The following is a 56997-nucleotide window of genomic DNA, read 5'->3' on the forward strand; positions in this document are numbered from 1 at the left end:
AGCGGCCATGTGTCGCGGCCTGTGCGGTTTGGGCCTGTGCGGCGACGTTCACCGGGTGGCGGCCGATGACGGGGATGGCCGAGGTGCCTACCTGGAGGCCGGGGACTTCGCGGCCCACGATCGCGGCCAGGGCGGGTGAGTCGTAGTCCATGCGCTGGCCGAACCAGGCGGATTTCAGGCCGAGGTCGTGGGCTGTTCGAGCCTTGGCCACGATGGCGTCGACGTAGTTCTCCACGTTCGTGGCGGCCAGCGCGATTCCGAGAGTCATTCCATTGGCAACCCTGGTGCAGTATCGACTGTTCCCATATGCGCATTGAAATCAGTTTGAGCACAACGGTTTTGGAAATGCGGTACGCCCGGATACTTCCAGCGCGTCCACGACCGTCGGGTCAGTCGACGCGGTAGCGGGTGGCGAGGGTGGGGCTTTGGCTGTTGAAGGCTGCGAGGTCGGCTTCGAAGACCTTGGGGAGGAGGGTGGGGTCTTCGACGCCGGGGGCGCAGACGACTTCGCCGAGTTCGAGGCCGCGGAGGCCCGCGGTGACTACGTCGTCGGCGGACATGCGCGGTACGGCGCTCAGGTCGAGGCCCTGGCGTTCGTGGAATTCGGTGGCGACTACGCCTGGGCAGAGGACCTGGACTTTGACGCCGGTGTTTTCCAGTTCGGCGCTGAGGGTTTGGGACATGGCGACGAGGTGGGCGAGGGTGCCCGCGTAGACGGCGCGGCGGGGCATGACCGTGGTGGGGGCGGGGCCGCTGAAGGCGATCATTCCGGCGACGTTGATGATCGCCCCGGAGCCGCGCTGCTGCATGCCGCCGACCGCCGCGCGGGTGATCAGGGTGGGGGCCAGGACTTTGACTGTGACCAGTTCGCGGGCCTTGTCGGCCGGAAGATCGGCGAGGGGCATGTAGTAGGCCACGCCCGCGTTGTTGACCAGCAGGTCGAGGGGTTCCGTGGCGGCTTCGGCGACCGCGTCGATGCCTTCGATGGTGGAGAGGTCGGCGGCGAGGGGGCGGATTACGCCTTCGGGAAATTCGGATGCGAGTTCCTCGAGGCGATCGGTGCGCCTGCCTACCTCGATGACGGAATAGCCGTCACCGGCCAGGCGGCGGGCGAATGCCCGGCCGATGCCCGAGGTGGCTCCGGTTACGAGGGCTAGTTTGGTCATGGCTACTCCCTGGTCTCGGGGGCGGACACACGTGCGGGATATCGCTCCTGCCACCGTAGCCGCTGGTCCGCGAGATCTCTCCGACCTCCGAAGCGATTCGGGATCAGACTGCGCGGGTCGCGATTCCGGGGTAATCCACCACGAGCCCGGAGGCGTCGTAGATCAGCGTGCCGCTGAAATCGAAGGCGGGAGCGGCGTATTCGTAGCGATGGTGCCCGTCGGAATCCGGAATGCGTTCGTAGTGCTGCTCCAGGCGATCGACCGTGAGGTCGGTGGCACGGATATAGGCCGCTGGGGCGGGGGAATTCGCGCCGACGGACAGGTTCAGCCGGTGGATGGGGAAAGCGTTGGTCATAGCGGAGGATTCGAGGTCTATGTCGAGGCACCCGTCGAGATGCGCTGCGGGGGTGCCGTTCACGAGCCAGTGCGCAGTGCCGTCGGTTTCGAGTTTTATCGACCGTTGGCCGGACCGGGTCCGGCTGGTGATGCGGGCCGCTCGGGTGGACCAGTCAGGTGCCAGGGCGATGCGGTACTCGACGATCCAGGTCTCACCGAGTTCGATTGCGGTGGTGCAGCCTTCGATGCGAAGCCCGTTCCCGAGCCGCTCGAAGTAGGCCACCTCGAAGCCGGAGCGAGCGTCGGAATGCGACCATGCCGCGGACGCGGGAGGAGGCGTGAATGTCATGGCCGCCTCCCGTCTTCCGCATCAGGATATGGCTTCGGTCATGGCCACGGCGATGGGTCCGAGCAGTGGAAGCGCGACATTCGAGAGCGCGTAGACGATCGTGTACGACATCAGAGGCGTCGCATTGCCCGCCACCTGCTGCACCGCCGTAATGCCGGGCGTCGAGCATTGCTGACCCGTGATCGCGCCCAGCGCAAGCGGCGCAGGGAGTTTCATGAACTTCCAGGCCACCACGAGCGAGATGCACGCGGGAATAGCGGTCATGAGGATGCCCGCGATCGGAAGCCCGAAGCCGAACTTCTGCACCAGGTCCACGGCTTGCGGTCCGGAGGTCAAGCCGACCACGGCGATGAACACCGAGAGCCCGAGGGTTTTGATGACATCGGCTGCGGCAGGCGCGTATTGACCGATCTCGGGATTCCTGGAGCGGAACCACCCGAAGAGCAGACCGGTGAGCAGGCACCCGCCACCGGTGCCGAGGGTCAGCGGGATACTCCCCACCTGCACAACGATTTTGCCGATCATGAAGCCGAGCGCCACACCCAGCGCGATGTAGATGATGTCGGCCTTGACACTCGGATCCAACCGATAGCCAAGCGACGGAACGACTTTGGCGAGATCTGCCTTGGACCCGGTGAGCCGCACCGTATCTCCGCGCTGCACCGCCATACTCGTATGCAGCGGCAGTTCCTTGTCCTCGCGGACCACGCCGGTGACGTACAGCCGGTTGCCGAGCTGTTTGTCGATATCACCGAGGGTGGCGGCGGTCTGCCGGTGATCGAGCACCACCTGATCGATCTCCAGCGCGGTCTCCAGATCCGAACTGGGCACGATCTCCGGCCCGATGGCGTCCTCCGCGGGCACCATATCCGCGCGCGGCCCCACCACCAGCACCTGATCCCCGGCCCGCAGCACGACATCATCGGCGACCGCGATCACCTTGCCGCCCCGCAACATTCGCTCCACGGTCAAATGCCCGCCGAGATCCGCGGTCACCGTCGCGATGGTCTGCCCGGCCACCCGCTGCACCTGGAAGGCCCGCCCGATGAGATCGGGCGCGGCGGCGACCTCCGATCCATCGGAGTCGTCATCACCGCCACCGAGCTGCTTCCACAGCTTGGCCGCCTCATCGCGCAGATTGATGCGCATGACGAGCGGGAACACCTGACTCGTCAGCAACACCACCACGATGAGCCCGCAGATATACGAAATCGAGTACGCCGTACCGACATTCGCCTGCATGGCCGCGATCTCGTCGGCGGGCCGATCGAGCCGCGAGATCGCATCCGTCGCGGTGCCGACCGCCGCCGATTCGGTCGCTCCACCCGCGAGCAGCCCGGACGCCGTTCCCGGATCGAGCTTCATGACGACCGTCGCGACCGCGGTGATCGACAGCACGCTCGCCACCTCGATCAGCGTGAAAGTGCCGTACTTCAAGCTCTTTCGGTTCAAGCTGCCGAAGAACGTCGGCCCGGAGATATAGCCGAGCGTGAAGATGAACAGCGCGAAGGCGATATTCTTCACCTGCGCGTTCACCGTGATGTGCCCGGCCATGCCGACGAAGATCGCCACGATCAGGGTTCCGGCCACACCGCCCAGCGACAGTTTCCAGATCCTGATCTTGCCGATCGCGTAACCCAGTGCCAGGCAAAGGAATAGCGCGGCCTCGGGGGTGTCCTGTAGGAACCTTTTTATCGCATCCATGAAACCGTCCTCGATCGAAGCGAGCCGGATCAGCGAGTCTTGGTGCGGTTCTGAAACTCCGAGTGGTACTCATCCATGATCTGCCGCAGCCACTGCCCGATCTGCGCGTAGCTGTCCTGTCGGAGGTTGGCCATCGAGACGCGCACCGACCATTGCGGTCCGTCGAACCCGCCGCCGTTGAGCAGCACGATCGACCCCTGTTCGGCCAGCCGGAATACCGGGTCGACCGGTTCGTGCTCGGTTTGCAGCCACTGCGCGAACTCCGCGCTCCAATGCTGTTTCACCCACACCATCAGATCGAGTTCGACGTAGTAGTTGGCCGCGTTCGGATCCGGTGGCACCGGTACCTGAAGACTCTCGGCGAGCGTCTTCAACCGGCGCGCGATGATCGCCTCGCAGTTCTTCTTATGCCGCGCGTCCTTGTCGAGCAGATCCGCGAGTGAGAACAGCGCCATCTGAACCTGTTGCGGTGTGGACAGTCCGGCGGTGTGATTGAGCGCCACATCCCGCGAATCCGCCACCATGCGGTCGATGAATTTCAGCTTCTCCGGTTGCAGCGCGATGGTGGAATACCGTTTGGTCAGCGCATCCCGCTGTGCGGTGGGCAAATTCGCGATGCGCGGGTCGAAGATATTGTCCTTGGCCACCGCGATGACGCCCAAACGCCAACCGGTACAGCCGAAATACTTGCTGAACGAGTACACGCCGATGGTATTCGCGGCAGCGATCGACATCAGCGATTGGAAGCCGTCGACGAACGTCCCGTACACATCATCGGTGATGATGGTGAGGTTCGGATTCTCCTTCGCCGCGATCTGCTTGATGCGTTCGAGCGTCGCCGAATCCAGCATCACCGACGGCGGATTCGAGGGATTCACCAGAAACAGCGCCTTGACGCTGGGATCGGCGAGCTTCTCGATTTCGGAGGCCGGGTACTGCCAGGTATGCATTCCGTCCGGCGCGTTCTTCGACGCCTGCACCTCGACCACATCGAACTGATACCGCTCCAGATGCGGAATTTCCAGGTACGGCGTGAAGATCGGCGTCATGATCGCGATCCGATCACCGGGCGCGAGAATGCCGTTGACCACGCAACTGTCGAACAGATAGCACATGGCGGCGGTGCCGCCCTCGGTGGCGAACAGATCCCAGCCGCCCGCGGGCGCACCGCCCATCGCCTGGTCGAGGTACGCGTGTACCACCTGTTCGATATGCGTGAGCATGCGATCGGGGACCGGATAGTGGTCGCCGTGGATCGCGTCGGCCAGCTCCCCCACCCAGGCATCGGCGTCGAATTTCAGTGTGCCGACACCGTATTCGACCGCACCGCGCAGCAGTTCCACCTCATCGCTCGCGGGTTCGGCGGTAAGAAATTGCTCGAATCGCGCCGCGATTCCAGCGGATTGCGGCATGCCGCCCAGCCCCGGAAACTCATCCCAGTCCCGGACTGCCTCGGTGACCGCGAATCGCCCGAGCAGATAGAACGCCGAGCGCGGTACGACGGAGGTCCAATTCGGATTGCCGCGGCCCGCGTTGATCATGGCGTGCGCGGTCTTGTGCATATTCTCATCGGCCAGATCGATGAGTTCGTCTTTCAGTTCGAACGGGCTGAGCCGTTCATACTTCTTCTCGGTACCGCGATCGACCTCATTGTCCACGCTCATCGTCCAACCTCCGTATGTCGAAGTGCGGTCGATCCGTATCCAGCGCATACCGTGACATGCGTAAATGAATGCCGACTGTCACGACACGCTATCTCGCGAGGTTCGAAATCTGGTTGTCACAGCGGTGGTGCTGCAACGCTATCGCGACACGATCCGACAGGAGAGCACAATGGCGCGGATATCCATTTTCGGGATGGTCGGCTTGGCGGCCTGTTCGGCAGTGCTGGTGGCGGGATGTGCGAATGGATCGACCGATTCCGAGTCGGCCGCGCAGTCCTCGGCCGCTTCGCAGACCGCCACGAGCACGGCGAAGAGCACCCCTGTTCCCGGTCAGCTCCCCCGCATCACCATTCTGGCCACGGGCGGCACCATCGCGGGCAAGGCCAATGCCAACTCCGCCGTCGGCTACACCGCCGGTGAGGCGACCGCGCAGGATCTCATCGACGCGGTGCCCGGTATCGACAAGATCGCCAAGCTGGACGCGGAACAGATCGCCAATATCGGCAGCCAGGATATGAACGACGAAGTGTGGCTGACCTTGGCGAATCGGATCAATCAGATCTTCGCCGACGATAAAGCCGACGGCGTGGTGGTCACGCACGGCACCGACACCATCGAGGAGACGGCGTTCTTCCTCGATCACGTGGTCGCGAGCCCCAAACCGGTGGTGCTGGTGGGCTCCATGCGCCCCTCCACCGCGTTGAGCGCCGACGGCCCGGCCAATCTCCGCTCGGCCGTCCAAGTCGCCGCCGACGCCGATGCTCGCGACCGCGGCACCATGGTCGTCCTCAACGACACCATCCACGGCGCGAAGGATGTCACCAAAACCAACACCACCAGCGTGCAGACCTTCGTCTCACCGAACACCGGCCCACTCGGACACGTCGACGCCGCCGCGGTGACCTTCGCCGAACCCGCCTCCGCACACCCGCGCCTGACCTTCCCGGTCCCGGGCAAATCCCCCCTCCCCCAGGTCGCCATCGTCTACTCACACGCGGGCATGGACGCCACCCAGGTGAACGACGCCCTCGGCCACGGCGCGCAGGGCATAGTCCTGGCGGGCGTCGGCGACGGCAACACCGCCAAGCCCGTAGTAGCCGCCCTCAGCGCCGCCGCGGGCAAGGGCGTCCTCGTAATCCGTTCCAGCCGAGTCGGTTCCGGCAGCGTCGTCCGCAACGCCGAACTCAATGACGACGAACTCGGCACCATCTCCGCCCTGGACCTGAACCCCGCCAAGGCCCGCATCCTCACCCAACTCCTGCTCGCCAACGGCATCACCGACAAGGCAAAGGTCCAGCAGGACTTCGCCGATTGCTGATCGCCATTCATTGAGTAGTTACCCCGTGTCGCGAGCGCGGACCGGCGACAAGGATGGAACCTGTTCGCGGACACACCGATTGCGGGGGTTGTGATGGAAGAGGATGCGGGGCAGCGACCGAAGGGGCTTGGAAAGCGGGCCTGGGTGGTCACCCAGTTCGTGCGGCGGATTCTGCGGGCGCTGGCCTGGTCGAATTTCGTGCGGGTGACCGTGATCGGGCGGGAGCTGGTGCCCAAGACCGGGCCGGTGATCATCGCCAGCAATCACATTTCCATGTTGGACGCGGTATTCCTGTGGGGTGCGCTGCGGCGGCGCGCGGTGGCGATTGCCATGGCGGAGTTGTGGACCTGGCCGGTGGTCGGGTGGCTGGTACGGCGGCTGGGGCAGATTCCGGTGGTGCGCAAGGACAGTGGGTCGGGGCAGAGTGCGCTGGAGCGGGCGGAGCAGGTGCTGCGGTACGGCGGGGTGTTGATCATCTATCCGGAGGGGCGGTTGGTGGCGGCCGGGGAGGATGAGCCGTACAAGCCGGGGGTGGCGAAACTGGCGCTGGCGACCGGGGTTCCGATCATTCCGGTGGGGACGAGTGGCACCGATCGGGTGCTGCCGATGCGGCGGCTACGCGGAGACGGCCCGAAGTTCGATCGATCGCAGCAGGTCACAATCCATTTCGGGTCTCCCGTCGACCCGGCCGAGTTCGACGATCCGGAGAAGTTGCTGGATCACCTGCGGCAGCGGATCGAGGGCCTGACGCAGTGAGATCAAATCGCAGACCGTTCGGTATCGAACAAAGGTTCGACTCGAGGTAATCTCTCGGGCCATGCCGGAACTGTCCAGACGCGATTGGGCGACGATGAATCTCGAGCAGGTGCGGCGGCAGCTGCTCGATGCCGCCGCGTTCGGCAAGTACCTCACCCCCGAGCAGCTCGAACACGCCGCCGGGAAGATCGGCGAGGGACTGCGGGTCTTCAAGGAGGAGACCGAGCCACCACGGTGAGCGGACACGTGAGCATGAAAAAGGCCGGTACCGCGCGGGCACCGGCCTCGGATCAGCTGTCCACGTGTACGTGCGGCCGCTGCGAGCGGCGCGGTACCGCACGCCGCAGAATCTCCCGCGTCACCGGTGCCACCTCACCCTCACCGAAGAACATGAAGCGCACCAGATTGGTGAGCGGATTGCCTTCGGTCCATTCGAAATACACGTGCGGCGGCGTACCGGTGCGATCGCGAATCGCCAGCAGGATCGCCGCGATGGAGTTCGGCACGGCCGCCGCCTCCACCGAAAGGATGTGGTACTGATCCACTTCCACATCGGTGACCAGCAGTTCGGTGCTGAACTCCGAAGGGTCCTTGACGATCACCTCGAGGAACAGGATCGGATCATCCTCCGGAATATGGCTTTCCCGGCGCTGATCGGCTTCCTTCTCCGCGTACTCCTCCGGCTCCCGCTTATCGATATCGTGCGTGACGATCCGGACCTCACCGCGCGCGGCCAGCAAATCGATCAAATCCGCCGCCCGCTCATCGAAAGTGACTGTCACAGCCCGCAATTCGAAGGCCCGGCGGAACCGCGAAGCGAACGAGACCACCAGCGTCGCCACGATGAACAGCAGCGCCAGCTGCGCGCCCTCGGGCTTCTCGATGACATTGTCGATCGTGGTGTACACGAAGATCGCGGACACCACGCCGAACGACACCACCCGCGACCGCTGCCCCTGCCGCGCCGCCGACAGCGTCACCGCGACGGCCGCGGAGGTGATCAACACCAGCACACCGGTCGCGTACGCCGCGCCCTGCGCATCGACACTGGCATCGAAATACCAGGTGATGCCGAAGGCGATCGCCGCGAAAACCAGTACCAGCGGCCGAATCTGGCGCGCCCACTCCGGTGCCATGCCGAAGCGCGGCAGGTACCGCGGCACCAGATTCAGCAGTCCGGCCATGGCGGACGCGCCCGCGAACCACAGGATGGCGATGGTGCTGATGTCGTAGACGGTGCCGAAGGTATTGCCGAGCTGCTCATGCGCGAGGTACGCCAGCGCGCGGCCGTTGGCCGGTCCGCCCGCCTTGAACGCGTCCTCCGGAATCAGCACGGTGGTAATGAAACTGGTGACGATGAGGAAGCCGCTCATGATGAGCGCGGCGGTGGTCAGCAGTTTGCGCGCGCCGAGGATGCGGGCGCGCGGATGCTCCTCGGTGTCCTCCGGGCAGCCCTTGATCTGCGGCATGACCGCGACCCCGGTCTCGAATCCGGACAGGCCCAGCGCCAGCTTCGGAAACACCAGCAGCGCAACGCCGATCATGGCGATCGGACTGCCGTGCTCGGCGGTGAGCGCGTGTCCCCAGTCGGTGACCATGGACCCGTGCTGGATCACCGCCACCACACCGCGAATGGCGACAACCAGATTCAGCGACAGATACACACCCACGAGTACGACGGCGATCCCGATCGCCTCACTGAACCCCTTGAGGAACACCGCCGCCAGCAATGCCAGCAGCACCAGCGTGATGAGCACGTTATGCCCGTGCAGCGCATCGGGCATGAGCGGATTCTCGACGATATGCGCCGCGCCGTCGGCCGCCGACAGCGTCATGGTGATGGTGAAGTCGGTGGCCGCGAAGCCCAGCAGCACCAGGATCAGCAGTTTGCCCCACCAGTTCGGCAGGAATTTGGCGAGCATGGCGATGGATCCGCCGCCGTGCGGACTCTCCTTGGCGACCCGGCGGTACACCGGCAGCGCGCCCAGCAGGGTCAGCGCCACGAGTACCAAGGTGGCCAGCGGCGACAGCACGCCCGCGGCCAGCGCCGCGATTCCGGGCTGATAGCCGAGCGTCGAGAAATAGTCGACACCGGTCAGGCACATCACCTTCCACCAGGAATGCTGATGTTCCTTGGGCGCGCGTTTGGCCATGGGTCCGGGTAGTTGGGAGTGTTGCTCCCCCGCGTCCTCCAGCAGCCAGGCCGCGAATCGCGTGCGTAGCGCAGGCTCGGTCGTGGTCAAGAGAGTCCTCCCCGGAACCCGTGTGTCCGGTTTCCCGGAATCAGCCGAAATGTCGTGGCCAATGTACTCACGGCGCGCCGAGGACAGACACACCCCGCGCCGCGAGTCGCGCGGGGTGCTGTGCTAGCCGGGAAGGCCCGCGGAAAGACCGGAGCGAGCCAGCCGAGAAGAGGAAGCGATCTAGCCCAGATACGCCATGACGGCATTGGTGAGCGCCGTCGCCAATCGGGCACGCCCGTCCGGGGATTCGAGAATTGCCGCGTCACCCGGATCGCGCATATTGCCGCATTCGACCAGTGCCGCCGGGCGCTCGGCGAGATTGAGCCCCGCGAGGTCCGCACGCGGGTTCATCCCGTTCGAACCGACATAGGTGGAGGGCGTGAAACCGGCCCCGACCAGTCCATCGCGCAGCGTGGTCGCCAACCGGCTGGACGGCTCGCCCTGCGAATCATTCACCGCGGGAGAGGAATAGGCCACGTGGAAACCGTGCGCACCGGCGGGCGCGCCATCGGCGTGAATGGAGACCACGGCCGCCGCGTTCACCCGCTGTCCGAGGGTGCCGCGCTCATCGACGCAGGGTCCGACGCCATTGTCATTATCGCGGCTCATCACCACGCGAATCCCGCGCTGGCTGAGCAGATCCCGCATGCGCAGCGCCACATCGAAGTTGAATTCGTGCTCGGTGTAACCGTCATTGCCATTGGTGCCGGTGGTGTTGCAGGCCTTCATACCGCCGCGCCCGTCGGGCACCTGGGCATTGATCTCATCGGTATGCGAAGCGCCGCCGCCATTGTGGCCGGGATCGAGCACCACCACGCGTTCGGCGATCGGGAAGATCGGCAGCGCGGGCAGATCCGCCATCGGGCGATGCTGTCCGGGAACGGCCGCCGCCCCGGTACCTCCCGCCGCGATCAGCAGAGCACCGGAAATGGCCGCCAGAGCTTTCCAAGGTCGCTTGCGCACCCGGCCCACCATACGGGCCGAAGCGCGCGGCGTTAAGTCACTCCTCGAGCTTGCGGAGCAGTTCGGCGAGTGTGCGCAGTTCGTCCGGGGTGAGCGCGGCGGCCGCCGCCGGCGCGGGATCGGGCGTGGCGAGCGCGTCCAGCACCAGCTCGCGTCCGGCCGGGGTGAGCGAGACCAGTTTGACCCGCCGATTACCGGGATCGACCTCGCGCACCACCAGGCCGCGCTCCTCGAGATCATTGACGTTGACGGTCGCCGCGGGCGCGTCCATGGTGGCGGCGTGCGCGAGTTCCTTGACCGACAGCGGTCCCGGCAGCAGCCGCTTCATGATGCGAAACCTGCTGAACGGCAACCCGGTTCGCTCGACGACGGCGCGTTTCCAGCCGTCCCGGGAGTCCATCACCAGGTGGGTCAGCTGCCGCCAGACCTCATCGGGGGTGGGCGTGTCAGACATGTGCGGGGACCTTCTGTTCGAGCAGGGGTGCGACGCGGTCGCGGGTGCGGTACGCCCACGAGGTGTTCGCGGCCACGCCGAGCATGGGCACGGTGACCGCGAGCGCGGCAATGGTCCACCACAGCCCCGCTCCGGTGAGCGCACCACACAGTGCCACACCGAGGCTGACGCCGACCTGACGGCTGGTGGAGGCGACCGCGGCGGCGGCCCCGGCGCGATCGAGCGGCATACCGCTGACCGCGGCGGTGGTGATGGGCGCGTTGACCATGCCGAAGCCGATGCCGAACACCGCGAACATGATGATCAGCTGCCACTGCGGGGTGGCCGGGGCCAGCCGGGTCAGCGCGACCGATGCGATCGCCATCAGCGTGCCCGCGATGACCAGGGACGGCCGGGTGCCGTAGCGGCCGACCATGCGCCCGGAGATGGGCGAGAAGATCAGCATGCCGATCGCCATGGGCAGGTACAGCAGACCGGTGTGCACGGCCGAGAACTCCCGTGTCCCTTGCAGATACAGCGAGATGTCGAACAGGAACGCGCCCAGTGCCGCGAACGCGCACACCGCGGTGATGGTGGCCGAGGCGAACGGGAAGCTGCGGAAGAAGCGCAGATCGATGAAGGGCGTGGGATGCCGCGACTCATGCCAGAGGAATCCGGCCAGCGCGGCGGCGGTCAACACGAAGATGACGGGTTTGTGCTCGATCAGCCCGAATACCAGGGTGAACATGAAGGCGATGGCCAAAAGCTGTCCGGCCCAATCCATTCCACGCGGCTGACTCGACTTGGATTCGGGCACGAAGAGCGTGGTGAGCACCAGGGCGACGGCCACGATGGGCAGGTTGATCCAGAACACCGACTGCCAGCCCAGCGAATCGATGAGCAGTCCGCCGACCAGCGGTCCCATGGCGGTGGAGATGCCGACCACCGCACCCCAGACGCCAACGGCGCGTGCGCGTTCCATGCGGCCGGTGAAGACGGTGGTGATGATCGACATGGCCACCGGATTCAGCATGGAACCGCCGATGGCCTGCAAAAACCTTGCGCCGATGAGGATTTCGATGGTGGGCGCGAGGCTGCACAGCAGTGAGCCGAGCGCGAAGGTGAGCAGCCCGATGCGGAACACGCGCTTGCGGCCGATGCGGTCGGCCATGGCGCCGGACAGCATGAGCAGGCTGGCCAGGGTGAGGGTGTAGATGTCGACGATCCACTGCAACCGGGTGAGCGGTGCGCCGAGATCGGACTGGATGGTGGGGATGGCGACGTTCACGATCGTCGCGTCCATGGAGGAGATCAGCAGGCTGAGGCAACAGGTGATCAGGATGAGCGTCTTGCGCTCTTTGCTGAGTTCCCCAATAGCTGTATTCACACAACGATTGTGAAACTAAAACTATTCGATGGCAATAGCTGTGTGCCAGGTCACCGCTGAGGTGCGGGCCCGCCCGCCGGACCGGGCTGGCCGGGCAACATTCCAGCCAGGCCGGGCATCGCCGCGGGAAGACCCGGAACCGAGTCGAAGAAGTCGGCCAGCGGGGCGAGCGTTCCGCCCAGCGGTGCCAGGAAACCCGGCACCGGACCGAGGACACCGGAGAGGGTCTCCAGCACATTGGTGAGCGGTCCGAGTTCACCGGCTTCGGCCGCGAGCACATCCTCGGTCTGCTCGGCGGCGGTGCCGTAGGTGTGCGCGGTGACGGTGAAGCCCGAACCGAAGGAGGCCGAGGCGACTTCCGGAACGCCCGTATCCGCCCAGCCCCATTTGGTGCCCTTGATATGCGGCAGCCGCGAGGTGCCCCAATCCTGCTTGGTGCCATCGGCGGCGGTTGTACTGGCCTGCTCCATCCAGTCGAGGATGGGACTGTCCGGATCATTGCGGACCTTGGCCAGCAGGAAATCGGCCATATCGGCGGTGCTGGTGGAGGACATGCCCCAGTCCGCGCCGCCATGTGTGGCCGGGAGTTCGTATTCGGCGGCGACCGCGTCGATGGCTCCGGGATATTTGGCCGCCATGGCGTCGGCCGCGGCATCGTCGGAGTAGCGAATCATGCGCTCCCCCAACTCTTTATCCTGCGGGGAGCCGTCGCCGTGCCGGAGCGCGTAATCGGCGAGGTAGAGCTTGGCGATGGACAGGCCGCCGCGCGATTCGGTTTCGTTCTCGGTGCCCCACTTCATGCCCGGCACGATCGAGCGCAGTGAGATCGCCGTGCGCGGGGGCACCTGCCGATGCTCACCAGGCTGAGGCTCGTGCGGTTTCGGCTCCTGCGCCGCCGCCGGGGCCGAACACACGCAGACGCCCACCGCGACCGCACCGATCAGCCCTGTCCAGTAGCCCATCGCAACCTCCGCGTCGAGCCCCGCCCGCCGTCCAGCTTGCCCGCCGCGGCCCCCGGGAGCTGGGAAAACGCTCCCGACACGCCGACTGCCGGGGCCGACCGCGGCGCTCTGGCGGCGATCGACCCCGGCAGTCGGTCCGAATGGACGGCCCCGGCGCTATGCGATCAGACGGTGAGGATGGTGCGCCCCGCCGCCGCCCGGGATTCGATGGTGCTGTGCGCGGCGGCGGCATCCTCCAGGGCGAAGCGCTGCCCAATGACGACCTCCAGTCGACCGGCGGCGGCTTCCGCCTGAACGCGGTCGTGCAGTGCGACCCAGTCGGTGCCCGCGGCGGTGATATCGAAGAGGGTGAGCACCGTGATATCGCGCGCCGCCGCGGCTTCGGCATCGACAGCCGCGAATCCGCCTGCCGCATTGCCGTATCCGAGCAGGCGCCCACCGGGGACCAGGGCCGCCACGCTGTCTCCGCCGATCCGCCCGCCCGCGCCGTCGAGCACCGCGTGCACGCCGCCGGTGATTTCCCGGACCTGATCGACCCAGTCCGGCCGGGAGTAGTCGACGACCGCTTCGGCCCCGAGTCGTTGCGCCAGTGCGAGTTTCGCCTCACCGCGCGCCGCGGCGATGACGCGCGCCCCCGCCGTGCGGGCGAGCTGGATCAGCAGGGTGCCCAATCCGCCTGCGGCAGCGGTGATCAGGACCCATTCGCCCGCGCGCAGTTCGGCGCGATCGGCCACGGCCAACGCGGTGCGACCGTCATGCACCAGGGCCACCGCCTGATCCAGGGTCAGATCCTCGGGGACGATCGAGAGGGTGTCGGCCTTGGCCAGCACCTTCTCGGCGTAGCCGCCGGTCGGTGTGCCGCTGGCGATTCCGCTGTCGGCGGTGGGGGTGGCGACCCGGCGGCCGATCCATTCCGCGTCGACGCCTGGGCCCACCGATTCCACCACGCCGGACACCGCTCCGCCGGGGACGAATGGCGGGTGCACCGGGAAGTAGTCGCGACCGGCGCCGCTGCGCAGCATGGTGTCCAGGAACATGACGTCGGCGGCGGCCACCGCGACCACCACTTCACCGGCTCCCGCCACCGGATCGGGCACCTCATTCACCGCCAGCACTTCCGGATCTCCGAATGCCTTGGCTTCGACAACGCGCATCGCCCTAACCTTTCCGCCGTACCGGATAACTGACACCACCCTCCAACCTCAACATTGGTTCAGGTCAAGCGGTGCGCGCGTTATCGCCGGTGTGATGCGTACTACAGGGAGCGGTCTACGGTGCCTGGGCCGCGGCCGTACCGGGCACCCGCGCTCCGCTGACAGCCCGGAAATGAATCGCCCCGACCGCCGGACATTCGACCCCCGCCGGGGCGTCATCAGTTGAACATTTCCGGTCAAGTTCGGTCGGGCGGTGTGTGTTTGCCGTGGTGTGACTGCGGGGCCGGACGTCGAGGCGATCGCGGCAGCTCACGATCACCGGGCGCGACGGCACCGGTGGTGCGGGCGTGAGCAGGTCGAAAACTGATTCTGTACAGCCGATTACGGCCCGGCGACGGTGGTCCCAACTGACGGGATAGCGCGTTGCCTGGGCGTTCGCGCTCGGGTAGCGCTGGACATGCCGGACGCATATGCTCGTCCGCTAGATCCGAATCCGCTTGCCGGTGCACATATTTGGCGTGCTCCGCCATCGAGCGGATGCGGTCGCACCGTGGAACTCGCCCCGGTGCACATGCGTGCGGAAGTGCAAAGCTTGTCGGAGTCATCGAATCCCGGGGGATCATCGAATCCCAGGGGCGGGGAGCCGGATACCGTCGACGGTGCACGGCTGCCGTTCGGGACGCTGCTGGGATGTGCCGCGGTGACCGCGATCGCGGTGGGCGGCACGGTATTCGCGGCCCCGGACGATATGCGGATCGCGGTCGGAATCGGCGGCGGTATCGCGGCGGTGCTGCTGTGCGCGGCGATCACCGCGGCGGCCTATTTCCGGTCCCTGGCCGGGCGTGCGGGTCAGGTGGGCGATACCCGGGCCGGGCACGCCGAGGCGCGGACCGCGGCGGTCATCGCCGAGGCGGAGGCGCGACTCGCGGACGGGCAGCAGCGAATTCAATCGCTCACCGAGGCGGTCGCGGTCAAGACGCGTGAGGCCAAGGAGAGTGAGAATCGGCGCGCGGCGGCCATGGCGGCGTTCGCGGGCGCGGCCGGTCGTATGCAGGCGATGAGCACCTCCATGCTCGCCGAACTGCGCGAGATGGAGCATCGGCACGCCGATCCCAAGGTGCTGGCCGATCTGCTCGAGCTCGATCATCGCACCGCGCAGGCGGGACGGCTCGCCGACAGCGTCGCGGTACTGAGTGGTGCGCGCTCCGGACGCCGCTGGGCCAAACCCATTGCCATGGAATCGATTCTGCGCGGGGCCATGGGCCGCGTCGCGGGTTACCAGCGCATCCGGTTGCGGGCGGTCACCGATATCGCCGTCGCCGGGCACGCCGCCGAGGGCGTCATGCACGCGCTGGCCGAACTCCTCGACAATGCCTGCAATTTCTCGCCGCCGACCACCGAGGTGCACGTCTACGCCGCGGAGGTCCCCGCGGGCGTGGTGATCACCATCGAGGACAGCGGCCTGGTCATGAGCGAATCCGCCCTGCGCCGCGCCGAAGCCACCGTCTCCGGCAAATCCAACCCCTCGGGACTGGGCAACCTCGGCTCCAATCCCGCGGCGGCCCCGGGCATCTCGGACCTCTCCTCGCTCTCCGGCACCCGCCTGGGCCTGGCCGTGGTCGGCTACCTGGCCCGCAAACACGACCTGACCGTCTCCTACCGCCCCTCCGCCATCGGTGGCACCGCGGTGGTAGTGGTCGTCCCCCGCGAACTCACCACCCGCATCGACCGCACCCCCGGTGCCCTCTCCGCCATCCCCCTCCCCGCCCGTCCCACGGCCGATCTCCCTCCCGCCTCACCCCCGCGCTCCGACACCATCCCGGCCCTCCTGACCGTGGACATCACCACCACCGCCCCACCTCAGGCAGCGCCCCGCCCCGATTCCCCGAACGCCGACCCGAACCCCACCGGCCCGATCCCACGCCGTGCCGAAATCCATTTCGGCCCAACACCGGACACGTCATCGGGCGAGCGGGCGCAACCTGCGGACAGCAGTGCCGCCGAGCAGGGCAGCACCCCGGCGGCCGCCATTTCCTCTGGCGCAATCGGATTCGCCGGGCCCGAACGCGGCGGACAACCTGCGGGTAGGCCGGGAGCACCGACTCCCGGCGCGGTGCCCAATCCCTCCCGCGCACCCGAGCCCGTCACCAACCCCAACGCCAACGCCAACGCAGCTAACCGGGCCCCGGGACAGCGCACCACAGCGTCCAACCCGGGTGCTCCGTTGCCAATCCCCTCCGGCACAGCCGAATCCGCACCTGTCGTGCGATCCGGCCAGCACACCGGCGGGGTGCCGGTGGGTACCGTGGCAGGACAGGACAGGGCGGCGACACCGTGGTTCCGAGAGACCGCGCCGGGCCCCGCCTCGGAGCGCAATAGATCCAATGCCGCTGCGCCACATGCTGATTCGATTCCCACGCCCGCCGGTAGCGGAGTACAACCGGCAGGGTCCAGCGGCCAGCACCCCGGTCCCGTCGGTTCCGGTGGCTATCACCCCGGTTCGGCACCCGGATTCTCCGGTAGCACTTCGGTTTTGCCGGATCGCATGTTCGATTCCGGTGACAAGAGCACTGCTGTAAAGCCTTCCGCGCCTGGCGGATCGGCTCCTGCCGCCCCTGGCTCGGCAGCCCCACTCCCCTCCGGATTGCCGCGCCGCGTGCGGGGGCAGACACTCGCGCAGGTGCATCCCGAGGGGCTCGCGGCGCCCGAAGCGCCTCCGCGCGGGGTGGCGCGGCCGGTGTCGCCGGGCGCGCTGGGGGCTTTTCAGCGAGCGGTCAACGGGCGCGAGAATGCCGGTACCGCAATACCTTTCCCGTCGGCCTTGGAGAGCGATAAATGATCCCGTCCGCCACGCAGCTGGGCTGGCTGCTGGAGCAGCTACTCACCCGTACCCCGCGCGCCAGGCATGCCCTGCTGCTGTCCGGGGACGGGTTGAAGATCTGCCACACCCCGGAGCTGGCCAATGACAGCGCCGATCAGCTGGCGGCCATCGCCGCCGGTATTCAAAGCCTTTCGCACGGTGCGTCGGTGGAGTTCGGGGATGGGCGCGGCGGTGTGCGCCAGTCCATGACCGAGTTCTACGGCGGCATCCTGTTCATCGTGGAGGCGGGGGTGGGCGCGCATATCGCGGTGGTCGCCGCCGAGGACGCCGACGCCGGACTGGTCGGCCACAATATGCGCGAACTGGTGGAACAACTGGGCGAGCACCTTGCCGCGCAGCCGCGGGTGCGCGATCCCCGGGGAGCTGGCGTGTCGTGACCAGGCCAGACGAGGATCCGGATCGGCTCTACACGCTGACCGGCGGCCGCAGCCGACCGGATTCGGATGCCTTCGATCTGGTCACCCTCGTGGTGAGCGAATGCGATCCGGCGCCGGGCATGCAATCCGAGCATGCCGCGATTCTGGAGATCTGCCGCTCCCCCACCGCCGTGGTGGAGATCGCGGCGGAATTGCGACTACCGGTCGGCATCGCCACCATTCTGCTGTCGGATCTGCTGCACGCGGGCAAGATCACCGTGAGGCATCCGCGGTATGACCCTGCCTCGCAATGGCATTCGCTGCCCGACACCACCACCCTGGAGAAGGTGCTCGTTGGACTCCGCAATCTTTGACCCCCGGCCGTCCCGCGCCGCCGCACCCCTGCACGCCTCCGCCAGCAATGGCCTCAAGATCGTGATCGTCGGCGGTTTCGGCGTCGGCAAGACCACCATGGTGCGCGCGGTCAGCGAGATCCGGCCGCTCGATACCGAGGCCACCATGACCCAGGTGGGCGTCGGCGTCGACGATCCGGCGGGTTCGCCCGGAAAGTCCACCACCACGGTGGCTTTCGACTTCGGCCGCATCACCATCGACGCCGAACATGTGCTGTATCTGTTCGGCGCGCCCGGGCAGGAACGGTTCTGGTTCCTGTGGGACCGGCTGTTCACCGGCGCGCTGGGCGCGATCGTGCTCGTCGATCAGCGCCGAATCTCCGACTCCTGGTACGCGATCGACCGGCTCGAACATCAGCGCACGCCGTTCATCGTGGCGTGCAACAACTTCGGCGCGGATTTCGATCCGCGCGAGGTGCGCGAGGCGCTGGATCTGGATCCGCACGTCCCGCTCATCGATTGTGATGCGCGGCAGCGTGATTCCTGTAAGCAGGTGCTGATCACCCTGGTCGAATACCTCTACACCCCGGAGACGCTGTCATGACCTCGCCCGAGCCCGCCGCCTGCCCGGTGCGGCCGGGCGTCGTACCGCTGAGCGGCCCGCGCTTCCACACCGATCCGCACCACCTCTACAACGATATGCGCCGCGAACACGGTGCGGTGGTGGCGGTGGAACTGCCCGGCGGCGTGCCCGCGTGGCTGGTCATCGGCTATCGCGAAATGCATCAGGTCACCAATAGCCCGGAGTTGTTCCCGCGCGATGTGAGCCTGTGGAATCAATGGGGCAATATCCCCGAGGACTGGCCGCTGCTGCCGATGGTCGGGCAGCCCATGCCGTCCATCTACTTCACCGCGGGCGCGGAACATCGCCGCCATCTCGCCATGGTGGAGCCCGCGCTGGAATCGGTGGATCCGTTCGAATTGCGCAGGGTCTGTGAGAGTTTGGCCGATCGGCTGATCGACGCTTTCTGCGGGCGCGGCTCCGCCGATCTCATGGCCGAGTTCGCCGAACCGCTGCCGGTGCTCACCTTGGCCGCACTGCTGGGTTTCCCGGATTCGGACGGCCCGCATCTGGCCTGGTCCATGAAGGTGATGGCGAACGGCGGCGCGGACGCCCAGGCCGCGCATCTGCAATTCATGGGTCATATGCAGCGCCTGGTGGCGATGAAGAAGGCCATGCCCGGTGACGATCTGACCTCGCGCATGCTGGCGTATCCGACGCCGTTCACCGATGAGGAATACATCAACGACCTGATGGCGATCACCGCCGCCGGGCATCTGACCACCTGTGACTGGCTCGGAAACTCGGTGCGGCTCATGCTCACCGACGATCGGTTCGCGGCCGCGCTGGGCGGTGGCCGCCGCAGTATCAGTCAGGCCATGAACGAGGTGCTGTGGGAGGAGTCCCCGACCTCGATTCTGGCCGGGCGCTGGGCGGCGCGCGATACCCGCTTGGGCGACAAGACGATTCGCGCCGGGGATCTGCTGCTGCTGGGTCTGGCCGCGGCCAATACCGATCCGCATGTGCGCCAGCATGTTTCGGAGGGTATGCAGACCGGCAACAGCGCGCACTTCGCGTTCAGCCACGGTGAGTATCGCTGCCCGTTCCCGGCGCAGCATATCGCCGAGATCATCGCCCGGACCGGTATCGAGGTGCTGCTGGATCGGCTGCCCGATATCGATCTGAGTGTGCCCGCGCGGAACCTGATGCGCCGACCGTCTCCATTCATGCAGGGAATGTCTTCTCTCCCTGTTGTTTTCAGCCCAGTTCGTGCCGTCGGAGGTTTCCAGTGAGTTCCGCATGCCCACACGCCATCGCCATCGATCCCATGGTCGCCGATCTGGCCGGTGAGACCGCGCGCCTGCGCGAGGCCGGTGCGGTGACCCGTATCGAACTGCTCGGGGTGCCCGTCTGGACCATTACCGAGCACGCCCTGGCCCGTCAGCTGCTGACCGATACCCGCCTGGTGAAGGACATCAATTCCTGGGGGCTGTGGACCTCGGGCGTGGTGACCCGGCAGTGGCCGCTGATCGGCATGATCGATGCCGGGCGTTCGATGTTCACCGTGGACGGGGCCGAGCATCGCCGGTTGCGCATCAAGACCACGCAGGCGCTGACCCCGCGCCGGCTGGAGGCGCTGCGGCCGTCGATCGAGGCGCTGGTCGCGGAATTGCTCGACAATCTCGAGGCCGCCGCGCGCGAGGGCGAGGTGGTGGATCTCAAGCAGGTCTTCGCCTATCCGCTGCCGATGCGGGTGATCAGCGAGCTCATGGGCGTGGAGCCGGGCGATCAGGCCATGCTGCTGGACTGGTACAAGAAGTTCTTCTCCATGATGACCCCGCAGGATGAGCGGTTGCGCGTCATCGATGCCATGGACGTGTACTTCACCGAGATGGTGCGCCGCAAAACCGCTTCTCCCGGTGACGATCTCACCAGCGCGCTGATCCTGGCCGATGAGGGCGGCGACCCGCTCACCGAGGAAGAGGTGGTCGGCAATCTCAAGGCGCTGGTCGCCGCCGGGCATGAGACCACGGTCAGCCTCATCGTGAATACGGTGCGCGCCTTGCTGACTCGCCCAGAACAGCTGGAGGCGCTGCGCAGCGGTGATGTGGACTGGAAGCAGGCCATCGAGGAGACGCTGCGCTACGACGGTCCCGTCACGCATCTGCTCATGCGCTTCGCCACCGAGGATATTACGGTGGGCGACACCGTGATCGAGAAGGGCGAGGGTGTGGTGATCTCCTACCGCGCCGTCGGCCGCGATACCGCCGTGCACGGCGCGGACGCCGACGAGTACGACATCACCCGTACGACCGCGAACCGCAATATCTCCTTCGGCTACGGTCCGCACATCTGCCCCGGCGCGGCGCTGGCCCGCTTGGAAGCGGCTATCGGCCTGCCCGCTCTCTTCGAGCGTTTCCCGGGCCTCAAGCTCGCGATCCCGGACGAGGAGATCACCCACCTGCCGGTCCTCACCCAGAACGACGTGGCCGCTCTCCCGATCAGCATCTGAGCTCCGGCGGCCGATGCTCGAGGCATCGGCCGCCGTACTCGCCCACCGCACCTCCCGGAATTCGCGGCAACCGCCTGGCATGCTGTGGCGCGTGATGACCAAGGGAGCGATTTCAGCGATCCTGTGCGCGGTGCTGCTCACCACGGGTTGCGGTGGCACCAAGAGCGATTCCGGCGCGGGTTCCGGTACCCCGCAACCGAGTACGCCCCGCGATCAGCTGCTATTGAGCGCTTCGGAGTTCCCGCCCGGCACCAAGCCCCTGGACATCCCCGCCGACAAACTGCGCTCCAGCGTTACCGACCTCGGCGACATCATGGCCAATTCCACCGTCACCCCGCCGGATTGCCGTGGCCCGCAAGTGGATCTGGCGGCCCTCAGCAACGATCTGCTGAGCAATTCCGCCATGTCCGCCGCCGCCACCGAGAACATGGACATCTATATAGAATTCGTCTCCCCCAAAACCGCCGACCTGAACCTCATGATGGACACCAACACCAAGTGCGCCCACCTGAGTTCGATCAGCACGGTCGACGGCCAACAGGTCGAAACCAAGGTGGATATGGAAAAACTCCCCGCCACCCTCGACGGCGTCGATTCGGTCGCCTACAAGGCCACCAGCACCTCCGCCCTCCCCGGCACCCCCGCCACCACCCGCACCGCCTACCAGGGCTGGGCCACCCTCCGCGGCCTCACCATCGCCGCCCGCTCCGCCGCCCTCTCCGGCACCCCCGACCAAGCCGCCTTCCAAAAATTCTTCGCCGCCGCCGTGGAGAAGGTCCGCAACTCGAAATAGGGCTGCCGCGCACGGACGCAACGGGATTCGGCGGTGATGGCAGATGTTCACGAACCGGACGCGCTGATGTCGGGCGACACGCTCTTCTGGGCGGTTTGTTTTGCTACCGTCGAGTTCGCGACATCCGCACGGCTAGGAGCATTGCCATGGGCATTATCGCCATGATCATCATCGGCCTGATCGCCGGCGCCATCGCCCGGCTCCTTGTTCCAGGTAAGGAAGATTTCGGGTGGATCGCCACGATCGTGCTGGGGATCGTCGGCGGGTATGTCGGCGGTACGCTCGGCAGTCTGGTGTTCGCACCGCATAAGTTCAGCGTGCATCCGCCGGTATCGCACACCTTCCTCGGGGCGATCGTCGGCGCGGTGATCGTGCTGGTCATCTACAAGTTCGTGAAGGCCCGGGTCTGATCCGCACCGTGCGTGGCGCGCAGTACGTGAGGCATGTTGCCGGACTGCGGGTTTCGTGGTGTGCCGAACAGGTCGGCGATGATGTCGGGGGCCGTGTGGTCCTCGATATCGGTGTAGCCCAGGCCGTGCAGTAGCTCTGCCATTTCGGCGGGCGTGAAGTAGCTCAGGAATGGTTCGCCGACCGCGCCCACGCGGGCGGCTCGGGCCTCTAGCGCCGCGCGTTCCTCGGCGGTATCGCCCGGGCAGAGGTAGTCGAAGATCACCTGTGCGGTATCCGCCTGTCCGGCAATGTAATCCAGGGTGCCGAGGATGGCCTCGCGGGTGAGGTACATGATGACGCCCAGCCAGACGAATACCGCGGGCTGGGTGCGATCGAAACCCGCCGCGGCCAAACTCGCTGCCAGGGTGCTGGTTTCGAAGTCGACGGGGACGTAGGTCACCGATTCCGGTACGGGGATATCGGATTTCGCCAGTTGGCGGCGCTTCCACGACTGGGTGTCGGGATGGTCGACTTCGAAGACCCGCAGCTCGGGGTAGGGATTGCGGTAGGCGAACGTGTCCAGGCCCGCGCCCACGATGACGACCTGCCGGGTGCCGCTGGCGACGGCCGCCGCGACGGTGTCCTCGGCGAAGCGCGCGCGGGCCGCCAGGAAGATGCGGCGACGCCGATTCAGGTCCGGATCCTCACCCGGCCGGGTGCTCGGGGTCGCGTGCCGCTGTGCGACGACCGTCGCGTCCACGCCCAGGATGCGCACCGCCAGTGGATCGGTGAAGATGCGCGGTTCATCGGCGAACTGGTGGTAGGCGCGGGCGTACGCGGTGGCGAGGGCGGTCCGGCTGGGTTGACCGTTCTCCATGGATCGAGCCTTTCGGGCTAGAGCAGTCCGCGCAATCGCAGATCGGTCACGTATTTGCGGATCAGTTCCGGTGTCAGATGCGGGATATCGCGGTCCGGGCCGATCTCGGCGTCCTGTACTGCCGCGTGGAATCGCTTGGCGGGCAAGGCGGAACCGGGAATCGGCAGGCCGGGGTACCGGTAGGCGTGCAGCAGCGGCAGCACCGATGCCTGGCGTTGCGGTTCCGGTAGTGCGCGCAGCGCGGTGTCGAAACGGGTGAACCAGTTGTCGTAGTCGTCGAGGCGGTCGATGGCGTTTCCGTCATCGATCAGCCAGTCGACGAAGGTGTCCAGGGAGATGCCGTCATCGTGCGGGTTGAAGACGTCGAAGGTCTGGAATCCGGTGCTGTCCGCACCGAGTACGGTGATGGCCGCCGCCGTGAAATCGACGGGCAGCCCGTCGTAATGCGCACGCTGTCGATTGCCCTGGGAGTCGGTGCGGTAGAAGGACTTCGGCGCGATCCCGGTGGCGAGCAGGCTGAGCAGCAGGCGACTGAACATATCGGTGAGATTGAACTGACCCGCGTAATCGCTGTGCGCCAGAATCATATCGGAGCGGAAGACCGCCACGGGCAGGCCGAAATGCTCGTGCGCCTCGCGCAGCAGCACCTCACCGGCCCATTTACTATTGCCGTAGCCGTTGGCGTATCCGTCGCCGACCCGGCGTTCCGCGCTGATCTGACGAATATCGGCGTCCTCGTCGAAGAGTTCCGGATCGACCTGATCGGCGACCGCGACCGTCGACAGATAGGTGACCGGCTTCATACGCGAAGTCAGTGCCAGCCGGATGATCTCGGCCGTACCCGCCACATTGGGTTCGAACAGCTGGTTGTACGGCAGCACGTGATTCACCAGCGCGGCGGGATGCACGATCGCATCGACCTGCTCGGCCAATCGATCCCATTCCGGCTGTGAGAGACCGAAATTCGCATCGCCGATATCACCGGCCAGCACGATCAGATGACGGTCGGCCAGTTCGCGGTATTCGCGCAACAGCCCGGCATCACCCGAATCGAATGCGGCATCGAGCCGCGCCCGAGCCGCCGCCGGGGTACTGCCGCGCACCAGGCAGATGACCGTACCGTCCGAATCAGCCACGCGCCGTAGCCATTCCAGGCATAGGAAGCGGCCCAGGTAGCCGTTCGCACCGGTCAGGAATACGGTGCGTGGCGACTCGGTGCTGTCCGCCAGTTCGGTGACGGCCGCCAGTGTCGCGGCATCGATGAACTTGTCCAGGGTCAGATCAGCGGCGCGAATGCGGTCGTCACCACCGTGCACGGTCGCGGCGGTAGGACGTTGCGATCCCGAAGCACGCTGCTGCTCTACATAATCCGCGAGCGCGGCCAGATCATTGGCCGGACTGACGATCACGCTCACCGGCACATCGACGCCGAGGATATCGGTGAGCAGCGTGGCGAAGGACAGCGCCGAGAGCGAATCACCGCCGAGATCCGCGAAATGCGCATCGGGCCGCAAATCACCCGCCGCACAACCCAATAGCGCACCGGCGGCGCGGCTGACAGTCTCGAGCACGGGCCGGTGTGCCGCGTCCTGGCGCAGCACCGCGAGCTCATTCGCCTGCGCGGCCGCGAGCTCGGCGTACAGCTCTTCGAGCCGCTCCCCGTAGCGCTCTTTCAGCTTGGGCCGCAATAGCTTTCCGAGCCCGGCGAGCAGGCCGTTATCCATGGTGAACGGCTCGGTCTCGATGAGGAACGCCCGCGGAATCTCATACGATTCCAGTTCCGCCTCACGCGCCAGCCGTTGCAGCGATTCGTTCAACGCTTCGCGCAGCGCCGCACTGGTGGCCGCGTCCGGCCCGGCGGCCAGTGCTTCGTCGGTCGGCACGATCACTGCCAGCAGATACGCCCGCTCACTATTGCCGTACACGTAGATCTGCCGAATCAGCGGACTGGTGGCGTACACCGCCTCCAGCTTCGCGACGGTGACGAACTCACCCTGCGACAGCTTGAGCACATTATTGCGGCGATCGACGTAAACCAGTTCGTCCGTGCCGATTTCGGCCACGATGTCACCGGTGCGATAGAACCCGTCGGCGTCGAAGATCTCGGCCGTGATATCCGGGCGCTTGAAGTAGCCCGGAATCATGACGGTGGTCTTGAGCAGCAATTCCCCACGCGGATACGGCTTATCGGTGCCGTAGTACCCCAGCTCCGGCACATCGACCAGCCGGTAGTCCAGCACCGGCGGCCGTGCCAGCCGATTGTCGAACAGGATGCCGCCGCCCGCCTCGGTGGACCCGTAGCCATTGTGCAGCTCGAGTTCCAGCAGCGATTCCATGAAGGTCTTCATCTCGGCCGAGATGGGCGCGCTGCCCACCATCACCCCGAATATCCGCCCGCCCAGCACGCGCTCGCGCAGTTCGGTTTTCACCTCGCGCACCGCGTCATCGCGATCGGCTCCGGCCGCGACCCGGCCGCCGACCTCGCTCAGGAAGCGCTGGAACACCATGTCGCACACGCGCGGTACGAAGAAGAATTCGGTGGGCCGCACCAGCGCGATATCCTCGAACAGCGTCGAAAGATCGCTGACCGCCGCGAAATACGCGGTGCCGCCCCGGGACAGCGCACCGAGCAGCGACAGCCGCCCCGCCACATGACTCATCGGCATATAGCTGAAATTGATTGCGGGAATGGGTGATTGCGCAGCGCCACCGGTCCACATGGCATTCACCAGCCGCGCCGGATACATGGCTCCCTTGGGCGCACCGGTGCTCCCGGAGGTGTAGATGAGCAGCGCCAGCGCCTCGGAGTCGACCGGGACGGCCGCGACCGGCGGCAGCGAGCGCCCACGCTCCAGCACCTGCGCCAGTGTCTCGATCGTGATCGAGCTGCCGTCCCGCAGCAGTCGCGCCCGCGCGGATTCCAGTGCGGCGCGGTGATAGTCGTCGTCGGCATGGAAGTCGATGACGATCACCGCGGGCGTCAGCCTCTCGGGAATCGCCGTCAGCGCCGCGTCCAGCAGCTCCAGGCTGACCGCGAGCACCCGCGGCGCGGTCTCGGTGAGAATCGAATTCCACTGCGCCACAGCCGCGCTCGCCTGCAATGGCACGCAAACCAGCCCGGAGAGCTGGCACGCCAGATCAACGGTCGTGTAATCGGCGCTGGTGAACCCGAGCGTGGCCACGAATTCCCCGGTCCGCACCGGATTCGGATCGTCCCACCACGCGGCCCGCAGCGCGCGGATCCCCGCCGCCAGCTCGGCGTAGGTAATGGTGTCGTACCGATCCACCGGCCGCCGCGTCTGCCGCCCCTGCGCATCGGTGACTACCTCGTACGCCCGCTCCCCCAGTGCGGGGCGCTCGGCATACCGTTCCAGCACGATCGAGATGATCTCGGCGGGCGCGAGCCCGGCCCGCCGAATCTCGGCATTGACCTCGTCACTCTGCAGTGCCGCACCAACCTGCGCATCGGCCAGCAGATTCGCGATCCGCTGCCTGCGCTCAGCCTCCGACGTGCCAGTGTCCACGACGACCCCTCAGACGTTTAGCATAGCTAACCAGATTACGGTGCGCCCGCAACCCCGGAATGTCAAGCATCCCCGCTATTCGCCCGAAAAATCACGCGTGTCCGCTATCTCCCCAGCAGATCCGCCACCCGCACCAGCGGCGCGGCATGCGCGAAGATCATATTAGGATCGCGCAGTTTCCCGGATACCGCTGTGCAACTGAGCAATTCCGCCCCCACCAGACTCCACGGCGGCACCGCGCCTGCCATTTGCGCATCGATCAGCGCCGGACCCACCAGCGCCTTGGCCGCGACCGGATCCCCGCACTTGATCCGGAACCGCGAATCGAACGAACCATTACCGGTGGCGGTCGGCTTATCGCCGAAGATCGCCCTCCCCAGCTGGGAGAACGCGCCGCGCGGCTGTATGGAGATGGCAGGGTACGGCCGATGCAGCAGCACCATCACCGCGATGAAGTGATGTGTGGTCCACGTGGTCGAGCCGTCACTACCCGAGGACGACCCGTGTTCGGTGTCATAGGAGTATTCGGCCACCGTCACCGGGCGTCCGCCCAGCCAACCGGTCATGGTCACGCCGAGCCTGCGCCGCCGCAGCCCCGGCAGTCGTGCGGCCCACCTGGCGCTTCCGCGCACCTGGAACGACCAGCCCTGCGCGACCGCCCAATTCCACAGCATCTCCTGCCGCACCCGCTCGGCGCGCGCGGCCGCCGACGCCAGCGCGACCGCGAACACCACCGCGCCCAGCAGCATCAACGCGATAATCCCCACCACGGCGACTCCCCTCCGCGTTCCACCGATCTCATTTGTCGGTGAATCCTGGCGAGTCGATCTTGCGGTGCGCTTAACAGTCGCCTGTCATGGCCACGCGACTCAGCCGGTGTAGCCGAGGCGGCGCGAAATGGTGTGCGCGGAATCGATTGCCTGGCGCGCGGTTTCGGGGAATCGGGCGGGCGGCAGCCGATACGACGGCCCGGAGACGCTGAGGGCGGCGATGATTCGGCCGTCACTGTCGCGGATGGGGGCCGCCACCGCGTTGAGCCCGATCTCCAGTTCTTCCTCGCAGGCGGCCCAGCCCTGGCGGCGAATCTGCTCGAGCTGGGTGCGCAGGGCGGGAAGTTCGGTGATCGTATTGGGGGCGAAGGAATCCAGGCGGCGGGACAGGTGGGTGCGCAGTTCGGTCGCGGAGAGTTCGGCGAGCAGCACCTTGCCGCTGGAGGTGGCGTGCGCCGGGCAGCTCTGCCCGACCCAGGTGCGCAGGGCCACGCCCGCGGAGCCGACGGCCTCGGCGACATTGACTATGCGATCGCTGTCCAGGATGGCGATATTGGTGGTCTCACCCAGGCGCGCCGCGAGTTCATCGCACACGTCCTGACTCTGGCGCGGCAGATCCATATGGGCGCTGGTGGACCCCGCCAGCCGCACGATGGTGAAGCCGAGGCGGTATTTGCCGCGCTCGGAGAGCTGTTCGACATAGCCGCGCGATTCCAGCACGGCGATGAGCCGGGACACCGTGGATTTGTGCACCCCGAGTTCGGCCGCGATCTCGGTGACCCCGGCCGCCCCCAGTTTGGCCACGATCTCCAGGGCGGTCAGCGCGCGGTCGACCGACTGCACCGCCGCGCCTTCCTGGGATTTGCCGGACCCCTCGCCCGCTCGGATAGCCATAACGATTCCAGTGTAGGTGCCGAGATCACCGCCCCGCCGCCTTGATCAGGTCCGCGCACTTCTCCCCCATCGCCATGATGGTGATATTCGGGTTCACGGCGGGCAGTTTCGGCATGGCGGAGGCGTCCACGACGCGGAGGTTGCGCACACCCTTGACCCGTAATTCCGGATCCAGCACCGCCATCGGATCATCCGGTGCGCCCATCCTGGCGGTGGCCGCCGGGTGATAGACGGTGTTGTGCGTGCGGTGCATGTAGTCGATGAGGTCGGCGACGGTGACGGCCTCGGGACCGGGTGCGAGTTCGCGGGCCACCCAGTCGCGCAGCGGGGATTGTTCGGCTATGCGCCGCGCCAATCTGATGCCGTGCAACATGACTCGCTCATCGTGGCCATCCGGATCGCTGAAGTAGCGCGGGTCCACGCGGGGCTTATCGCGGAAGTCGCGGGACCACAGGCGCACCGTGCCGCGCGAAAGTCCCTGCGTCACATTGGGTGTGAGGCAGAAGCCGTTCTCGGTGGTCGGATAGCCCCAGCGCACGGTGTTCATATCGAAAGGCACACTGCCGTAATGCATCATGAGGTCGGGCTGGCTCAGCCCGTCCGCGGTGGTGGCGAACAGGCCGATCTCCCACCATTGCGTGGAGCTGGTGACCATGGGCCGTGACGCCTCCCAGAACACCAGACCCTCGACGTGATCATCGAGGTTGGAGCCGACGCCGGGCGCATCGGTCCGGACTCGAATTCCCATATCCCGCAAGTGATCCGCGGGTCCGATGCCCGACAGCATGAGCAGTTTGGGGGTGTCGATGGCCCCGGTGCTGATGATCACCTCGCGCCGCGCCCGCACGGTGTCGAAGCCGGTCAGATCCGGTCGGCGGTACCGCGCGCCGATCGCGGAATCGGTGTCGTCGAAAAGGATTTCGCTGACCCAGCACCCGGTCCGCACCTCCAGATTCCGCCGCTGCCCGATAATCGGGTGCAAATATGCGTGCGAGGACGACATGCGGTTGTTGTCGCCATCGGCATTGATCTGGAACCAGCCCGCGCCATTGCGGACGGTGGAGCCCCGATTGAATTGCACCGTGGGCAATCCCACCCGCGCGGCCGCCTCCAGCACGGCGTAGCCGCACGGATCCTTGGGCGGAATATCCAGCAGCCGCACCGGTCCAGCGCGCCCGTGCTGTGCACCGGGCGCGTCATTGTTCTCCAGCTTGGTGACGTACGGCAGCACTCCCTCCGCACCCCAGCCTGCCGCGCCGAGAGCCTCCCACTCATCGAGGCCCTCGGCGGGCGGCCAGAACGCGATACACGAGTTGTGCGAGGAGCATCCGCCCAGCACCTTGGCGCGGGCATGCCGCAGGAAGCTGTTGCCGGTCTGCTGCGGTTCCACCGGATAGTCCCAGTCGTAACCGGATTCGAGCAGCAGCATCCAGTCGGTCAGCCGCCGGATCTTGTCATCGCCGATATCGGAGGGCCCGGCCTCGACCAAACACACCGTGACCGAAGGGTCTTCGCTGAGCCGCGCGGCGACCACGCATCCGGCGGAACCGCCGCCGACGATGACGTAGTCGAAGGTATCGGTCATGACGCCACCTCGGCAGCGGGCGCGGCGTGTGAGGCGAGCACACCGATGACGCGAATTCCCCTGAGCGCGTACCAGATCAGGCCCGCACCCAGAATCGCGCCGATGTAGATGAACGCGCCCCAGGTGTTGTACCAGGGCCCGCCGTAGACGGCCTCGCGCGGCCAGGCCAGGTTGATCGCCATGCCCAGACCCCACAGCACCGCAACGATATTCACGAACATCCCCCAGCGGCCCATGCTGAAGTAGCCGTTCTCGGCGAGGTCGTTCGGCGGCCAATTGCCCTTGAACCGCTGCCACAGCATCGGCCCGGTGACCATGAGATACGCCAGGTAGATCATGATGACCGCGATCGACGTCAGCACCGTGAACACCTGCGGCTGACCGATATTCACCACCAGGATGAGCGCCGACAGCACGCCGATGATCACCGCCGGGACGACCGGCGCGGAATGCTTGACGCTGAGTTTGGCCAGCCGCTCGGAGAACGGCAGCGCGTTATCGCGAGCCATGGCGAAGGTCAGCCGAATCCCGGCGGTGTGCACCGCCAGCGAGCACACGATCACCGCGATCACGATGCACACCAGGAACACTCGCCCGAGCCAGCCCGTCATGACCTGCTGCACTATGTATTGCAATCCGCCGTCGGTGGTCCCGAGCTTCTCATCGGACAGGTTCGGCGCGGCCATGACCGCGAAGACCAGGATCGCGCCGCCGATGACGAAGGAGGCCAGCAGCGCGCGCAGAATCGCCTTGGGCGCGGTGCGCCGCGGCTCCACCGTCTCCTCGCCGAGTGAGCTCGCGGTGTCGAAGCCATACATGACATAGCCCGAGGCCAGCGAGGCGATCAGGAAGGCGCTCAGATACCCGCCGCTCTGCCCCGCGCCATAACCGTTGGCGGAGAAGAACACACTCGGACCGCGCGTCACGTGCAGTCCCAGAATAATCGCGATCAGCACCGCGGCGATGAGTTCGATGAATACCCCGGTGCTGTTGATCCGCGCCATCAGCTTCACGCCGAACGCGTTGACCACGGTGGTGAAGACGATCAGCACGGTGCCGAGCACGACCGCGTTGGTGGCGTAATCGTGCTCGCCGGTCCCGTCCCCGATGATCTGGAATCCGCTCCATAATCGGGGCAGATTCAACTGCAACGCCAGCACCACCGCCGACAGTGTGACAATCGACGCGGTCAGCATGAGCCAGCCCGCGGACCAGCCGACCAGCCTGCTGCCCAGCTTCTTCGACCAGTTGTAGACCGATCCGGCCACGGGATATTTCGCCGACAGTTCCATGAAGCACAGCGCCACCGCCAACTGCCCCAGGAATACCAGCGGCCACGACCACAGATATGCGGGACCGGCTGTGCTGTAACCGAAATAGAAGAGCTGGAAGGTGCCGGTCAGAATGGAGATGTAACTGACGCCCGCGGCGAAACTGGAGAATTTGCCGATGCTCCGGCTCAGGGATTCCCGATAGCCGAATTCTTCCATGCCGTGGTCGCTCGGTGCTGCGGAGGGAGTGGGGGGACGGGTGGTCGTCATGACGGCCCAACTTTCGAGAAAAGCAGCGGAACATATTCAGTTGTCGGCGGCGAACCATCCACCCACCGCGGGTGCGGTGTTGTGCCAGATGTGTTTGGTTTCCTGGTATTCGGCCAGGCCACTGGGGCCGAGCTCGCGGCCGGTGCCGGAACGGCCGAAGCCGCCCCATTCGGCCGCGGGGGTGTAGTAGCCGAAGTCGTTGAGCCACACCGTGCCGTGGCGCAGGGCGCGGACCATGCGTTCGCCGAGCGCGGTATCGGCAGTGCGCACGCCCGCGGCCAGTCCGTAGGCGGTGTCATTGCCCAGTGCCAGCGCCTCGGCCTCGGTGCTGAAGCGTTCCACGGTGAGGATGGGACCGAAGGTCTCCTCCTGCACCAGGCGCATCCAGCGGCGGCAATCGTCGAAAATGGTTGGCGGGTAGTAGCTTCCATCGGCGAGCGTGGGGTCCGCCGGGCGTTCGCCACCGGTGATCAGCGTCGCGCCCTCCGCGATGCCCAGGGCCACATAGGCTTCCACCTTTGCGCGATGCTGCTCGGACACGAGCGGACCGGTCTCGCTGGCGGGGTCCAGGCCCGGGCCGATGCGAATGCGCTCGGCCCGGCACGCCAATTCGGCGACGAAGCGATCGGCGATGGACTCGTGCACGATCAAACGCGTTCCGGCCGAACAGACTTGGCCCGAGTGCAGGAATACCCCGGTCAGCACGGCATCCACGGCACTGTCGAAGTCGGCGTCCGGGAAGATGATGTGCGGGTTCTTACCGCCGAGTTCCAGCGCCACCCGGGTGATGTGGGCGGCGGCGGTGCGGGCGATGGTCGCCCCGGTCTGCGCGCCTCCGGTGAAGGAGATCAGGTCCACGTCGGGGGTGTCGGTGAGCGCGGAACCGACTGTCGCACCGCTGCTTTGGATGAGGTTCACCACGCCCGGCGGCACCCCGGCCCGGTCGATCACATGGACGAGCGCGATGGTGCTCAGCGGTGTGACCTCGCTCGGCTTGGCCACCATGGTGCATCCGGCCGCCAGTGCGGGTGCGATCTTCCACGACATCTGGAGCAGCGGATAGTTCCACGGCGCGATGAGCGCGCACACTCCCACCGGTTCACGCACCACGCGGCTGATGACCGCCGGATTCCCGGTATCAATGAGCCGATCCGCCTGGGTACTGGCCAAATTCGCGTAGTACCGGAAGACCGCGATCACATCGTCGATATCGATATAGCTCTCGCGCAGGGTCTTACCGGTATCGAGGGTTTCGATGCGCGCGATCCGATCGCGCTCGGCTTCGAGCAGTTCGGCAATGCGCAGCAGATAGCCGACCCGCTCCGCCAGCGGGGTCTGTGGCCAGCCGCCGGTATCGAAGGCCGCTCGTGCGGCGGCCACGGCGGTGACGGCGTCCGCGCGATCGGCCTCGTCGATGGTGACGATCACCGAACCGTCGGCCGGATTGACTATGTCCCGGGTGCCGCCGCCCGCGGCGTGCACCCATTTGCCGTCGATATACAGATTCGGCGCACTACAGAGCTCTTCGCCTAACATGATTCGCCGATCTTCTTGCGGGTCCACTCGTGGAATTCGGCAATGTGATGTTCGGCCGGCACCAGTACGCCGCCCTTGCGATAGGCGCGCGAGGACATGGCGGGCTGGGTGCGCTCGCACGCGGCGAAGTCCTGTTCGTTCACCCTGTGGAACAGTTCCACGGAATGGTCGAGCACACCCCCGGATTCGATGACATCGGGTGCGTACAGCCAATCGCATTCCACAATGGTGCGATCGTGCGCCATCGGGTACATGCGGTGGAAAATCACATGGTCGGGCACCAGATTCACGAAAACGGTCGGCCGAATGGTGATGGCGTAGTACTTGCGATCCTGTTCGGGAGCCAGGCCGGGTAGCGGATCGAATCCGGCGCGGCCGTCGACGGTGAATCCATCGATGCGATCCCCGAATTCGGCTCCGTGGCCGACGTAGTACTGGGCCGCGAAACCGCCCGCGAACTCCGGCAGCACCTCCACCAGTTCCGGGTGGATGGTGGCGCAGTGGTAGCACTCCATGAAGTTCTCGACGATGAGTTTCCAATTCGCCGCCACGTCGTAGACCACGCGTTTGCCGACGGCCAGTTCGGCCATGTCGTAGTGATCGATGGCAGCCGGATCGCCGAGGCGGGCGGTGGCCGCGCCCATCACCTCGGTCTCGAACGACGGCGGATCATCTGCGAGGCAGACCCAGGCGTAGCCGAGCCATTCCCGCAGGGCGACCGGAATCAGACCGTAGGCGACCCGATCGATCGGAGCTCCCGAATCATCCTGGAGCGAACCGAGATTCGGTGCGGCGATCAATTTCCCGTCCAGGCCGTACGTCCACGCGTGATACGGGCAGCGCAGATTGCGCCGCACCTGACCTTCGGATTCGGTGCAGATCATCGCGCCGCGGTGCCGGCAGATATTGAGGAAGGCGCGCAGTTCGCCATCGTGGCCGCGCACCACCAGAACGCTCTCCCGGCCGACCTGCACCCGCCGGAACGCGCCCGGGTCGGCCAGATCGGCGGAGCGGGCCGCGCAGAACCACATCTGTTCGAAGATGTGCTCCTGTTCGGCGGTGAAAACGGCCGGGTCGCAGTAGTACTCACCGCCGAGGGTGGGGATGAGATCCGAGGTCACAGGGTCACCAGCCTTTGCGGGGCGAACAGGTCGATGGGGTGCCGGGTGCCGCCGGTCATGGCGAGCTCGGCCAGGATCTCGCCGACCACGGGCACGAATTTGAAACCGTGCCCGGAGAATCCGCAGGCCACGGTGACGGCGGTATGCGCCGGATGCCTGGCTATGACGAAATGCTGATCGGCGGTGTTGGCGTACATGCAGGTGGCGGCGTGCAGCAGGCGTCCGGCCAGGGCGGGCAGCAATTCGGTTACCCGGCTGCGCATTTCGGTGACCTCTCGCGCGTGCACCTCCCGATCGATGGTGTCCGGGGTGCACACGATGCCCTTGCGGAAGAACGCGGTTTTGACGCCGCCGTCCGTGCCGTCGATGGCGGGGAAGCCGTATATCTGTGCGCCCGCGTCGTTTTCGGCGATGTAGATGGGATCGCGTTCGAATTTGGCCGCGCCGATCACCGGCTCCAGCCAGTACATGACCTGGCGTTCGATCTCGATGCCGACGCCCAGGTCCGCCAGTAGTTTCGGAGCCCAGGCACCGGGGCAGATCACCAGTTGCCCGGCGGTGTGGACGCCCGTGGCGGTGGTGACGGTGACTCCGCCGCCGGACTCCTTCCAGTCCTGCACCTGTTCACCGAAGCGCAGTGTCGCGCCCGCCCGTGCGGCGAGTTCGAGGTGTGCGCCGACGGTCAGCTCCGGTCGCGCGAAGCCCGCCTGTTCCTCGTACAACCCGATGAAATGCGGTTCTGGCGCGAAATTCGGGAAGGCTTTGCGGATTTCGGCGGCATCCATCACCTCGTGCGGTAGCGACCAGGCCCGGGAGGCGCGCAGGCTGCCCGCGACCGTGAGACTCTCCGGCGGGCCGACGTACAGACCGCCGGTGAGGCGGTACACCTCATCACCGGAATCACGGGCCAGCTGCTCCCATAACTCGTAGGAGCGCAACAGGAGTGGAACATACGCCGGATCCTCGAAATAGGACTGGCGAATGATGCGGGAGCCGCCGTGACTGGAGCCCCGATTGTGCGCGGGCGTGAATCGCTCCAACCCGAGTACCCGGTACCCCTGTGCGGCAAGGTGATACGCGGCGGCACTGCCCATACCGCCCAGGCCGATGACGATGACATCGTAGGTGTCGGACATGTGCTACCTCCGGATCAGCGACATCTCGGGATCGACCACCGGCTCGGCATGCACCCGCGCGGTGAATGTCTGCGTCAGATAGTCGATCTGAACCTGGGCACCGGGCTCGACGGCGGTGGGCAACCAGGCGTACGCGATACAGCGGCCGATGGTCGCGGAATAGCCCGCGCTGGTGATGTAGCCCGCGACGACGCCGTCGATCGTGACCGGCTCCTTACCGAGTACCACCGCGTGCGGATCGTCCAGGACCACCGAACGCAGCGTCTTCTGCGGCGGGACAGCCGATTCCAATGCGGCCTTACCGATGAACGACGCCTTGCTGTGCCGCACGGCGAAGCCGACTCCGGCCGCCTCGGGCGTGTGCTCGGCGGTCATATCGGTGCCCCAGGAGCGATAGCCCTTCTCCAGCCGCAGACTGTTGAAGGCGATGCGCCCGGCCGTGATCACCCGGTGTTCGGCACCGGCGTCCCACAGCAGATCCCACAGTGCCGCACCGTGTTCGGCCGTCGTATAGATCTCCCAGCCGAGCTCGCCGACGTACGAGACGCGCATCATGGTGACCGGGATACTGCCCAGATGGGTGCGTAGCGCTCGGAAGTAGCCGAAACCCTTGTGCGAGAGGTCATCCGCGCACAGCGGCTGCACCATATCGCGTGCCTTCGGACCCCAGACGCCGAGACAGCAGGTGCCGCCGGTGATATCGCGGACGGTGACACTGCCGTCGCCGGGGAGATGCCTGGTGAACCAGTCGAAATCCAGCGGGCCGTTCGCGCCGACCTGGAACAGCTGATCACTCAATCGGGCCACGGTGAGATCGCTGCGAATACCGCCGTTGTAGTCCAGGAGCAGGGTGTACGTCACCGCGCCGGGCTTCTTGCCGACATCGTTGGTGGTCAACTGCTGTAGGAACGCCGCCGCGCCGGATCCGCTCACCTCGTAGCGGGTCAGCGGGGTCATGTCGTACATGGCGACATGCGTTCGCGTCCAGCGTGCTTCGGCTATCGAGATGGGTGAATAGAAGCTGCCGGACCATTCGTCGCGCACCGGGAAGTCCACGCCCTGGGCCGCGAGTTCGGCCGTCAGATGCGCATTGGCGTCGAACCAGGCCGGGCGCTCCCACAGACCGCCCTCGAAGAAGTACGCGCCCAGCGCCTTTTGGCGCGAGTAGAACGGGCTGGTGCGCAATCCCCTTGGCGCACTGCGGTATTGATGCGGGTGGATGATGTCGTAGACCTCGACGAACGCCTGCATGCTGGTGCGCCGAATGAAATCCGGGCTGTGCGCGGCGTCCTCGAAGCGGTACAGATCGCATTCGTGCAGATCGATTTCCGGTGTGCCGGTGACGATCCACTCCGCCACCGCCCTGGCGACACCGGCCGAATGCGTCACCCATACGGCCTCGGCGACCCACAGCCCGGCCATATCGCGATGTTCGCCCAGGATGGGGAAGCCGTCGGGGGTGAAGGAGAAGATGCCGTCGAAGCCCTCGGCCAGCTCGATCGCACCCAGGGCGGGTAACAGCCGCTGGCTCTCCCGCCAGGCCGGTTCGAACTCCTCCGGGGTGAACGGCAGCATGGAAGGCATGGACTCGGATGCGGTGTCTTGCAACAGCGTTCGCATATCCACAGGCCTGGGGTCGTGACCGTAGTAGCCGATACCGATGCGGTCGCCGTAGGTGCGGTAGTACAGGTCGGCGTCCTGATGCCGGAGCATGGGCAGGCGTTCACCGCCATCGAGGGCGGGCACCGGACCGGTCTTGGCGAACTGGTGCGCCATGGGGACCAGCGGCACCGTCAGGCCCACCGCGCGACCCAGTTCCGCACCCCAGAATCCGGCGGCGCAGATCACCACATCGGCGGGGAACTCCTGACCGTCGGCGGTGCGCACGCCGGTGACGCGGCCGTCACCGCGCAGGATTTCCACCACCTCGCAGTAGGCCAGGAATCGTGCGCCCCGCGCGATGGCGCGCCGGGCCTGCGCCTCGGCGGCGGTCAGCGCGAGCGCCAAACCATCTGTGGGCGTGTGATATCCGCCGAGAATGCGATCGGGATCGAGTAGCGGATGCAGTTTGGCGCATTCCTGCGGATCCAGCAGCCGGGATTCGATGCCCCAGGATTTCGCCCAGCCGTGGCGGCGGTGCAGATCGGTCCAGCGATGCGGGGTGGTGGCGACCTCCAGACCGCCGACGGGGTCGAACGCCTCCAGCTCGGTGAATTTCTGCACGGTGTACCGGGCCAGTTCCGCCATGGTCTTGGAACCGTTGGTCTGGAACACCAAACCCGGTGCGTGCGAAGTGGATCCGCCGGTGCGGAAAAGCGGTCCGCGATCGGTGACGGTGACATCTGTCCAGCCGAGCCGGGTGATTTCGTCCGCCAGCGCCGTGCCCACGATTCCCGCACCGATGATGACGACTCGCGGCTGCATCACCGAGCCTCCAAAGTGTTGCGTATTGCGCACCAAGTGCCGTAATACGCAACTATGCTCCGCCCGCCGGATCGGCCTGTCAACCGGAATGGCGAAATACGTATTCCCTTTGTTTCCCGGGTGTTTCGGCTGCTGTTGACGGGTCCGGCGGGAGCGGCCACACTGTTGCACATAGCGCGACATAACGCGTCATTCGCAACAGACCTCGTTCCGGGAGGGCCCATGCCCGCATCGATCCCATCGCTCACCCTGCTGGCCGGACGCCTGAGCGCGTTACCGGTGGGCGAGGTGCTCACCGTGAATCACCCTGGCCTGCCGCCCATTTCGATCTTCCACACCGAACACGGGCTCTTCGCCATCGACGACACCTGCACCCACCAGGACGCCTCCCTCGCCGACGGCTGGGTGCAGGACTGCACCGTCGAATGCCCCCTGCACGAATCCTGTTTCGACCTGCGCACCGGCGCTGCCTCCGGCCCGCCCGCCAAACGCGCTGTGCGCACGCACAGGGTCGAGGTCCGCGGCGACGACATCATCCTCACCCCGACCACCGACTCATGACCCCCTCGATCGCCATCGTCGGCGCATCCCTGGCCGGACTCTCCGCCCTACGCGCCCTCCGTGCCCGCGGCTTCCCAGGCCCCATCACCCTCATAGGCGACGAACCCCACCTCCCCTACGAGCGCCCCGCCCTCTCCAAACAATTCCTGCACACCGGCCAACCCACCGCCCTCCTCGAAGAACATTCCGAGACAGCGCAATTGGATGCGCAATGGCTGCTGGGACACCGAGCGACCGGGTTCACACCCGGCGCACGCATCGCTGTTCCACGGGATAACGGCCATCCCACTGCTCGCGAATCGCGGCATTCGATCAAACTCAAGGACGGGCGAACCGTCGTGGCCGATATCGTCATTCTCGCGACCGGTGCGCGGCCGCGCCGCCTGCCGGGTGTGCCGGACGCGCATTACCTTCGCGATCTGGACGATGCACATCGGTTGCGGATATTGCTCTCTGGCGCAAAGAATCTCGGCATCGTAGGTGCGGGATTCATCGGGGCGGAGGTGGCGTCCGCCGCGCGGGGGCTCGGCGTGGAGGTCACTCTGATCGATACCTCCGCCGTGCCGGGTAGCGGCGCGCTCGGTGAGACCGTTGCCTCGGCATGTGCGGCCTTGCACGCACGAAATGGTGTGCGGCTGCTGACAAGCGCTCGGATCGAAGCCGTGCGACCGGACGCGATTCACCTCGTCGGCGGTACGCGGGTGGCAGCGGATGCCGTACTGGTCGGCATCGGCTCATTGCCGAACACCGAGTGGGCGAGTTCCGGAAATCCCCTATTGCACAGCCCGAATGGGTTCCCAGTCGATGATCTGGGGCGCACCGCGATTCCGGGCGTCTATGCCATCGGTGACTGCGCGCGGGTCACCGATCCGGTCACCTCCGGCCATACCCGCAGCGAACACTGGCACGCGGCTATCACGCAGGCGAACACCGTCGCAGCCGCGATCACAGGCACAGCGCCACCGCCGCGAACCGCGCCGTACTTCTGGTCCCACCAATACGGCAAGTTGCTGCAACTCGCGGGCGACCCCACCGCTGCCACCGGCCTGCGAGTGATAGACGGCGCGCTCAACGGCGAATCCTTCACCGTGCTCTACGAACTCGATGACATTCCGGTTGCCGTCTGCGCCCTCGACAATCCGCGCCTGTTCACCCGCCACCGCAAACACCTCGACCGAGCGTTGGCCGTCGCTCATTGACCTGCGCCACATCGACTTTCGAGCACCGCTGCGGCCTAGTTCCGGGTCCAAGACTGTTCACGTGTCAATCAGCCCGTCATCCCGGCGCGTTTTTGGCCGGGATCCACACCTGCGCATGCGCTGCCGGTGGTGGATCCCGGCCACAAGCATGCCGGGATGACGAAGGGGATTCCCGCGCGATGTTTCCGGACGCGGCACCAGGGCGATCCGACCTGTTCGCGATCGGATGTCACGCCCACCGACCGTCGGACCGAGCGGCGGCGACTTCCGCGAGACCTGGGGCGCGCATGCGACCGGCTTCGGTCAGCGCTGTCACGATCTCGATATTGCGGCGCGACCACGGGCTGCGCCGGCGCCTGCGCGAATAGCGTTGCAGGAATGAATGTTCGTCGAGGGCGCGCCGGTGGCTGTCGATCCAGCCGTAGCAGAGTCCGATCTCGGCGGCCTGCTCGATGCTGATCAATCCGGTGGAGCCCTTCTTGCCGATGCGCAGCCACGCGTCATCCGCGTCGGCATGGTGTGCGGCCAGCCAGGATTCCCACTGGGCGGGGTTCTCGAACTCGTACACGGTTACCTCCTCGATCGGCGTCGAGGACCATATTCCGCCGTAAAGTGCTCACCGAATGAGCACTTTATCGAGATCGATTACGCGACGACCAAAGTCGCCTTCATACCGGGGTGATACTTGCAGTAGAAGTCGTAGGTGCCCGGTGCGGTCGGCGCGGTGAACGTGACCGTCTGCTTCCCCTGCACCTCGGTGTCGAACGCGCCCCCGGTCGCGGTGACCGTGTGCTCATCGGTGTCGTCATTGCGCACGGTGATCGTCGCGCCCGCCTTCACACTGGCCGGGGGCATGAACATGTGCGCGGAGATGGTGACCTGATCGGCGACCGTATCGCTCGGCGTACTCGAACTCGAACAGCCCGAGGCGATCAAAACCGTTGCGGCAGCCGCGCACACGGCTCCGATGATCCGGCGGCGGGCGGGGGTAGGGGTGGACATGGCGTCCTCCTTCGAGGAATTCCTATCCCCTGTTCACGCGATACGGACCCGCGCGGTTCACCCGGCCGATCAGATATCAGGCTCTTCGATCACATGCAGGCGGGAATCGGCGTCGCCGTCGACCGCGGGCCACGGCAGCGGAGAGGCGATCGGATCCGCGATGCCGAGCACATCGGCCGCGGGCCTGGTCGCGATGGGAATCGCCAGCGAGATCGCGCCCATCGCCGTCGCCGAGCCATCGCGCGCCGGACGCATCGGCCGCGCCGGCTCCTCGGCGAACTGGTCCGCGATGCGAATGATGCGCCGCTGCAATTCGATCAATTCGATCAGATCGCGATTGACGGGCAGCCCGGAATCCGACGCCGACGCCACCGCGCGCACCGCTTCCTCGTGCGCTGCGAATATGGCTTCTCGAAGTCGCGCCGACACCCCTGCTTCCCGCCCGGACGTCCGCTGTACCCGAGGGCCCCCCTCACCGGTAGTCACCTCTCAACAGTACCGCGCGCCCACCCCTGCATCGGGGAACCGCAATCCCATACTCGCGGCGTCCATTTCGTCCTGTTCAAATTCCCATGGCGTCGCGGAGCACCCCGATGCCCGCGGTGAGCGCCGCACCACCGGCCGAAATACTCACCGCCGGTTGACTGCTCAGCAGTACGACGGCATAGCGCAGATCGCGCCCGACCAGTCCGGTGGTATTCAGCACCAGCGATGAGCCGTACCACATCCAGCCCTGTTTCACCGCCCAGTCGCAGCCGCGCATGGCATCCGGAATGCCGAAATACTGGTCGACGCCATCGGCGGCGATCTCGGCGGCCTGCCCCATGGCGTCCAGGATCAGCGACCGCGCGGGCGCGGGGGCCTCATTCACCAGATACCGGTAGATGGCCATGACATCCCTTGCGGTGGTGCGGGTTTCGCCCCACTGCCCGGTATCCGACGCCGCCGCGGTGGCGGTCAGGCCGATCCGCTCGGACATGCGCGTGATGATCTCCGCACCACCGCCCGCACCCCACAGCCGACTCGCGATGGCATCGTCGCTGGCCGACAGCATGCGCTGCACGGAAGCCGAATCCTGTTGTCCGGCACCGTCTCCCAGCGTGTCCAGGGCGATCAGCAGTTTCACCACCGAGGCGGTGTAGAACTGCTTGTCATCGTTCACCCCGGCGAGCAGCGCACCGGTCTCGGTGTCCACGACCTCGATACCGGTCTCCGCGCGGGCCGACACAGCCTGCACCGCGGCCTGCATCCGCTGCGCCAGCGCGCTCGGCGGGATCGTGATGGTGGCCGCCGGTTTGGCATGCGACGGATCCGGCGGCAGGGCCGCCGGGCGAGCCGAGGCCACCGGCACGGTCAAAATCGATGAAATCCCCATCGTGGCAACCGCAATGGCGGCGCGGACCGCGAAACCCATGACTCTCCCTCACAACGAACCAGCCGGTCGAGCCGAAGAGCCCTCGTCTCAACCAACCCACGAACTACACGGATCGTACTAATTCCGCATTAATTCGCCAGTTGTACAGCTGGATTCGATGTTACGTTCAGGAGAATCAACTATTTCCGCAATGAGTCACGGCTGTTCAGCGAGCGCGGCGAGGCGATCGACAGAGGCCAGCAACCGCTCCGACGTCGTCGCCCGCGCGCGCACTTCACGCTTCTCATCGTTCAATTCGGTCCAGTCGTAGGTGTGTGTCACCTTGGTGCGGCCGTCACCGAGCGGCTGCACCGACCAGCGCCACAGATGACCCGGCGGTTCCTTACCCGGTTCGGACGGCAACCAGGCAATACGCTTGCCCTCCACGAACTCCACCACGTGGTTCTCCCGCACCGCGCCATTGGTGAGCGTCATCAGGAACACCTCGCCCACGCCGCGAACCCGCTGCCCGCCAACGGCTTCCGCCAGATTGTCATTCCCGTCCCAGCGCGGCTGCTCCGCCGGATCGGCAATCAGCTCGAAAACGCGCTCCACGGGAGCGTCGATCTCCCGGCTGGCGGAGACGACGCGTGGTATCTCGGTATCCGTCATGCCCTGATCAAAGCACAGAACCAAGCACCTCGCGGGTTCGTATTCATAGGTAGGCACACCCCCGAGCCGCACATCCAACGGAGCACGCCATGCACCTGCTGACCGCCGCACCGACCACCGCGGCCAAACCCACCGTCCTGACCAACGTCGTCCTGGCGCTCTTCCGCGTCCTGGTCGGCGTGTCCTTCGCCTTCCACGGCTGTTCCACACTCTTCGGCAAACCCGTGGCGCCGCACGGCGCATTACCCGCGGTCGGAGCCTGGCCGTCCTGGTGGGCCGGAATGATCGAACTGGTCGCGGGCACTGCGGTCGCCCTCGGCCTCGGCACCCGGATCGCCGCCCTGCTCTGCTCGGGCGCGATGGCTTACGCGTTTCTCACCGTGCATCTCAAGCACGGCATCCTGCCGATCAAGAATGGCGGCGAACCGGCGGTGCTGTTCTGCTGGTCGTTCTTCCTGATCGCGATCATCGGGCCGGGGCCGTATTCGCTGGATGCGCTGATCGGGCGTTACCGGCGAGGATCGGCGGACTGAGCCCCGGCCCGGGGCGTACCGGCGCGCTGGTCCGGGTTACCAGCGCACGCGGACGGTTCGATTACCGGCCGAGTTCCGCGGCCTGCGCCCAGAGCCCGGCGACGCGCGCGGACTCCGACTTGCCCTGCGCCCGTCCGGCATTCGCGGCGGGCACGCGGGTGGCGGCATTGAGCGGGTCGGTCCCGAACGCCTCCAGCGAAGCCTCATCGGGCGTGATCACCTCGACCCGCGCGTCCCGCTCGATCAAATCGGCGACCTGCTCCCCCAATGCGTCATCGGGGAGCGGCGCGATCACCAGCACGCGCTCGAACCCGGACGCCAGATCCGCATTGGCCGAACTGCGCGCACCGCCATCGATATAGCGCACCCCGTCGATCGTGTACGGCGGCCACACCAGCGGCACCGCCGAGCTGGCGGTCACGGCATCCACCAGCGAAACGCCCGAATTGCGGTCGAATACCCGCAATTCGCCGGTCAGCGCGTCGACGGCGGTGACCAGCAGCGCCCGCTCCGGCCATTCGTGCACCGGCAGCCGCGATTCGACCACCGCTCGCCGCGCGCTCTCGGGCACGGTCTCCACCTCCAGCGCCAGCTCGCCCAAATGCCGCCGCGCGCCCATCGGATCACCCTCCGCCTCGGCGTGAATCGCCGCGACCTGCTCCCACACCTCCTCGACCGGAGTCCCCTGCGGCGTCAGCTCCTGACTCCACACCGCCGAATCCACCTGCCGCCGGAACAACTCCTCCCACGACAGGCCGCTGCTGATCTGCGCGGCGACATTCGCCCCGGCCGACGTCCCCACGATCAACTCGGCCTCGGTGATATCCACCCCCGCATCGGCCAACCCCACCACCAGCCCATTGGCCCAGGCGACTCCCGCCACTCCCCCGCCGCCGACTACCAACGCCCGCCGCACACCCATACCCGCTCCTAAGTCTCGCCCGACTCACTCCATCAACCTCAACCCTTACCAAGTCCATCCTCGAGCCTGCCGCCCGGGAGCACATGAATGTTCGATCTCTCCGCATATCGGTCAACTTCGACACTGACGATTCGCCCGGCCTCCATCCGTCTGGCACAGAACACCGGATCACAATCGCGGTGAATAATCGAGGCTTCGAGCGCCTCGGCCGCGTTCATCGCGATGTCGTCATCGCGAACGTGGCAGTCTTCCAATCGTTCCAAGCGCGGGCCGTAGAATTCCACGGTCTTCTCCTTCCAATTCTGTTGCCGCAGTCAGGATCTGGCGAGTCTTCCGCGATGCCTGCCACGCAGATCCCGGCCGATGGCTGCCGTAATGCATTGGCGGTCACGAATTTGAATACGCACCGTGCGGTTTTCATTCGCGGCACAGCGCCGCCTATCTCACCTTCTACGAAGCGGCCACCACCGTCCGCTCGGACGCTCTGACACTGTGGGAATAGGTGCGCGAGCAGTTCAAAGCGCAACAGCAGCAAGGTAATTCGAAGGGATTTTGGCGACCGTACGCTGACCAGTACGAGGCCCATTTCCCACACTATCTGCGACTGGAGTCCGCTGCGGACCGGGTGACCACACATCAACTCGTCATGGTGCCGGGGTTGCTGCAAACGCCCGACTACCGCCGCAGCGTGATCCGCATCGATGAACCGGAGCTCTCAGCGGTCGACCTGGAACGCCGGATCGAACTGACAACACGTCGGCAAGCGCGGCTGGATCAGCCCAATTTCCAACTGACGGTGCTGCTTTCGGAGGCGGTGCTGCGGCACCAACCCGCACCTCCCGAAGTTATGGCGGCACAGCTGAGTTGGCTCGCCACATCGGGTGAGCGGGAGAACTTCAGCATCCGCGTCGTGCCCTTCCGAGTCGGACCGCATCAGGGACTCACCGTTCAATCGTTCACCCTGCTCGAATTCCCACCGCTCGACAGGGGACTCGTGGAACCGCCCGTGGTCTACGTCGAAGGTGCGAGCAATACCGCCGTCTATCACGAGCGAGCAGACGTGGTGGACAGGTATCGGACGACCATTTCGGCCCTCACGGCGGTAGCGTTATCAGAACAGGCCAGCAGAGATCTGGTGTTGCAGTGCGCAAAGGAGTACGCGGCGTGATGGGACCGGCATTCGGCATTTGGTACAAGTCGAGCAGGTCGGAAGGCTGCAAAGCCTGCGTCGAAGTCCGGCACGATCCCGGCGCGACCCTGGTGCGCGATACCGAGGATGACGGTTGCGGGCCGGTGCTTGCGTTCCCGGCCGACGACTGGGCGACGTTCATCGCCAGTCGCGTCTGGGAGGGCTGACAACGCCTCGAGCTGATCTTGGCGGTGCTGTCAAGCCACTGAAAGTTCGAGCTGCACAAGGGTTCTCGATCGGTTAATCTCGCGCTGTCGTGGGGCAGGACGGTTAATTGATCGGGGGAACATGACTGACATCCTCAAGGTCGACGCGGATGCGTTGCGTGAGCTGGGCAAGACGCTGACGGGGCAGGCCGATGCCATCACCGGCATCAAAATCGATGTGGCGGTGACCATGCCGGGATCTCCTGTGCACGAGGTCTCCGCCGCGATCGACGAGAACACCGAGGCCGCTTTCCACGCGCTCGGTGATCGCGTGCGAAATATGGCCCGGGTGGCCGGATCCGGCGCGAAGACGTACGAAGAGGTCGACACGGCCTTCGGCGAACAGTTCGGACAACTGATGGGCGAGGCGGGCCGCCTGCCCAACGGCAAGAAGATTCCCGACTGATGACGACGATCAGCCACGTGCGCGGCTGCCTGCCCTCCACCATGGTCGACTTCGGCAAGGCCCTCGACACGGGAACCACCGAATTCACCAAACAGGTCGGCAATATGAGCACCGCCGTCGACAAGACCACCGCCAACTGGAAGGGCGCGGCCAGTTCCGCCGCGACCGCCGGGAAGATCTCACAGCGGTTGACGGGCACCAGGATCGACGAAATCGTCACCGCTGTCGCCGACTACTACAAGACCTACGGCGGCCGCCTGGACGCGACCCGCACCGCGGTGCTGAAGATCGTCGACCAGTCCGCACCCGCCGCGGGCATGAAGGTCGCCGACGACGGAACCGTCACCGCCCCAAAGTATCCGGGCGTTCCCGGCGATATCATCGCCCAGCTCATGCAGAACAAGCTCGACGGGCAAGCATCCTGGTTGCAAACCCAATTGCAGGAACTGCTCGAGGAATTCGGCGAGGGCGAGGATCAGGCCGCCACCTCCATCAAATCGGGTGTCACCGCGCTCGCGACGCTGAAGGACACGCCGACCGGGCCGATGCCGGACCTCGCGCCCATCCCGCCGCCGGTCTCACCCGATGGCAAGTATCGGATCGGTGATCCGAAGGAACCCTTCCTCAAACACGACGACACCTTCATCTACAACTCGAAGGACGGCAACTTCAGCGACTGGCTGGCCAAGCAGAAGTGGCAGGCGAAACTGCTCGGCGGCGAATACGTGAAGTCCGACTTCGACGATGCCACCGCCCTGTACCGGCACTACTGGGACAACAATGGCAAGAAGATGGAGTTCGACTACGACGAGGCGTACCGCGAGGACAAGAACATTCGCAACTCGGTCGACTCCGAAGTCAACCGCGCCGCCATGGCGGCGGACTACTTCGCGCGCACCGGCAATACGAATTTCAAAATCACCGGCGACCCGAATACCGTTGCGGGCAAGAACTATCCGGCCACCGAGAACTGGCAGAAGGCCATCGGCGGGCATCAACAGTGGAGTCACGCCAATGTCCGGGTCGAAGGCAATCGCGTCACCATGGACGTAACCGTCGAAGCGCAGGACTACTACGACTTCGACAAGGGCAAGAGCGATATCGGCACCGGCGCAAAGGATAACGAGAACGGCCGCTTCACCGAGATCGGCTGGGCGAAACCCTTCGAAACCCACGGCACCATCACCCGCACGGTGTCCTGGGATGTCGGCCAACCGCCCTCGAGCGGCGTCGTCGCGGAAACCTCCAACCCCGACCGCAATCCGGGCCGCGAGGACCGTTCCGACGGCCGCGGCGACGGCGATGACGGTCGCATGCCCGATAACGATCGCAATACCGGCGGAGCACGACCCAAATGAGGAAGCCATCGCGGCGGTACACGATGCGACCGCTACTCGCCGGTGCGATCGCAACCGTCCTCGCTGCGTCCGTAATCGGCTGCACCACAACCTCTTCCGATCCGAATCCGCAGGAAAGGACCAGCACCGTGTCCGAAGAACTGCGCCACAACGCCGAGCCGTTGCGCAAATACTTCCCCCTCATCGGCGACCCGGTCGCCGTGACCTGGACCAGCCGAGACAATTCCCGGGGCGGCCCCGGTCTGGTCACCTACTGGCTCGAAGCCGTCGTCGAACTGGCCCCGGCCACCGCGACCGACCTGCGCACCCGCTACGCCACCAGCGAATCCACTCAACCGACCGGACTACCCGCCGCCCTGCAAACCCAGGTCCCCGCCGGAAAGTACGCCACCAACCCGGATTTCGACACCGCCCTCGGCGGCTCCCCCGAATGGAACGGCACCGCAACCGGATACCTGCACAGAGAACTCCCCATCCTCGTCTTCACCGCCGTGGCAGGAGGCTGACATGCCAAGCGAACACGACGAACTAGGCGTGAAAGTCCAACGCGCCCAACACGCCTTGGCCACCATCCGCGCCACCGCCACAGTCGACGGCATCACAGTCGAAGTAGACGCCCAAAACCAACTGCTCGCAATCAGCGGCCCCCAAGGCAATTCCATCCTCACCGCCTACCACCAAGCCCTCCAAGAGATCCAATCCCAAGTGGCAGAAGCCATGCGCGAACTGAACGCCGACCCCCAAGTCGAATCCGCCCGCGCCTTCACCACCGCCAACCCCGCCTCCCTCGAAGCCGCCCGCCTCGACCGCGCCGAAGCCGAAGTAGACAACTACTTCGAACGCAGCTGGTAGTCACGCTGTAGCTCGGGGCGACGGTCACGCGGTGTCGTTCGATCCCGGTCGGCCCGAGGCTCGGTACCGTGATCAGCGGCATTCTCGCTTTTCTCGGCTCGACGAGCATTCAGAAGGTGTGGCCATGGTGATCCCGCCCGGGAACGGTGCATCGCAGTCCAGCTTTCCCGAAGTCGGTGGAACGACGGCCTGGCCGATGAATCCGGCGGGTTCTCGGTTCGTGCTACCCGCGGTCCTGTACGCGGTCGCGGCGCTGCTTGCGCTCGGTGGCATCTCGATTCTGATCAGTGGCGCGGAGCATTTCGTCACCGTGCTCGGGGCGTGTGGATTTCTGATCGTCGCACTGGGTGTTCTGTTGCTGGGGCTTTCCAGTGGTGTGCACGGCATGAGGAAAGGTGCCGGGGTACGGCATCGGAATGATGCTCAGGGAGCCGGAGTTGTTATCAGCTCGAGGCAGCAGACTACTGTGCTCCTTCTCCTGCTCGGCGGAGTCGCGGTGTATGGGGTTTCGGCATGGCGCGCATGGAAACTCGGGTTCGGCGATGAGTTACTACCGTTGTCACGCGACAATTCCGGTGCGGCGACGGTGGTGCTGATTCTCGCGGTCGCCGCAGCGGTGTTGTTCGTTTTCTTCGTGGTCATCTATACGCGGTGGACGGTCGAGCTGAACCCGCATGGAGTTCGCCGGGTGATGAGTTCCCCAATCCTGCGGCTGCACAAAGAGATTGCAGTCGATTGGGACGATATCGCAGCGGTTACACCGACAACGGTTCGGACCTCGGCCCAGACCGGCGAGCGACCGATGATCGAACTTCATCTCCGGACGCCGCGGCCCGAGGTTCAACACCGGCAGTGGGATGCCGTAGATCACATCGCGATTCCCGCGTATCTGCTTGCCACAGAACCGAATACGCTGCTGGTGGTCCTTCAATTCCTGAAGGATCACCCCGATCAGCGCGGCTTACTGACGCGACCGGATGCTCCGAGCTGGTTCACGCCACGCGGCACTGTCGGCCCCGCGGTGTAGCGTCCTGCTCATGTCGGATCGGGGGATCGAATACAAGCCGGGGATGGATGATCCCAAGCGGGTGTCGATGAATAGGTTTCTGCCGCAAGGGGTTTTGCGGGCGGAGATCAGTTATCGCAAGCCTGGCGGGTTGAAGGGGACGCGGGTGGTGGCGCGTTCCGAAGCGGAGTTCGCGGTGCTGCGGACCGCCGCCCACGAGGGTTATGGCGAAGTCTGGCGCAAGCCGGAGCAACTGTCGTTGAGTGAGGCCGAGGCTTATATCAAGAAGGTGTCGGACCAGTTGGCCCAGGAGCAAGAGGAGATCAAGCGCAGGCGCGAAGCGATCGACCTATCCTGCCCGTGGTGCAAACAGCAACGCACCTACATCGGCATACTCGGGCTGGTCACCGGCACAGCCCGGTGGCTATCGGACCGCCCCTCCGAATTGAGCCAGCAGGTCATCAACCAACACGCCTACCGCTGCAACCTGTGCGGCTCGATGCAGTTCTTCGCGGATGGCTACCTGGAGCACCCGCTGCCCGGCCGGGCCGCTCCCAACGACCGGCCGCCGTTCGGCTGACGCGCCAACAGGTTTCGGTCGCGCGCTGATTCAATGGCAGTTTCCGCGCCGTCGGCACCGTTCGCGAGTGCGAAATACGGTGGACTCGCTGTTGACCACGCACCTACCCTCGCACGATCGGAGGGAGAGAATTCATGTCCACACTCAAGGTCACCGTCGAACGGCTGGTCGTGCATCCGCATCCGAACGCGGATCGGTTGGAGCTGGCGCAGGTTGGGCTGTATCGCGCGGTTGTGGCCAAGGGGCAGTTCGCGACTGGGGATTACGCGCTGTATATCCCGGAGCAGGCTGTGTTGCCGGATGTGCTGATCGAGGAGCTCGGGCTGACGGGGAAGCTGGCGGGTGGGGCGCGTAATCGGGTGAAGATCGTTCGGCTGCGCGGTGAGGTCTCGCAGGGGATCGTGTGTCTGCCCGCACTGATCGAGGAGGTGGATCTTGCGGCGGCGGCCGCGGCGGGAACCGATTTCGCCGAACTGCTCGGGGTGACCAAATGGGCTCCGCCCGTACCGGTTTCGATGTCGGGACAGGTTGAATCCGCGCCGGAGTTGATCCGCTGGATCGATGTGGAGAACATCGCGCGCTACCCGGAAATCTTCACCGAAGGCGAGCACGTCATCGCCACCGAGAAGATCCACGGTAGCGCCTGCCTGTTCACCTACGACCGCGCCAGCGATCGAGTGCTGGTGTCCTCCAAGGGAATCGGCGCACAGAACCTCGCCATCGCCGACAGCGATGCCAACCTGTACTGGCGTGCCGTCCGTCGCTTCCAGCTCCCGGACATCGCCCGGAAGCTGGCCGCCACCCTCGATGTCGACCGCGTCGCCCTCTTCGGCGAGGTCTACGGTGCGGGCGTACAGGACCTGCACTACGGGGCGAACGCCGGACAGAACGACACCATCGGCTACGCGCTGTTCGACATCGCCGTCGGTACGGAAACAGACCCCCGCCGTTGGCTGACCCCTGCCGAAATCGACGTCGCCCTCGAAGACCTGGCCGCGGACATCCCCCGCGTACCGGTGCTCTATGACGGCCCGTACGACATCGACACCCTGCTCCAGCTCGCGAACGGCACCGAAACCATCACCGGCACAGCCACCAACATCCGCGAGGGCCTGGTGGTCCGCCCAGCCACCGAGCGCTACTCCGAAATCCTCGGCGGCCGCGCCATCGGCAAACTCGTCTCCCCCGCCTACCTGCTCCGCAAGGACGGCACGGAATACGAGTAACCACCACCGACTGACGCCCGGCGCAACACCCGCGCCGGGCGTCAGTCATTTCCACACCGGCAGAACAGAGTTCCGGATCTCCGCCCCTGTGAAGCCGGATTGCGCGGCAACTCTGCCGTGCGTAGTCTTCCCGCCGGGGCGGGGATAATCGGGGATCTCCAAGTTCTGCGTGATACATCCCGGTACCGGGGGATCTGATGCGCATGTGCCGCAAACCAATTCACTCCGGCCCAGCAGTATGTCAGCTCACTTTCGATCAGGAGTTCACTCAGTGGCCTTGCGCAACACCATTCGCACCGCGATGACCAGCGTCATCTTCATCTCCGCCATCGCCGCGGCAGCAGCCGCCCCCGCGACCGCCGAAGCCCCCCTCACCCCGGTGGCAACCACCACCCCCGACTCCGGCTCGGCCTCGGGCAGCGCAACAGCCGTACAAACCCTGCTGGACGCCATCACCTGCCCTTTCGTAAAGGTGCACTGCTGATCGCTAGCGCATAACAGCGAAACCGTCTCCGATTCCGCTTTGGAATCGGAGACGGTCACCAGCGCAGACCAGGCGGCCAAGCCCCCGAACGAAAGCTGACACCGTACCTCTGGTGCGCACGACGGCCTTCGAGGACGGCGAGGATCGTAATCGTGACGCACCCGCCCAGCAGCAGGGTGAGATCCACCCGGGCCGGCAGCAACGTCGATTCCCGGGCGGTGAGATCGATGGCGGCAACCGTCCAGGTCACAATGACGGCCACGGTCGGCCCGAGCAGTAGATGCCCGTCGACGGCATTGAACCAATGCTTGGTAATCAGGAAAGTCGCACGGATCAGAAACGGCACGACAGCCAGCCCGGAAGCCATGACCGCCACCACCGCGATCAGACCCGGCACCGGCCCCGCGAATCGATCGAATATCGACAACAACGCCGGAACCATGGCCAAAGCCGCGACACCGGCGATACAGATCCCCATCGTCCGCAGCGGATGAGCCAACTGTGCAGCAGTATCAGCCCGGTGCGCCGAATAGGTCACCGCCAGGATCACGACCATGGCGATCAAACAGACCGGAAACGCGACTATCGCCGACAGCACGAGACGCTGAACGCCCGCGAATGCCATACCTTCAACGGCGCTGCCCGAATACTCCCCGAGCACCAAGATATTGATAACCAAACCGAGCACCGTCCGAGCCGTCGCCAAGTCATCAACGGTCCGATCCAACGGCGCCAGCCGGTATCGCGGCTCGAAAAGCCTGCCCGCCAATCCCCACCCGTACCCAATCGGTATGACCAGCAGTCCCCACATCATCCCTCCCCCGCCGGACCTACCCAATCACGTTGGCGCACAACAGCTACCGAAGAACCATTCGGTTCAGCCGCGCAGCAGCGCACCCAGCGAGATTCGTGTGAATTGGCCTGACCTTAGATGGCGGCAATCCCCCGACTGAACTTCGGTCGGCCTGTCGAGAAGAAACCGGCACATTCGTGGCGCATCGAGCAGTTGTCACACTCCGCGACGTACGCGTTCTTCCAGTCCGAGATCGACTGCACAGCGAACGGCCGGATGCTGGCATCGAGGACGCACAGGGGCAGGTTGTAGATCGAAACGTTCACCCCGGCAACGGACAGGGCGTCGACACCAGCCTTCAACTGCTCCTGGTAATCGACGGGATCGATCCACAGTGTGGCGTCGTTGGCGACCGCGAAGCCGGTGTTTTCCATGCCCATCAGAGCCACATGATCGACGAATGGAAGGTTACGCGCGATCCAGGAGCAGGTCTCACGGAGACGCTGCGCGGTGATGGCGTGCAGAACAATACGAATCTCGACCCGTTGCCCCAGGTTCTTGAGTCGGAGCACGCCGAGAACAGTTTCATCGAACGCGCCCGCAGCCTGAACCACATAGTCGTGAATGTGATCCACCGCCGCATAGATCGGTATACCTGCTGAGAGCTGCGGATGCCCGACCTCGGCCCAGGCGTGCGCGACCTCGGGAACGGAGAAGGCGCGCCCGTTGGTCAACACGTGAATCGCCGTGTCCGGGAGCAGATCCCGCGACAGCTCCAGCAGCCCGATGAATCGGCGCCACTCGGTAAGCGGTTCCCCGCCGGTGAACGTCAGTGCGGGAGTCGCCGGGTCGAGCAGTGACAGTGCCTCTGCGATCTCGTCGATCAGCCAGCCATCATCGACCTTCTTCGGCGGCTGCGAACACATCAGGCAATAGTTGTTGCAGCGTTCGGTGACGAGGAAGAAGTTGTGCCGCGACGACCGACGGTAGAGCAACCTCACTCGACCCGACCGCGGGTAGATGCTCATCACATCGCCATCGCCGACCTCGGCGAACCCCGCCGGAAGTCGGAGGTAGCTCGTCGACGCGCCGTCCGGGCACACATCGCGCCCGACTGCGATCCGGAATCCATTCGCCTGCGCCGTCTTCCAGTCGCCATCATCGACGATCAGCGCGGCATCGCGATCATCAGACGGGGCACTGTTCGGGGGACGGAGCCGCACGATCCGGTTCTCGTCACCGAGGCCAACGTTGTCCGCCGCCGGTGATCGTCCTACCAGCAGAAGAGGTTTCATGACGCCCACTCCCGAAGAACGGCGGCGTCTTCGGGTGAGTGTTCCAACAGTTCGAACAAGTGAGTGATCACGCCCTTCTGTCGCTCACAGAACTCGGATAGCGGTTTGATCCCCAGCAGATCCCCTTGCGTCGCATGGTGATACACGGGGTCCGCGCCGCAGTTGGGCTCGAATACGCACGTCGAGCACTGTGGAGCCGTTTGGGTCAGCGAATCTGCCACCGCCGACACCAGCGTGTCGGACAACACGAGATCTCGGTAACCATGCTCATGAACATTGCCGAGTTCGAAGCTGCGGTCCCCCATTTCGGCGAGCATCCGCGCCTCGTCCGAGGCGAATACGGTGCCGTCATAGTTGTAGACCAGCGCACCGAGCCCGATCCCCGCCGGACTTCTCAGATCGACATACCCGATGGGCTCATCGCTCAGCATCCGGCGAAGGATCAGGGCCGAATAGAACTCGGGAAACCGGCGCCCGGACTTGTTGATCTCCAGGATGTAGCGAAGACCGCGCTTCCAGAATTCGAGCCATTCTCGGGCGTCGTACTTGTGAAACTGCTTGGTCTTGATCGCATGACCGTACGGGGACAACGGCCTCAGGAAGATGCCGTCGAGACCCTGCGCGAGGTATTCGTCGACGATCTCCTCCACACGATCCAGACTCGCTTCGGTGGTGGTCATCAACGCACCGACCCGGTCCGGACCGAGCCGCTCTCGAATGCGCCCGATTCCGGCCACCGCGAGCTCGTAGCTGTTCTGGCCACGACGGGGCCGATTCCTGTTGTGCAGATCGCGCGGCCCGTCCAGCGAGGTACTGAGCAGAACATCGTGCTCAGCGCAGAACTCGAGCACTTCGTCATCCAGGAGTGCCAGGTTCGTCGTGATCACGAATTGCAACTGCTTGCCCAGGGGCATCGCACGCTCCTCGGCGGTCACGACGATCCACCGGATGAGCTCGAAGTTCAGCAGCGGCTCCCCGCCTTGAAACTCGATCTTGATCATCGGCGCCGGCGCGGACAGTGCGATGTCCAGTGCTTTGGACGCCGTGGCGCTGTCCATGTCGTACCGGACGCGGTCCTTGCTCTGACGCGACACCTGGCAGTACGGGCAGGAGTGCTCGCATCGCAGCGTGACGACGAACAGGTGCAATGGCGTGGCGGCGCGCAGGAAGCTCAGGCGGCTACGCAGACGAAGGGCGAGAAGCTGCTGCGGTGCACGCTGATCCGCGGATCCGATGAAGAGCTTCTCGAAAGCCCTTTCATATAGCCCGTCACCAGGGGTGAGATCGAGCGCGCACAACCGCTCCAGCTCGGTTGCCGTCATTTCCGCCATGTCGCCAACCATGTTGCCGACCAGGAAGCGGTCTGCACCGAGGCGTTCGAACCGAATGGGCAGGAGTCGCAGCCGGGAGGTGTCAGGACGGAACGAGTCCGCAGAGGCGAAGCCGACCAACGGTCACTCCCCCTCTGCCAGCGATCCGAATGCCAACGCGACGATGACATCGCGATACCGGCCGGTCTCGCGACCGACCTTCTCGCGCAAGTTCTCGTCCGTCACGAGATTCAGGAAATGAGTGCGCAACTCATCGCCCCGGAGCTCTGACTGCGTTGGTGAGAGCCGACAGACGTATCGTCCGTCCGCTTCGTCGATCTGGCATGCCGCCTGCCCGATCAAGCGGTAAGCGGCCTCCTGCAGCGCGTCGAGCGACTGCACCGACCTGCTGAAGTCGACAACCAAATCAGACACTGACATCACTCGATCCCCTCACAGAACACGAAACCCACACTCGCCGAGAGCACCTGGCATAGTTCACCGCTCGGTCACTGAGGGGGCACCACAGTCGCGTCAACCACCGTGCACTGGTCCAATGCTCGCTGGGCAAGATCCTCGGCCTCGGGCGCAGCGAGGCCGAAGACCTCTTGCAGTTCGCGCGCGATCTCATTCAGGCCGAGGCCCTCCTTTGCCCGCGTGCACGCCAGAGGGAACGGATCGGGAGCAGGCTGCGCGCTGGTCGGCGGGGTCGTGGTCGGCGGCGGAGCGGCCGGTGTGGTCACAGCAGGCGGTGGGATGTACGGCACATTCGGTCCGCCGAGCCCCGGACTGGAAGACGCGTGAGAGGCATGCGAGGAATGGGATGAGTGAGATGAATGAGAACCATGCTGCGCGAACAACTTGCCATCGCTGGTGCGATGCGTCGTGAAGCTCATCAACTCGACGTCGTTCGGCAAGGCGACCTGACGCTCCGGCCGGGCCTCCTCCCGTGCCGCCGTGACGCGAGGTTCGTCCGTTCCCGTCGAGACGGACGCCTCCGCGATTGCCTGTGCGGCCGTGGGGATCGCGAGCGCGGCGAGGGCCGCCGTCAAACTCACGATCTTCGGCGTCTCACGCATTCGTACCTCCCGAAATCGAACCCGAGTTGACCACGGCGAACGAAATGTCCGTACGTTCCATCGCCACTCCCCCTCCATCACCACACAGATGATCTTCGAAACTTGTTGCCGCAAAGAGTATCTCGCCCGCCACCGCACCGTTACACATCGAGGCCACACGCGCCCGCCACAGCTACTACCAGCGCCGACACCGGCCGACCGCCGTGAAATCAGGACAAACACCGCATCCCGCCCTGCGGCAACGGATTACGGCTCGCGATCACGTTGTCGGCGGCCTCGTGGCGCCCTCATCTGCTGACGACGACTCAGCAATAGCACCTGGGATGTGCTCGTAGTCAAGTCTTCCCTATGTAACGACACTGTCGCCCAATGGATTTGAATACCGAGCAGCTGAATAGCCCACTTGTCGATACAACGAGGAAGCCCATGGATCTTCACGGCGCAATCGAGGATTTCGACCGCCCCGGCACTGCCGAGCATCTCGCGCTGGTCGGCCAGCAACGCCAGGAGGTCCTGACGCAGTTCCCGCTCGAAGCGTGGCAGGAACTGCCGCTGCGGCGATACGCTCTAGGTTTGGGCAGCGACGGGGACGAGGTTCCGTACTGCAAGCTGATGGAGTTCGGGACTCCGAATCTTGGCCGCCTCGGTGGTGGTAGCGCCAGCAAACACATTATCTTCCGCCATAATTCGGGGGAATGGAGACTGGCACCCGCACTGCACGGACTCGATACCGACACCGCGTGGGAACGGCTCCGCAGCGAGTTCGTCACCGCGTTCGATGCCGCCGCACGGAATGACTTCGCCGCACTCGACGAGCTCGAGATCCTTCGATCCGGGCAGTCGCTGGTGACGAAAACCCTGTCCACCTACTTCCCGCAACACTTCTTACCGATCTCCTCGGTCTCGCACCTCAGGTCGTTCATCGAATTGTTCGGCGGCACACCCGAACCCAATGCAGCCGCATGGCGGGCGAACAGGCAGCTGCGCGAACTGGTCAACCTCGAACCTGAACTGCGCGACTGGAATCCGCACGAGGTGATGTTGCTGCTGTACCAGGCTTTCGACCCCCGTCCCACCAAACGCACCGTCTGGAAGATCGCCCCCGGCAACAACGCCCGCTACTGGGGCGACTGCCGCACAGGGGAATTCATCTGCGTCGAATGGGACGAGATCGGCGACCTGAGTCAGTACACCAGCGACACCGAACTCAAACACGCCCTCGACCAGCAATGGCCCGAAACCACCGGCGGTAACAAGGCCAAGGCCCGGAATCTGTTGGC

58 protein-coding genes (2 of these 58 running past the window's edge) are annotated in these 56997 nt (G+C 65.6%); 25 read left to right on the forward strand and 33 right to left on the reverse strand.

Annotated features, from left to right (window positions below):
- From ACFC0O_RS44805 to ACFC0O_RS44825, 5 genes are all read right to left on the reverse strand, one after another.
- On the reverse strand, positions 1 to 268 hold the 5' end (the start) of the coding sequence (locus tag ACFC0O_RS44805) for a TIGR03564 family F420-dependent LLM class oxidoreductase (protein ID WP_375968398.1). The gene continues 656 nt to the left of window position 1, outside the view; the window shows 268 of its 924 coding nt (coding positions 1-268); its start codon is at positions 266 to 268; its stop codon lies off the left edge, out of view.
- Between the two features lie 121 nt (positions 269 to 389).
- Positions 390 to 1166, reverse strand: a complete 777-nt coding sequence (locus ACFC0O_RS44810; RefSeq protein ID WP_375968399.1) for an SDR family NAD(P)-dependent oxidoreductase — start codon at positions 1164 to 1166, stop codon at positions 390 to 392.
- A 103-nt stretch (positions 1167 to 1269) separates the two neighbouring features.
- Positions 1270 to 1851, reverse strand: coding sequence for a putative glycolipid-binding domain-containing protein (locus tag ACFC0O_RS44815; RefSeq protein WP_375968400.1), 582 nt, complete (start codon positions 1849 to 1851; stop codon positions 1270 to 1272).
- 21 nt (positions 1852 to 1872) lie between these two features.
- The gene (aspT, locus tag ACFC0O_RS44820) at positions 1873 to 3555 is read right to left on the reverse strand and encodes an aspartate-alanine antiporter (RefSeq protein ID WP_375968401.1); all 1683 of its coding nucleotides are present in this window, start codon (positions 3553 to 3555) and stop codon (positions 1873 to 1875) included.
- Between the two features lie 29 nt (positions 3556 to 3584).
- Entirely contained in the window at positions 3585 to 5219 is a 1635-nt protein-coding gene (locus ACFC0O_RS44825) for a bifunctional aspartate transaminase/aspartate 4-decarboxylase (protein ID WP_375968402.1), read from the reverse strand.
- A gap of 169 nt (positions 5220 to 5388) precedes the next feature.
- Here ACFC0O_RS44825 and ACFC0O_RS44830 point away from each other — a divergent pair, with 169 nt between their 5' ends.
- The 3 genes from ACFC0O_RS44830 to ACFC0O_RS44840 all read left to right on the forward strand — a co-directional run bounded on the left by ACFC0O_RS44830 (position 5389) and on the right by ACFC0O_RS44840 (position 7531).
- Positions 5389 to 6537 (forward strand): asparaginase, encoded by a 1149-nt coding sequence (locus ACFC0O_RS44830; RefSeq protein WP_375968403.1) that lies wholly within the window; start codon positions 5389 to 5391, stop codon positions 6535 to 6537.
- 93 nt (positions 6538 to 6630) lie between these two features.
- Positions 6631 to 7293 carry a lysophospholipid acyltransferase family protein gene (locus ACFC0O_RS44835; RefSeq protein WP_375968404.1) on the forward strand — a complete coding sequence of 221 codons (663 nt, stop codon included), beginning with the start codon at positions 6631 to 6633 and terminating at the stop codon, positions 7291 to 7293.
- 61 nt (positions 7294 to 7354) lie between these two features.
- Complete coding sequence (locus ACFC0O_RS44840; RefSeq protein WP_375968405.1) at positions 7355 to 7531, forward strand: DUF6374 family protein; 177 nt, start codon at positions 7355 to 7357, stop codon at positions 7529 to 7531.
- A gap of 52 nt (positions 7532 to 7583) precedes the next feature.
- Here ACFC0O_RS44840 and ACFC0O_RS44845 read toward each other — a convergent pair whose 3' ends face one another.
- The 6 genes from ACFC0O_RS44845 to ACFC0O_RS44870 all read right to left on the reverse strand — a co-directional run bounded on the left by ACFC0O_RS44845 (position 7584) and on the right by ACFC0O_RS44870 (position 14435).
- On the reverse strand, positions 7584 to 9536 hold the full coding sequence (locus tag ACFC0O_RS44845) for an amino acid transporter (protein ID WP_375968406.1): 1953 nt from the start codon (positions 9534 to 9536) through the stop codon (positions 7584 to 7586).
- Positions 9537 to 9716: 180 nt separating this feature from the next.
- Positions 9717 to 10397, reverse strand: a complete 681-nt coding sequence (locus ACFC0O_RS44850) for an N-acetylmuramoyl-L-alanine amidase (RefSeq protein WP_375968615.1) — start codon at positions 10395 to 10397, stop codon at positions 9717 to 9719.
- Between the two features lie 139 nt (positions 10398 to 10536).
- A complete protein-coding gene (locus ACFC0O_RS44855) occupies positions 10537 to 10953 on the reverse strand; it encodes a MarR family transcriptional regulator (RefSeq protein WP_364638365.1) in 417 nt (138 codons plus the stop codon).
- Positions 10946 to 12319, reverse strand: a complete 1374-nt coding sequence (locus tag ACFC0O_RS44860) for an MFS transporter (protein ID WP_375968407.1) — start codon at positions 12317 to 12319, stop codon at positions 10946 to 10948. Before ACFC0O_RS44860 ends, ACFC0O_RS44855 begins: the two co-directional genes overlap by 8 nt.
- 50 nt (positions 12320 to 12369) lie before the next feature.
- Complete coding sequence (locus tag ACFC0O_RS44865) at positions 12370 to 13281, reverse strand: hypothetical protein (RefSeq protein ID WP_375968408.1); 912 nt, start codon at positions 13279 to 13281, stop codon at positions 12370 to 12372.
- Between the two features lie 164 nt (positions 13282 to 13445).
- Positions 13446 to 14435 (reverse strand): zinc-binding dehydrogenase, encoded by a 990-nt coding sequence (locus ACFC0O_RS44870; protein WP_375968409.1) that lies wholly within the window; start codon positions 14433 to 14435, stop codon positions 13446 to 13448.
- A gap of 592 nt (positions 14436 to 15027) precedes the next feature.
- Here ACFC0O_RS44870 and ACFC0O_RS44875 point away from each other — a divergent pair.
- From ACFC0O_RS44875 to ACFC0O_RS44910, 8 genes are all read left to right on the forward strand, one after another.
- Complete coding sequence (locus ACFC0O_RS44875; RefSeq protein ID WP_375968410.1) at positions 15028 to 17274, forward strand: ATP-binding protein; 2247 nt, start codon at positions 15028 to 15030, stop codon at positions 17272 to 17274.
- Entirely contained in the window at positions 17271 to 17693 is a 423-nt protein-coding gene (locus tag ACFC0O_RS44880; RefSeq protein WP_364638379.1) for a roadblock/LC7 domain-containing protein, read from the forward strand. Before ACFC0O_RS44875 ends, ACFC0O_RS44880 begins: the two co-directional genes overlap by 4 nt.
- Positions 17690 to 18046: a DUF742 domain-containing protein gene (locus ACFC0O_RS44885; protein WP_375968411.1), complete on the forward strand. Its 357-nt coding sequence runs from the start codon at positions 17690 to 17692 to the stop codon at positions 18044 to 18046. The genes ACFC0O_RS44880 and ACFC0O_RS44885 overlap by 4 nt, the downstream gene beginning before the upstream one ends.
- Positions 18027 to 18629, forward strand: coding sequence for an ATP/GTP-binding protein (locus tag ACFC0O_RS44890; protein ID WP_375968412.1), 603 nt, complete (start codon positions 18027 to 18029; stop codon positions 18627 to 18629). The genes ACFC0O_RS44885 and ACFC0O_RS44890 overlap by 20 nt, the downstream gene beginning before the upstream one ends.
- Positions 18626 to 19879: a cytochrome P450 gene (locus ACFC0O_RS44895; RefSeq protein WP_375968413.1), complete on the forward strand. Its 1254-nt coding sequence runs from the start codon at positions 18626 to 18628 to the stop codon at positions 19877 to 19879. Before ACFC0O_RS44890 ends, ACFC0O_RS44895 begins: the two co-directional genes overlap by 4 nt.
- The gene (locus ACFC0O_RS44900; protein ID WP_375968414.1) at positions 19876 to 21099 is read left to right on the forward strand and encodes a cytochrome P450; all 1224 of its coding nucleotides are present in this window, start codon (positions 19876 to 19878) and stop codon (positions 21097 to 21099) included. Before ACFC0O_RS44895 ends, ACFC0O_RS44900 begins: the two co-directional genes overlap by 4 nt.
- Positions 21100 to 21190: 91 nt before the next feature.
- Positions 21191 to 21892, forward strand: coding sequence for a hypothetical protein (locus tag ACFC0O_RS44905; protein ID WP_375968415.1), 702 nt, complete (start codon positions 21191 to 21193; stop codon positions 21890 to 21892).
- 146 nt (positions 21893 to 22038) lie between these two features.
- Positions 22039 to 22302: a GlsB/YeaQ/YmgE family stress response membrane protein gene (locus tag ACFC0O_RS44910; protein ID WP_375968416.1), complete on the forward strand. Its 264-nt coding sequence runs from the start codon at positions 22039 to 22041 to the stop codon at positions 22300 to 22302.
- On the opposite strand, the gene ACFC0O_RS44915 is transcribed toward ACFC0O_RS44910, so the two are convergent.
- The 10 genes from ACFC0O_RS44915 to ACFC0O_RS44960 form a co-directional block, all read right to left on the reverse strand.
- A complete protein-coding gene (locus ACFC0O_RS44915) occupies positions 22275 to 23159 on the reverse strand; it encodes a class I SAM-dependent methyltransferase (RefSeq protein ID WP_375968417.1) in 885 nt (294 codons plus the stop codon). The two genes, ACFC0O_RS44910 and ACFC0O_RS44915, sit on opposite strands and share 28 nt — an antisense overlap.
- 17 nt (positions 23160 to 23176) lie before the next feature.
- Entirely contained in the window at positions 23177 to 26683 is a 3507-nt protein-coding gene (car, locus tag ACFC0O_RS44920) for a carboxylic acid reductase (RefSeq protein WP_375968418.1), read from the reverse strand.
- A 104-nt stretch (positions 26684 to 26787) separates the two neighbouring features.
- Positions 26788 to 27453, reverse strand: a complete 666-nt coding sequence (locus ACFC0O_RS44925) for a hypothetical protein (RefSeq protein WP_375968419.1) — start codon at positions 27451 to 27453, stop codon at positions 26788 to 26790.
- A gap of 99 nt (positions 27454 to 27552) precedes the next feature.
- Positions 27553 to 28347: an IclR family transcriptional regulator gene (locus ACFC0O_RS44930; protein ID WP_375968420.1), complete on the reverse strand. Its 795-nt coding sequence runs from the start codon at positions 28345 to 28347 to the stop codon at positions 27553 to 27555.
- A gap of 25 nt (positions 28348 to 28372) precedes the next feature.
- Positions 28373 to 29932: a GMC family oxidoreductase gene (locus tag ACFC0O_RS44935; RefSeq protein ID WP_375968421.1), complete on the reverse strand. Its 1560-nt coding sequence runs from the start codon at positions 29930 to 29932 to the stop codon at positions 28373 to 28375.
- Positions 29929 to 31473, reverse strand: a complete 1545-nt coding sequence (locus tag ACFC0O_RS44940) for an APC family permease (RefSeq protein WP_375968422.1) — start codon at positions 31471 to 31473, stop codon at positions 29929 to 29931. Before ACFC0O_RS44940 ends, ACFC0O_RS44935 begins: the two co-directional genes overlap by 4 nt.
- Before the next feature lie 36 nt (positions 31474 to 31509).
- Complete coding sequence (locus ACFC0O_RS44945) at positions 31510 to 33009, reverse strand: aldehyde dehydrogenase family protein (RefSeq protein WP_375968423.1); 1500 nt, start codon at positions 33007 to 33009, stop codon at positions 31510 to 31512.
- Entirely contained in the window at positions 33003 to 34130 is a 1128-nt protein-coding gene (locus ACFC0O_RS44950) for an aromatic ring-hydroxylating dioxygenase subunit alpha (protein ID WP_375968424.1), read from the reverse strand. Before ACFC0O_RS44950 ends, ACFC0O_RS44945 begins: the two co-directional genes overlap by 7 nt.
- The gene (gene solA, locus ACFC0O_RS44955) at positions 34127 to 35266 is read right to left on the reverse strand and encodes an N-methyl-L-tryptophan oxidase (protein WP_375968425.1); all 1140 of its coding nucleotides are present in this window, start codon (positions 35264 to 35266) and stop codon (positions 34127 to 34129) included. Before solA ends, ACFC0O_RS44950 begins: the two co-directional genes overlap by 4 nt.
- Before the next feature lie 3 nt (positions 35267 to 35269).
- Positions 35270 to 37690: an FAD-dependent oxidoreductase gene (locus ACFC0O_RS44960; RefSeq protein ID WP_375968616.1), complete on the reverse strand. Its 2421-nt coding sequence runs from the start codon at positions 37688 to 37690 to the stop codon at positions 35270 to 35272.
- A 222-nt stretch (positions 37691 to 37912) separates the two neighbouring features.
- Here ACFC0O_RS44960 and ACFC0O_RS44965 point away from each other — a divergent pair, with 222 nt between their 5' ends.
- Positions 37913 to 38251, forward strand: coding sequence for a bifunctional 3-phenylpropionate/cinnamic acid dioxygenase ferredoxin subunit (locus ACFC0O_RS44965; protein WP_375968426.1), 339 nt, complete (start codon positions 37913 to 37915; stop codon positions 38249 to 38251).
- Complete coding sequence (locus tag ACFC0O_RS44970; RefSeq protein ID WP_375968427.1) at positions 38248 to 39450, forward strand: NAD(P)/FAD-dependent oxidoreductase; 1203 nt, start codon at positions 38248 to 38250, stop codon at positions 39448 to 39450. The genes ACFC0O_RS44965 and ACFC0O_RS44970 overlap by 4 nt, the downstream gene beginning before the upstream one ends.
- Positions 39451 to 39679: 229 nt before the next feature.
- Here ACFC0O_RS44970 and ACFC0O_RS44975 read toward each other — a convergent pair whose 3' ends face one another.
- The 5 genes from ACFC0O_RS44975 to ACFC0O_RS44995 form a co-directional block, all read right to left on the reverse strand.
- Entirely contained in the window at positions 39680 to 40018 is a 339-nt protein-coding gene (locus tag ACFC0O_RS44975) for a YdeI family protein (RefSeq protein WP_375968428.1), read from the reverse strand.
- A gap of 77 nt (positions 40019 to 40095) precedes the next feature.
- The gene (locus ACFC0O_RS44980; RefSeq protein ID WP_375968429.1) at positions 40096 to 40452 is read right to left on the reverse strand and encodes a cupredoxin domain-containing protein; all 357 of its coding nucleotides are present in this window, start codon (positions 40450 to 40452) and stop codon (positions 40096 to 40098) included.
- 69 nt (positions 40453 to 40521) lie between these two features.
- Positions 40522 to 40881, reverse strand: coding sequence for a hypothetical protein (locus tag ACFC0O_RS44985; RefSeq protein ID WP_375968430.1), 360 nt, complete (start codon positions 40879 to 40881; stop codon positions 40522 to 40524).
- 133 nt (positions 40882 to 41014) lie between these two features.
- On the reverse strand, positions 41015 to 41866 hold the full coding sequence (locus tag ACFC0O_RS44990; protein ID WP_375968431.1) for a hypothetical protein: 852 nt from the start codon (positions 41864 to 41866) through the stop codon (positions 41015 to 41017).
- A 156-nt stretch (positions 41867 to 42022) separates the two neighbouring features.
- Complete coding sequence (locus tag ACFC0O_RS44995) at positions 42023 to 42478, reverse strand: SRPBCC family protein (RefSeq protein WP_375968432.1); 456 nt, start codon at positions 42476 to 42478, stop codon at positions 42023 to 42025.
- Between the two features lie 89 nt (positions 42479 to 42567).
- On the opposite strand from ACFC0O_RS44995, the gene ACFC0O_RS45000 reads away from it, so the two are divergent.
- The gene (locus ACFC0O_RS45000) at positions 42568 to 43011 is read left to right on the forward strand and encodes a DoxX family protein (RefSeq protein WP_375968433.1); all 444 of its coding nucleotides are present in this window, start codon (positions 42568 to 42570) and stop codon (positions 43009 to 43011) included.
- Positions 43012 to 43072: 61 nt separating this feature from the next.
- On the opposite strand, the gene ACFC0O_RS45005 is transcribed toward ACFC0O_RS45000, so the two are convergent.
- The gene (locus ACFC0O_RS45005) at positions 43073 to 43933 is read right to left on the reverse strand and encodes a patatin-like phospholipase family protein (protein WP_375968434.1); all 861 of its coding nucleotides are present in this window, start codon (positions 43931 to 43933) and stop codon (positions 43073 to 43075) included.
- Positions 43934 to 43971: 38 nt separating this feature from the next.
- A complete protein-coding gene (locus ACFC0O_RS45010) occupies positions 43972 to 44217 on the reverse strand; it encodes a hypothetical protein (protein WP_375968435.1) in 246 nt (81 codons plus the stop codon).
- Between the two features lie 218 nt (positions 44218 to 44435).
- On the opposite strand from ACFC0O_RS45010, the gene ACFC0O_RS45015 reads away from it, so the two are divergent.
- The 10 genes from ACFC0O_RS45015 (at position 44436) to ACFC0O_RS45060 (ending at position 51240) form a co-directional block, all read left to right on the forward strand.
- Positions 44436 to 45101, forward strand: a complete 666-nt coding sequence (locus tag ACFC0O_RS45015) for a DUF5753 domain-containing protein (protein WP_375968436.1) — start codon at positions 44436 to 44438, stop codon at positions 45099 to 45101.
- A complete protein-coding gene (locus ACFC0O_RS45020; RefSeq protein ID WP_375968617.1) occupies positions 45101 to 45289 on the forward strand; it encodes a DUF397 domain-containing protein in 189 nt (62 codons plus the stop codon). The genes ACFC0O_RS45015 and ACFC0O_RS45020 overlap by 1 nt, the downstream gene beginning before the upstream one ends.
- Before the next feature lie 121 nt (positions 45290 to 45410).
- Entirely contained in the window at positions 45411 to 45734 is a 324-nt protein-coding gene (locus ACFC0O_RS45025) for a hypothetical protein (RefSeq protein WP_364638453.1), read from the forward strand.
- Positions 45734 to 47092 (forward strand): hypothetical protein, encoded by a 1359-nt coding sequence (locus ACFC0O_RS45030; protein ID WP_375968437.1) that lies wholly within the window; start codon positions 45734 to 45736, stop codon positions 47090 to 47092. The genes ACFC0O_RS45025 and ACFC0O_RS45030 overlap by 1 nt, the downstream gene beginning before the upstream one ends.
- Positions 47093 to 47220: 128 nt before the next feature.
- Entirely contained in the window at positions 47221 to 47598 is a 378-nt protein-coding gene (locus ACFC0O_RS45035) for a hypothetical protein (protein ID WP_375968438.1), read from the forward strand.
- Position 47599: 1 nt separating this feature from the next.
- Positions 47600 to 47944: a hypothetical protein gene (locus ACFC0O_RS45040; protein ID WP_375968439.1), complete on the forward strand. Its 345-nt coding sequence runs from the start codon at positions 47600 to 47602 to the stop codon at positions 47942 to 47944.
- Positions 47945 to 48068: 124 nt separating this feature from the next.
- Complete coding sequence (locus tag ACFC0O_RS45045; RefSeq protein WP_375968440.1) at positions 48069 to 48971, forward strand: hypothetical protein; 903 nt, start codon at positions 48069 to 48071, stop codon at positions 48969 to 48971.
- A 10-nt stretch (positions 48972 to 48981) separates the two neighbouring features.
- Positions 48982 to 49530 carry a hypothetical protein gene (locus tag ACFC0O_RS45050; RefSeq protein ID WP_375968441.1) on the forward strand — a complete coding sequence of 183 codons (549 nt, stop codon included), beginning with the start codon at positions 48982 to 48984 and terminating at the stop codon, positions 49528 to 49530.
- Between the two features lie 134 nt (positions 49531 to 49664).
- Complete coding sequence (locus ACFC0O_RS45055; RefSeq protein WP_375968442.1) at positions 49665 to 50756, forward strand: RNA ligase (ATP); 1092 nt, start codon at positions 49665 to 49667, stop codon at positions 50754 to 50756.
- Between the two features lie 271 nt (positions 50757 to 51027).
- The gene (locus ACFC0O_RS45060) at positions 51028 to 51240 is read left to right on the forward strand and encodes a hypothetical protein (RefSeq protein WP_375968443.1); all 213 of its coding nucleotides are present in this window, start codon (positions 51028 to 51030) and stop codon (positions 51238 to 51240) included.
- A 55-nt stretch (positions 51241 to 51295) separates the two neighbouring features.
- Here the strand turns inward: ACFC0O_RS45060 and ACFC0O_RS45065 are convergent, their stop codons facing one another.
- The 5 genes from ACFC0O_RS45065 to hxsA2 form a co-directional block, all read right to left on the reverse strand.
- Complete coding sequence (locus tag ACFC0O_RS45065) at positions 51296 to 51919, reverse strand: hypothetical protein (protein ID WP_375968444.1); 624 nt, start codon at positions 51917 to 51919, stop codon at positions 51296 to 51298.
- Positions 51920 to 52167: 248 nt separating this feature from the next.
- Entirely contained in the window at positions 52168 to 53328 is a 1161-nt protein-coding gene (hxsC, locus tag ACFC0O_RS45070; protein ID WP_375968445.1) for a His-Xaa-Ser system radical SAM maturase HxsC, read from the reverse strand.
- Positions 53325 to 54779, reverse strand: coding sequence for a His-Xaa-Ser system radical SAM maturase HxsB (hxsB, locus tag ACFC0O_RS45075; RefSeq protein WP_375968446.1), 1455 nt, complete (start codon positions 54777 to 54779; stop codon positions 53325 to 53327). Before hxsB ends, hxsC begins: the two co-directional genes overlap by 4 nt.
- Before the next feature lie 3 nt (positions 54780 to 54782).
- On the reverse strand, positions 54783 to 55073 hold the full coding sequence (locus ACFC0O_RS45080; RefSeq protein ID WP_375968447.1) for a hypothetical protein: 291 nt from the start codon (positions 55071 to 55073) through the stop codon (positions 54783 to 54785).
- 74 nt (positions 55074 to 55147) lie between these two features.
- Positions 55148 to 55717 carry a His-Xaa-Ser repeat protein HxsA2 gene (gene hxsA2 / locus ACFC0O_RS45085; RefSeq protein ID WP_375968448.1) on the reverse strand — a complete coding sequence of 190 codons (570 nt, stop codon included), beginning with the start codon at positions 55715 to 55717 and terminating at the stop codon, positions 55148 to 55150.
- A gap of 375 nt (positions 55718 to 56092) precedes the next feature.
- On the opposite strand from hxsA2, the gene ACFC0O_RS45090 reads away from it, so the two are divergent.
- On the forward strand, positions 56093 to 56997 hold the 5' portion of the coding sequence (locus ACFC0O_RS45090; RefSeq protein WP_375968449.1) for an AAA family ATPase. Its footprint extends 1219 nt past the window's final position; the window shows 905 of its 2124 coding nt (coding positions 1-905); it begins with the start codon at positions 56093 to 56095; the stop codon falls past the right edge of the window.

The organism is Nocardia sp. NPDC056100, from assembly GCF_042266325.1.
GTDB lineage: Bacteria > Actinomycetota > Actinomycetes > Mycobacteriales > Mycobacteriaceae > Nocardia.

Excerpts from the sequence above, each read along its gene's own strand:
- ACFC0O_RS44825 (WP_375968402.1), bottom strand. The coding sequence starts at position 5,219 with ATGAGCGTGGACAATGAGGTCGATCGCGGTACCGAGAAGAAGTATGAA.
- ACFC0O_RS44910 (WP_375968416.1), top strand. The coding sequence starts at position 22,039 with ATGGGCATTATCGCCATGATCATCATCGGCCTGATCGCCGGCGCCATC.
- ACFC0O_RS45045 (WP_375968440.1), top strand. The coding sequence starts at position 48,069 with ATGGTGATCCCGCCCGGGAACGGTGCATCGCAGTCCAGCTTTCCCGAA.
- ACFC0O_RS44970 (WP_375968427.1), top strand. The coding sequence starts at position 38,248 with ATGACCCCCTCGATCGCCATCGTCGGCGCATCCCTGGCCGGACTCTCC.
- ACFC0O_RS45055 (WP_375968442.1), top strand. The coding sequence starts at position 49,665 with ATGTCCACACTCAAGGTCACCGTCGAACGGCTGGTCGTGCATCCGCAT.
- ACFC0O_RS45030 (WP_375968437.1), top strand. The coding sequence starts at position 45,734 with ATGACGACGATCAGCCACGTGCGCGGCTGCCTGCCCTCCACCATGGTC.
- hxsA2 (WP_375968448.1), bottom strand. The coding sequence starts at position 55,717 with ATGCGTGAGACGCCGAAGATCGTGAGTTTGACGGCGGCCCTCGCCGCG.
- ACFC0O_RS44850 (WP_375968615.1), bottom strand. The coding sequence starts at position 10,397 with ATGGCGGATCTGCCCGCGCTGCCGATCTTCCCGATCGCCGAACGCGTG.
- ACFC0O_RS44880 (WP_364638379.1), top strand. The coding sequence starts at position 17,271 with ATGATCCCGTCCGCCACGCAGCTGGGCTGGCTGCTGGAGCAGCTACTC.
- ACFC0O_RS44945 (WP_375968423.1), bottom strand. The coding sequence starts at position 33,009 with ATGTTAGGCGAAGAGCTCTGTAGTGCGCCGAATCTGTATATCGACGGC.
- ACFC0O_RS44865 (WP_375968408.1), bottom strand. The coding sequence starts at position 13,281 with ATGGGCTACTGGACAGGGCTGATCGGTGCGGTCGCGGTGGGCGTCTGC.
- ACFC0O_RS44810 (WP_375968399.1), bottom strand. The coding sequence starts at position 1,166 with ATGACCAAACTAGCCCTCGTAACCGGAGCCACCTCGGGCATCGGCCGG.
- ACFC0O_RS45040 (WP_375968439.1), top strand. The coding sequence starts at position 47,600 with ATGCCAAGCGAACACGACGAACTAGGCGTGAAAGTCCAACGCGCCCAA.
- ACFC0O_RS44895 (WP_375968413.1), top strand. The coding sequence starts at position 18,626 with ATGACCTCGCCCGAGCCCGCCGCCTGCCCGGTGCGGCCGGGCGTCGTA.
- solA (WP_375968425.1), bottom strand. The coding sequence starts at position 35,266 with ATGTCCGACACCTACGATGTCATCGTCATCGGCCTGGGCGGTATGGGC.
- aspT (WP_375968401.1), bottom strand. The coding sequence starts at position 3,555 with ATGGATGCGATAAAAAGGTTCCTACAGGACACCCCCGAGGCCGCGCTA.
- ACFC0O_RS45050 (WP_375968441.1), top strand. The coding sequence starts at position 48,982 with ATGTCGGATCGGGGGATCGAATACAAGCCGGGGATGGATGATCCCAAG.
- ACFC0O_RS44870 (WP_375968409.1), bottom strand. The coding sequence starts at position 14,435 with ATGCGCGTTGTCGAAGCCAAGGCATTCGGAGATCCGGAAGTGCTGGCG.
- ACFC0O_RS44930 (WP_375968420.1), bottom strand. The coding sequence starts at position 28,347 with ATGGCTATCCGAGCGGGCGAGGGGTCCGGCAAATCCCAGGAAGGCGCG.
- ACFC0O_RS45020 (WP_375968617.1), top strand. The coding sequence starts at position 45,101 with ATGGGACCGGCATTCGGCATTTGGTACAAGTCGAGCAGGTCGGAAGGC.
- ACFC0O_RS44940 (WP_375968422.1), bottom strand. The coding sequence starts at position 31,473 with ATGACGACCACCCGTCCCCCCACTCCCTCCGCAGCACCGAGCGACCAC.
- ACFC0O_RS44835 (WP_375968404.1), top strand. The coding sequence starts at position 6,631 with ATGGAAGAGGATGCGGGGCAGCGACCGAAGGGGCTTGGAAAGCGGGCC.
- ACFC0O_RS44935 (WP_375968421.1), bottom strand. The coding sequence starts at position 29,932 with ATGACCGATACCTTCGACTACGTCATCGTCGGCGGCGGTTCCGCCGGA.
- ACFC0O_RS44840 (WP_375968405.1), top strand. The coding sequence starts at position 7,355 with ATGCCGGAACTGTCCAGACGCGATTGGGCGACGATGAATCTCGAGCAG.
- ACFC0O_RS44965 (WP_375968426.1), top strand. The coding sequence starts at position 37,913 with ATGCCCGCATCGATCCCATCGCTCACCCTGCTGGCCGGACGCCTGAGC.
- ACFC0O_RS44815 (WP_375968400.1), bottom strand. The coding sequence starts at position 1,851 with ATGACATTCACGCCTCCTCCCGCGTCCGCGGCATGGTCGCATTCCGAC.
- ACFC0O_RS45000 (WP_375968433.1), top strand. The coding sequence starts at position 42,568 with ATGCACCTGCTGACCGCCGCACCGACCACCGCGGCCAAACCCACCGTC.
- ACFC0O_RS44960 (WP_375968616.1), bottom strand. The coding sequence starts at position 37,690 with ATGCAGCCGCGAGTCGTCATCATCGGTGCGGGAATCGTGGGCACGGCG.
- ACFC0O_RS44830 (WP_375968403.1), top strand. The coding sequence starts at position 5,389 with ATGGCGCGGATATCCATTTTCGGGATGGTCGGCTTGGCGGCCTGTTCG.
- ACFC0O_RS44915 (WP_375968417.1), bottom strand. The coding sequence starts at position 23,159 with ATGGAGAACGGTCAACCCAGCCGGACCGCCCTCGCCACCGCGTACGCC.
- ACFC0O_RS45025 (WP_364638453.1), top strand. The coding sequence starts at position 45,411 with ATGACTGACATCCTCAAGGTCGACGCGGATGCGTTGCGTGAGCTGGGC.
- ACFC0O_RS44995 (WP_375968432.1), bottom strand. The coding sequence starts at position 42,478 with ATGACGGATACCGAGATACCACGCGTCGTCTCCGCCAGCCGGGAGATC.
- ACFC0O_RS44855 (WP_364638365.1), bottom strand. The coding sequence starts at position 10,953 with ATGTCTGACACGCCCACCCCCGATGAGGTCTGGCGGCAGCTGACCCAC.
- ACFC0O_RS44990 (WP_375968431.1), bottom strand. The coding sequence starts at position 41,866 with ATGGGTTTCGCGGTCCGCGCCGCCATTGCGGTTGCCACGATGGGGATT.
- ACFC0O_RS45005 (WP_375968434.1), bottom strand. The coding sequence starts at position 43,933 with ATGGGTGTGCGGCGGGCGTTGGTAGTCGGCGGCGGGGGAGTGGCGGGA.
- ACFC0O_RS44980 (WP_375968429.1), bottom strand. The coding sequence starts at position 40,452 with ATGTCCACCCCTACCCCCGCCCGCCGCCGGATCATCGGAGCCGTGTGC.
- hxsC (WP_375968445.1), bottom strand. The coding sequence starts at position 53,328 with ATGAAACCTCTTCTGCTGGTAGGACGATCACCGGCGGCGGACAACGTT.